Annotated in this window: 56 protein-coding genes, 2 tRNA genes and 1 pseudogene (2 of these 59 only partly in view); 12 read left to right on the forward strand and 47 right to left on the reverse strand. The window is 65.9% G+C overall.

Annotation, left to right across the window (positions count from 1 at the left end; all coding sequences use genetic code 11):
* The 18 genes in view from IB223_RS14750 to IB223_RS14835 are tightly spaced (at most 26 nt apart) and all read right to left on the reverse strand, a layout consistent with a single transcriptional unit that may run on beyond the window.
* A protein-coding gene (locus IB223_RS14750) for a beta-ketoacyl-ACP synthase (RefSeq protein WP_192202536.1) crosses the window boundary here: on the reverse strand, positions 1-984 show its 5' portion. It extends 258 nt beyond the left edge of the window; only the first 984 of its 1,242 coding nucleotides appear in the window; the start codon lies at positions 982-984; its stop codon lies off the left edge, out of view.
* The gene (fabG, locus tag IB223_RS14755; RefSeq protein ID WP_192202784.1) at positions 981-1,715 is read right to left on the reverse strand and encodes a 3-oxoacyl-ACP reductase FabG; all 735 of its coding nucleotides are present in this window, start codon (positions 1,713-1,715) and stop codon (positions 981-983) included. Before fabG ends, IB223_RS14750 begins: the two co-directional genes overlap by 4 nt.
* Positions 1,716-1,741: 26 nt before the next feature.
* Positions 1,742-2,197, reverse strand: coding sequence for a hotdog family protein (locus IB223_RS14760; RefSeq protein WP_192202537.1), 456 nt, complete (start codon positions 2,195-2,197; stop codon positions 1,742-1,744).
* Positions 2,198-3,388 carry a beta-ketoacyl-ACP synthase gene (locus IB223_RS14765; RefSeq protein WP_192202538.1) on the reverse strand — a complete coding sequence of 397 codons (1,191 nt, stop codon included), beginning with the start codon at positions 3,386-3,388 and terminating at the stop codon, positions 2,198-2,200.
* Complete coding sequence (locus tag IB223_RS14770) at positions 3,385-3,912, reverse strand: DUF3261 domain-containing protein (protein ID WP_225591116.1); 528 nt, start codon at positions 3,910-3,912, stop codon at positions 3,385-3,387. Before IB223_RS14770 ends, IB223_RS14765 begins: the two co-directional genes overlap by 4 nt.
* 8 nt (positions 3,913-3,920) lie before the next feature.
* The gene (locus IB223_RS14775; protein ID WP_192202540.1) at positions 3,921-5,153 is read right to left on the reverse strand and encodes an NAD(P)/FAD-dependent oxidoreductase; all 1,233 of its coding nucleotides are present in this window, start codon (positions 5,151-5,153) and stop codon (positions 3,921-3,923) included.
* Complete coding sequence (locus IB223_RS14780; RefSeq protein ID WP_225591117.1) at positions 5,150-7,510, reverse strand: MMPL family transporter; 2,361 nt, start codon at positions 7,508-7,510, stop codon at positions 5,150-5,152. Before IB223_RS14780 ends, IB223_RS14775 begins: the two co-directional genes overlap by 4 nt.
* Positions 7,503-8,135: an outer membrane lipoprotein carrier protein LolA gene (locus IB223_RS14785; RefSeq protein WP_192202541.1), complete on the reverse strand. Its 633-nt coding sequence runs from the start codon at positions 8,133-8,135 to the stop codon at positions 7,503-7,505. Before IB223_RS14785 ends, IB223_RS14780 begins: the two co-directional genes overlap by 8 nt.
* Positions 8,132-8,563: an acyl-CoA thioesterase gene (locus tag IB223_RS14790; protein ID WP_142124719.1), complete on the reverse strand. Its 432-nt coding sequence runs from the start codon at positions 8,561-8,563 to the stop codon at positions 8,132-8,134. Before IB223_RS14790 ends, IB223_RS14785 begins: the two co-directional genes overlap by 4 nt.
* A complete protein-coding gene (locus IB223_RS14795) occupies positions 8,553-10,094 on the reverse strand; it encodes an aromatic amino acid ammonia-lyase (protein ID WP_225591118.1) in 1,542 nt (513 codons plus the stop codon). Before IB223_RS14795 ends, IB223_RS14790 begins: the two co-directional genes overlap by 11 nt.
* A complete protein-coding gene (locus IB223_RS14800) occupies positions 10,087-11,031 on the reverse strand; it encodes an acyltransferase (RefSeq protein WP_192202543.1) in 945 nt (314 codons plus the stop codon). The genes IB223_RS14795 and IB223_RS14800 overlap by 8 nt, the downstream gene beginning before the upstream one ends.
* Positions 11,028-11,807: a glycosyltransferase family 2 protein gene (locus IB223_RS14805; RefSeq protein WP_192202544.1), complete on the reverse strand. Its 780-nt coding sequence runs from the start codon at positions 11,805-11,807 to the stop codon at positions 11,028-11,030. The genes IB223_RS14800 and IB223_RS14805 overlap by 4 nt, the downstream gene beginning before the upstream one ends.
* A complete protein-coding gene (locus tag IB223_RS14810) occupies positions 11,797-13,479 on the reverse strand; it encodes an AMP-binding protein (protein ID WP_192202545.1) in 1,683 nt (560 codons plus the stop codon). Before IB223_RS14810 ends, IB223_RS14805 begins: the two co-directional genes overlap by 11 nt.
* Positions 13,472-14,023 (reverse strand): hypothetical protein, encoded by a 552-nt coding sequence (locus tag IB223_RS14815; protein WP_192202546.1) that lies wholly within the window; start codon positions 14,021-14,023, stop codon positions 13,472-13,474. The genes IB223_RS14810 and IB223_RS14815 overlap by 8 nt, the downstream gene beginning before the upstream one ends.
* Positions 14,024-14,040: 17 nt before the next feature.
* Positions 14,041-14,295: an acyl carrier protein gene (locus IB223_RS14820; RefSeq protein ID WP_142124725.1), complete on the reverse strand. Its 255-nt coding sequence runs from the start codon at positions 14,293-14,295 to the stop codon at positions 14,041-14,043.
* Positions 14,296-14,319: 24 nt separating this feature from the next.
* The gene (locus IB223_RS14825) at positions 14,320-14,580 is read right to left on the reverse strand and encodes a phosphopantetheine-binding protein (protein WP_142124726.1); all 261 of its coding nucleotides are present in this window, start codon (positions 14,578-14,580) and stop codon (positions 14,320-14,322) included.
* Complete coding sequence (locus IB223_RS14830) at positions 14,567-15,364, reverse strand: lysophospholipid acyltransferase family protein (RefSeq protein WP_192202547.1); 798 nt, start codon at positions 15,362-15,364, stop codon at positions 14,567-14,569. The genes IB223_RS14825 and IB223_RS14830 overlap by 14 nt, the downstream gene beginning before the upstream one ends.
* Positions 15,357-16,100, reverse strand: coding sequence for a beta-ketoacyl synthase chain length factor (locus tag IB223_RS14835; RefSeq protein WP_192202548.1), 744 nt, complete (start codon positions 16,098-16,100; stop codon positions 15,357-15,359). The genes IB223_RS14830 and IB223_RS14835 overlap by 8 nt, the downstream gene beginning before the upstream one ends.
* Positions 16,101-16,240: 140 nt before the next feature.
* Here IB223_RS14835 and IB223_RS14840 point away from each other — a divergent pair.
* From IB223_RS14840 to IB223_RS14850, 3 genes are all read left to right on the forward strand, one after another.
* Positions 16,241-16,316: transfer RNA gene (locus IB223_RS14840), tRNA-Ala, on the forward strand.
* Positions 16,317-16,369: 53 nt separating this feature from the next.
* Positions 16,370-16,445 (forward strand) — tRNA-Glu (locus tag IB223_RS14845).
* Positions 16,446-16,656: 211 nt separating this feature from the next.
* Positions 16,657-16,884 (forward strand): hypothetical protein, encoded by a 228-nt coding sequence (locus IB223_RS14850; protein WP_142124729.1) that lies wholly within the window; start codon positions 16,657-16,659, stop codon positions 16,882-16,884.
* Between the two features lie 25 nt (positions 16,885-16,909).
* Here the strand turns inward: IB223_RS14850 and IB223_RS14855 are convergent, their stop codons facing one another.
* Both IB223_RS14855 and IB223_RS14860 read right to left on the reverse strand, forming a co-directional pair.
* Positions 16,910-17,392, reverse strand: coding sequence for a DUF1249 domain-containing protein (locus IB223_RS14855; protein ID WP_192202549.1), 483 nt, complete (start codon positions 17,390-17,392; stop codon positions 16,910-16,912).
* Between the two features lie 113 nt (positions 17,393-17,505).
* Positions 17,506-18,327 carry a pyruvate, water dikinase regulatory protein gene (locus tag IB223_RS14860; RefSeq protein ID WP_192202550.1) on the reverse strand — a complete coding sequence of 274 codons (822 nt, stop codon included), beginning with the start codon at positions 18,325-18,327 and terminating at the stop codon, positions 17,506-17,508.
* A 154-nt stretch (positions 18,328-18,481) separates the two neighbouring features.
* Between IB223_RS14860 and ppsA the strand changes: the two genes are divergently transcribed.
* Positions 18,482-20,872: a phosphoenolpyruvate synthase gene (gene ppsA / locus IB223_RS14865; protein ID WP_192202551.1), complete on the forward strand. Its 2,391-nt coding sequence runs from the start codon at positions 18,482-18,484 to the stop codon at positions 20,870-20,872.
* A gap of 93 nt (positions 20,873-20,965) precedes the next feature.
* A complete protein-coding gene (locus IB223_RS14870) occupies positions 20,966-21,916 on the forward strand; it encodes a mechanosensitive ion channel domain-containing protein (RefSeq protein WP_225591120.1) in 951 nt (316 codons plus the stop codon).
* A 57-nt stretch (positions 21,917-21,973) separates the two neighbouring features.
* Here IB223_RS14870 and orn read toward each other — a convergent pair whose 3' ends face one another.
* Complete coding sequence (orn, locus tag IB223_RS14875; RefSeq protein ID WP_192202553.1) at positions 21,974-22,543, reverse strand: oligoribonuclease; 570 nt, start codon at positions 22,541-22,543, stop codon at positions 21,974-21,976.
* 100 nt (positions 22,544-22,643) lie between these two features.
* On the opposite strand from orn, the gene IB223_RS14880 reads away from it, so the two are divergent.
* The gene (locus IB223_RS14880; RefSeq protein ID WP_192202554.1) at positions 22,644-23,114 is read left to right on the forward strand and encodes a DUF2721 domain-containing protein; all 471 of its coding nucleotides are present in this window, start codon (positions 22,644-22,646) and stop codon (positions 23,112-23,114) included.
* Here the strand turns inward: IB223_RS14880 and tadA are convergent.
* The 5 genes and pseudogenes from tadA to folD form a co-directional block, all read right to left on the reverse strand.
* Complete coding sequence (gene tadA, locus IB223_RS18900) at positions 23,111-23,596, reverse strand: tRNA adenosine(34) deaminase TadA (RefSeq protein ID WP_225591144.1); 486 nt, start codon at positions 23,594-23,596, stop codon at positions 23,111-23,113. The two genes, IB223_RS14880 and tadA, sit on opposite strands and share 4 nt — an antisense overlap.
* 168 nt (positions 23,597-23,764) lie before the next feature.
* A pseudogene (locus tag IB223_RS18905) lies at positions 23,765-23,977 on the reverse strand (GIY-YIG nuclease family protein); the annotation flags it as partial.
* A gap of 265 nt (positions 23,978-24,242) precedes the next feature.
* A complete protein-coding gene (guaA, locus tag IB223_RS14890) occupies positions 24,243-25,808 on the reverse strand; it encodes a glutamine-hydrolyzing GMP synthase (RefSeq protein WP_192202556.1) in 1,566 nt (521 codons plus the stop codon).
* 62 nt (positions 25,809-25,870) lie between these two features.
* Complete coding sequence (gene guaB, locus IB223_RS14895) at positions 25,871-27,328, reverse strand: IMP dehydrogenase (protein WP_192202786.1); 1,458 nt, start codon at positions 27,326-27,328, stop codon at positions 25,871-25,873.
* Positions 27,329-27,517: 189 nt separating this feature from the next.
* Positions 27,518-28,375 carry a bifunctional methylenetetrahydrofolate dehydrogenase/methenyltetrahydrofolate cyclohydrolase FolD gene (gene folD / locus IB223_RS14900; protein ID WP_192202557.1) on the reverse strand — a complete coding sequence of 286 codons (858 nt, stop codon included), beginning with the start codon at positions 28,373-28,375 and terminating at the stop codon, positions 27,518-27,520.
* A 136-nt stretch (positions 28,376-28,511) separates the two neighbouring features.
* On the opposite strand from folD, the gene IB223_RS14905 reads away from it, so the two are divergent.
* Positions 28,512-28,808: a DUF1244 domain-containing protein gene (locus tag IB223_RS14905; RefSeq protein WP_192202558.1), complete on the forward strand. Its 297-nt coding sequence runs from the start codon at positions 28,512-28,514 to the stop codon at positions 28,806-28,808.
* The gene (locus tag IB223_RS14910) at positions 28,801-29,595 is read left to right on the forward strand and encodes an alpha/beta fold hydrolase (protein WP_225591121.1); all 795 of its coding nucleotides are present in this window, start codon (positions 28,801-28,803) and stop codon (positions 29,593-29,595) included. The genes IB223_RS14905 and IB223_RS14910 overlap by 8 nt, the downstream gene beginning before the upstream one ends.
* A gap of 9 nt (positions 29,596-29,604) precedes the next feature.
* On the opposite strand, the gene IB223_RS14915 is transcribed toward IB223_RS14910, so the two are convergent.
* From IB223_RS14915 to IB223_RS14925, 3 genes are all read right to left on the reverse strand, one after another.
* Positions 29,605-31,446: a monovalent cation:proton antiporter-2 (CPA2) family protein gene (locus IB223_RS14915; RefSeq protein WP_192202559.1), complete on the reverse strand. Its 1,842-nt coding sequence runs from the start codon at positions 31,444-31,446 to the stop codon at positions 29,605-29,607.
* A gap of 31 nt (positions 31,447-31,477) precedes the next feature.
* Positions 31,478-31,729 carry a hypothetical protein gene (locus IB223_RS14920; protein WP_192202560.1) on the reverse strand — a complete coding sequence of 84 codons (252 nt, stop codon included), beginning with the start codon at positions 31,727-31,729 and terminating at the stop codon, positions 31,478-31,480.
* A 117-nt stretch (positions 31,730-31,846) separates the two neighbouring features.
* On the reverse strand, positions 31,847-32,620 hold the full coding sequence (locus IB223_RS14925) for an SDR family oxidoreductase (RefSeq protein ID WP_192202561.1): 774 nt from the start codon (positions 32,618-32,620) through the stop codon (positions 31,847-31,849).
* Positions 32,621-32,733: 113 nt separating this feature from the next.
* Between IB223_RS14925 and IB223_RS14930 the strand changes: the two genes are divergently transcribed.
* Positions 32,734-33,684: an AraC family transcriptional regulator gene (locus tag IB223_RS14930; RefSeq protein WP_192202562.1), complete on the forward strand. Its 951-nt coding sequence runs from the start codon at positions 32,734-32,736 to the stop codon at positions 33,682-33,684.
* On the opposite strand, the gene moeB is transcribed toward IB223_RS14930, so the two are convergent.
* The 9 genes from moeB to ndk form a co-directional block, all read right to left on the reverse strand.
* The gene (gene moeB, locus IB223_RS14935) at positions 33,685-34,824 is read right to left on the reverse strand and encodes a molybdopterin-synthase adenylyltransferase MoeB (RefSeq protein ID WP_192202563.1); all 1,140 of its coding nucleotides are present in this window, start codon (positions 34,822-34,824) and stop codon (positions 33,685-33,687) included.
* A 36-nt stretch (positions 34,825-34,860) separates the two neighbouring features.
* A complete protein-coding gene (gene glp / locus IB223_RS14940) occupies positions 34,861-36,078 on the reverse strand; it encodes a gephyrin-like molybdotransferase Glp (protein WP_192202564.1) in 1,218 nt (405 codons plus the stop codon).
* A complete protein-coding gene (der, locus tag IB223_RS14945; RefSeq protein WP_192202565.1) occupies positions 36,075-37,475 on the reverse strand; it encodes a ribosome biogenesis GTPase Der in 1,401 nt (466 codons plus the stop codon). The genes glp and der overlap by 4 nt, the downstream gene beginning before the upstream one ends.
* A gap of 180 nt (positions 37,476-37,655) precedes the next feature.
* Complete coding sequence (gene bamB / locus IB223_RS14950) at positions 37,656-38,843, reverse strand: outer membrane protein assembly factor BamB (protein ID WP_192202566.1); 1,188 nt, start codon at positions 38,841-38,843, stop codon at positions 37,656-37,658.
* Complete coding sequence (locus tag IB223_RS14955) at positions 38,840-39,475, reverse strand: tetratricopeptide repeat protein (protein ID WP_192202567.1); 636 nt, start codon at positions 39,473-39,475, stop codon at positions 38,840-38,842. Before IB223_RS14955 ends, bamB begins: the two co-directional genes overlap by 4 nt.
* Before the next feature lie 61 nt (positions 39,476-39,536).
* Positions 39,537-40,352 carry a RodZ domain-containing protein gene (locus IB223_RS14960; RefSeq protein WP_192202568.1) on the reverse strand — a complete coding sequence of 272 codons (816 nt, stop codon included), beginning with the start codon at positions 40,350-40,352 and terminating at the stop codon, positions 39,537-39,539.
* Positions 40,349-41,080, reverse strand: coding sequence for a type IV pilus biogenesis/stability protein PilW (gene pilW, locus IB223_RS14965; protein WP_343227216.1), 732 nt, complete (start codon positions 41,078-41,080; stop codon positions 40,349-40,351). Before pilW ends, IB223_RS14960 begins: the two co-directional genes overlap by 4 nt.
* A gap of 79 nt (positions 41,081-41,159) precedes the next feature.
* Complete coding sequence (gene rlmN, locus IB223_RS14970) at positions 41,160-42,347, reverse strand: 23S rRNA (adenine(2503)-C(2))-methyltransferase RlmN (RefSeq protein WP_192202788.1); 1,188 nt, start codon at positions 42,345-42,347, stop codon at positions 41,160-41,162.
* Between the two features lie 46 nt (positions 42,348-42,393).
* The gene (ndk, locus tag IB223_RS14975) at positions 42,394-42,819 is read right to left on the reverse strand and encodes a nucleoside-diphosphate kinase (protein ID WP_162337947.1); all 426 of its coding nucleotides are present in this window, start codon (positions 42,817-42,819) and stop codon (positions 42,394-42,396) included.
* Positions 42,820-43,038: 219 nt separating this feature from the next.
* On the opposite strand from ndk, the gene IB223_RS14980 reads away from it, so the two are divergent.
* Genes IB223_RS14980 through IB223_RS14990 form a run of 3 tightly spaced genes read left to right on the forward strand, consistent with a single transcriptional unit; the run spans position 43,039 to position 47,295 of the window.
* Positions 43,039-43,668 (forward strand): TetR family transcriptional regulator, encoded by a 630-nt coding sequence (locus tag IB223_RS14980; protein ID WP_192202570.1) that lies wholly within the window; start codon positions 43,039-43,041, stop codon positions 43,666-43,668.
* Between the two features lie 25 nt (positions 43,669-43,693).
* A complete protein-coding gene (locus IB223_RS14985) occupies positions 43,694-46,066 on the forward strand; it encodes a 3-hydroxyacyl-CoA dehydrogenase/enoyl-CoA hydratase family protein (protein ID WP_192202571.1) in 2,373 nt (790 codons plus the stop codon).
* A 23-nt stretch (positions 46,067-46,089) separates the two neighbouring features.
* Positions 46,090-47,295 (forward strand): acetyl-CoA C-acyltransferase, encoded by a 1,206-nt coding sequence (locus IB223_RS14990; RefSeq protein ID WP_192202572.1) that lies wholly within the window; start codon positions 46,090-46,092, stop codon positions 47,293-47,295.
* A 72-nt stretch (positions 47,296-47,367) separates the two neighbouring features.
* Here IB223_RS14990 and IB223_RS14995 read toward each other — a convergent pair whose 3' ends face one another.
* The 9 genes from IB223_RS14995 to rpsA all read right to left on the reverse strand — a co-directional run.
* Complete coding sequence (locus IB223_RS14995) at positions 47,368-47,712, reverse strand: tRNA-binding protein (RefSeq protein WP_192202573.1); 345 nt, start codon at positions 47,710-47,712, stop codon at positions 47,368-47,370.
* Positions 47,713-47,717: 5 nt separating this feature from the next.
* Positions 47,718-49,016, reverse strand: coding sequence for an FAD-binding oxidoreductase (locus tag IB223_RS15000; RefSeq protein ID WP_192202574.1), 1,299 nt, complete (start codon positions 49,014-49,016; stop codon positions 47,718-47,720).
* A gap of 60 nt (positions 49,017-49,076) precedes the next feature.
* Positions 49,077-49,979, reverse strand: a complete 903-nt coding sequence (galU, locus tag IB223_RS15005; RefSeq protein ID WP_192202575.1) for a UTP--glucose-1-phosphate uridylyltransferase GalU — start codon at positions 49,977-49,979, stop codon at positions 49,077-49,079.
* Complete coding sequence (locus tag IB223_RS15010; RefSeq protein ID WP_192202576.1) at positions 49,976-51,889, reverse strand: nucleoside-diphosphate sugar epimerase/dehydratase; 1,914 nt, start codon at positions 51,887-51,889, stop codon at positions 49,976-49,978. Before IB223_RS15010 ends, galU begins: the two co-directional genes overlap by 4 nt.
* A 21-nt stretch (positions 51,890-51,910) precedes the next feature.
* Positions 51,911-52,882, reverse strand: a complete 972-nt coding sequence (locus IB223_RS15015; protein ID WP_192202577.1) for a lipopolysaccharide biosynthesis protein — start codon at positions 52,880-52,882, stop codon at positions 51,911-51,913.
* A complete protein-coding gene (lapB, locus tag IB223_RS15020) occupies positions 52,882-54,060 on the reverse strand; it encodes a lipopolysaccharide assembly protein LapB (protein ID WP_192202578.1) in 1,179 nt (392 codons plus the stop codon). The genes IB223_RS15015 and lapB overlap by 1 nt, the downstream gene beginning before the upstream one ends.
* Before the next feature lie 4 nt (positions 54,061-54,064).
* Complete coding sequence (locus IB223_RS15025; RefSeq protein ID WP_192202579.1) at positions 54,065-54,352, reverse strand: LapA family protein; 288 nt, start codon at positions 54,350-54,352, stop codon at positions 54,065-54,067.
* Positions 54,353-54,425: 73 nt separating this feature from the next.
* Complete coding sequence (locus IB223_RS15030; RefSeq protein WP_192202580.1) at positions 54,426-54,731, reverse strand: integration host factor subunit beta; 306 nt, start codon at positions 54,729-54,731, stop codon at positions 54,426-54,428.
* A gap of 97 nt (positions 54,732-54,828) precedes the next feature.
* On the reverse strand, positions 54,829-56,254 hold the 3' portion of the coding sequence (gene rpsA / locus IB223_RS15035; protein ID WP_192202581.1) for a 30S ribosomal protein S1. Its footprint extends 266 nt past the window's final position; 1,426 of the gene's 1,692 nt are visible here — the last part of the coding sequence; its start codon lies off the right edge, out of view — the gene reads right to left on this strand; its stop codon occupies positions 54,829-54,831.

The following is a 56,254-nucleotide window of genomic DNA, read 5'->3' on the forward strand; positions in this document are numbered from 1 at the left end:
CATGCGGCTGCCGAACACTGCCGCCGTGGCCGTGGTCTCGGCGATGTCGCCATGGTCGGTGGCCGTACCGTGCGCGTTGACGTAACCGATCGCGTCCGGCTCCAGCCCTGCATCTTCCAGCGCTAGGCGCATGGCCTGCGCCATCGTGTCCGCGCTGGGCTGGGTGACATGCTGGCCGTCGCTGTTGGTGCCATAGCCGACGACTTCGGCCAGGATGGTCGCGCCGCGCGCCTGCGCGTGCTCCAGGTCCTCCAGCACCAGCGTGCAGGCGCCCTCGCCCAGCACCAGGCCATCGCGGTTGGCATCGAACGGACGTGGCGTCCGCTCGGGCTCATGGTTGCGCACGCTGGTGGCGAACAACGTATCGAACACCGCCGCGGCCGTGGCATCCAGCTGCTCCGCGCCACCGCCGATCATCGCGACCTGTTTGCCGCTGCGCACGGCTTCGTATGCACAGCCCACGCCCTGGCTACCGGACGTGCAGGCGCTGGACGTGGTGTAGACGCGGCCGGTCAATCCGAAGAACACCCCGATGTTTACCGGCGCGGTGTGGCTCATCATCTTCAGGTAGGTCGTCGCGTTGATGCCTTCGGTGGTGTACGCATTGAGCATGCGGCCGAAGTCGCCGATGGCTTCGTGGCTTCCCGCGGAGGAGCCGTACGAGACGCCCACCTGCCCGCTTTTCAGGACAGGGTGACCGAGCAGACCCGCCTGCTCCAGCGCCATCTCGGTGGCGCGCACGGCCATCACGGCCACCCGGCCCATGCTGCGCGTGGTCTTGCGGTTGTAGTGCGCCGGCAACTCGAACGGTTCGGCGGGCGCGGCCAGTCGCGTGTTGAGGCCTTCGTACTTGTCCCAGTCCTGCATGTGGCGCACGGCGTTGCGGCATTCGCGCAGGCGCAGGTGCACGCTGGCCCAATCGTGGCCGAGCGGGCTGATCGTGCCCGCGCCGGTGACCACCACGCGTCGATCGCTGCGACTCATCCGACCAGCCCTCCATTGACCGAGATCACCTGCCGGGTGACGTACGACGCCTGAGGCGACATCAGGAACGCCACCACGGCGGCGACTTCCTCCGGCCGCCCGACGCGCTTCATGGGGATCATCTTCAACGCTTCGTCCACCACCTCGCCACTCACCATCTCGGTGTCGATCAGGCCCGGCGCCACGCAGTTGACGGTGATCTCGCGGCTGGCCAGCTCCAGTGCCAGCGCCTTGGTGGCGCCGATGATGCCGGCCTTGGCCGCGCTGTAGTTGACCTGGCCACGATTGCCGACCAGTCCGGACACCGACGACAGCGTCACGATGCGGCCCGGCTTGCGCCGGCGCACCATCGGCATGACCAGCGGGTTGAGCACGTTGTAGAAGCCATCGAGGTTGGTGCGCAACACGGCATCCCAGTCGTCGCCACTCATCGCCGGGAACGCGGTGTCGCGCGCGATGCCGGCGTTGCAGACGACGCCATGGTAGGCGCCGTGCTCTCCGATGTCCGCTTCCAGTGCCTCTGCGGCGGCGCTGCGGTCGGCCACGTCGAACGCCAGCACGCGGGCTCCGCGGCCCAGGTCGCGGATCTGGCCAGCGACAGCCTCGGCTTCTTCCACCCGGCTGCGGCAATGCACGACGATGTCGAAACCATCCTGCGCAAGACGCAACGCGATGGCCCGGCCGATGCCCCGGCTCCCGCCGGTGACCAAAACGGTGCGCTCCCCGGGCATGCTGTCGCCGGTGGTGGTGTCTCCCCTCATTGCTGCGTCGTCTCCAGATAGGCCATCGCGTCCGGCGGTTCGAACACAGACACGTTGGCAGTTGCCAGTTCTTCGCCGTCCCCCAGGATGCGGCAGCTGAACATTCCAAGCCCATTGTCACCCAGCAGCTCGCGCGTTGCCTCTACCCGAAGCAATGCGCCCGTGCGGAACCACGAGACCCGGCTTTCGTAGCGGCGCGTTCCCAGCAGGAAGCCGATCGACGGCTCGCGGCCGGAGGCGCGGGCGTGGCAGCCCGCCCACGCGGCGATGGCCTGCGCCATGTATTCGACCCCCACCCAGGCGGGAACGCCTTCCGCATGGCAGAACGGTCCTTCATCGGGCACGCGCACTTCCACTGCCACGCTGTCTTCGCCCCAGGCAACAAGGCGATCGACCAGCCGCATCGTTCCCCGGTGCGGCACCACACGTTCGATGTCGTACAAATCACCCATTCACTCAGCTCCGAATACCAGCACCGCATTGCTGCCACCGAATGCGAACGACTGGCTCAGCACATGGCGCAGCGGGCCGTTGGCGGTGCTTCCGGGCGACGCAAAGGACAAGCGCGGCAAGGCCGGATCCGGCACGCCATCCCACCAGTGCGGTGGCAACAGGCGCTGTGGGTTGTCGACCATCGCCAGCCAGCACAGGCCGGCTTCGACGGCACCCGCGGCGCCGAGCGTGTGGCCCGTCAGTGGCTTGGTGGAGCTCACCGGCACCTCGGACCCCAGTGCTGACGCCACCGCGCGGCTTTCCATCGCATCGTTCTGCGGCGTGGCCGTGCCGTGCAGGTTCACGTAGTCGATCTGCCCCGGCGACAGCTTGGCCCGCGCGAGCGCCTGGTCAATGGCGTCGATGGCGCCGATGCCCTGCGGCTCGGGCGCGGAGATGTGGTGAGCGTCGGAGGTTTCACCCCACCCCGCCAACCGCACCGGCCCCGGCAAGCGCGTCATCAGGAAAAGTGCGGCGCCCTCGCCGATGTTGATGCCGTGGCGGTGCGCCGAGAACGGATTGCATCGCTCGGGCGACACCGACTCCAGCGCCATGAAGCCGCGCACCGTGAACTGGCACAGTGAATCCGCGCCACCCGTGATGACGGCGTCCACCAGCCCGGTACGCAGCAGCCGTGCCGCGGACGCCATTGCCTTGGCGCTGGACGAACACGCGGTGGAGATCGTCCAGGCAGGTCCGCGCGCACCCGATTCGGCTGCGAGAAAACGCGAAGGCGCACCGATCTCCTGTTGCACGTAGTGGAACCCCTCGGGCCACTGTCGATGACGATGCCAATGCACCATCGCCTGTTCCGCCTCGCCTATGCCCGAGGTGCTGGTGCCGACCACGATGGCCACGCGTGCAGGCCCATGGCGTTCGATCGCCTGCTGCACCTGGTCGTGGATCTGCAGGTAGGCGGCGCGCAGCAGTGCGTTGTTCCGCCCGCGGAGCTGCACCGGATGGTGGCCGAGCGCGGGCAGCGCGGTGGTCACCGTACCCATCGCGAGGCGATGGCCAGGCACCAGGGTGTCGTTCTGTGCCACGCCCGAGGGAGCATCGTCGCGAAACAAGGCATCGCGCACCGACGCCTTGTCTGCGCCGAGTGCGCATACCAGCCCGAGATCGTTCAGGAAGATCGCGTCGCCGCTCACGGGATCGGGGCTCCGCCAGCCATCGATTCAATCGTCAGATGATAGCCGTCCGCCTTGTTATGGACCCGCAACGTGGTCGCATCCACGCGCTCCCGCACCAGCCATGCGTGGCCATCCATGCGCAGTTCGCGTTTGTCGCCGGACTCGACCAGTTCCCAGCCCACGGGCAAGGCGGCGCGCACGGCGTCCGCGGGCCACAGGCTGAACTGCACGTCGTCGAGCACGCGTTCACCCCGCACCGCCGCAGGCAGCCACGCCGCACGTTCTTCGGACAAGGTCGTGCCGTCCCATTGCAGGCGGACGCCGGTACGGCCCATGGCCTGCACGGCCAACCGCACGGCGTCGGCGTCGACTTCCAGCAGCGCGTCGAGCTCCCGCACGTGTTCGCCGAACCGGAACACGAGGCGTTGTTGCAGCGCGACCTGCTGGCCAAGCGCTGCCGGTGCCAGGCGCAGCGAAGGCAGCACGACCGCAGGCGATGCCGGACGCGTGGCGCACGCAGCCAGCAACAGTCCCGTCAGCAAGCAAGCGATCAGCCGGTGCACAGCTGCTCCAGGACATGCAGGCGACGCTGCGTGTCGGCCACATAGGGGTTCTTCCCGTCCCACGCGTAGCCCGCGAGGATCGAACAGATCATCCGGCGGATGTCAGGCTGTGCATCGGGGTGGAAGATGATGCGTTGGAAACCACCGGCGTACCAGGACTCCACGAAACGCCGGAAGGTCTGCACGCCGCCCCGCAGCGGCACGGAAAAATCCGCTTCCCAGTCCACGGTTTCGCCCGCGTAATGGCGGGCCAGGCACTCGCTGGCCAGCTGCGCCGACTTGAACGCGATGGTGACGCCCGACGAGAACACCGGATCGAGGAACTCGCCCGCATTGCCCAACAGCGCATAGCCCGGTCCCCACAGCGACGATACGTTCGCCGAGTAACCGGTGATCTGGCGCACTGGCAGCACCGCCCACTCGGCGTTCTTCAGCAGGCGGGTCAGGTTCGGATCCTCGCCGACGATGGCCTGCAGGCGTTCGAGCTCGGTGCCCTGGTAGCGGTTGAGGAAGTCCATCTCCGCCACCACGCCCAGCGAGCAGCAACCATTGGAGAACGGGATCGTCCAGTACCAGACGTCCACGTGTTCGGGATGCGTGGTGATCAGGATCTTGTTGCGGTCGAACCCGGCGTCATGCGCGATGTGGTCGCGCACATGGGTGAAGATCGCCCCGCGCACCGGGAAGTTGGAAGGCGACTCCAGCTTCAGCAGGCGCGGCAACAGGCGCCCGAAGCCACTGGCATCCAGCATGAAGTCGGCTTCGATGACGTACTCCTCGCCCTCAGGCGAACGCACGGTCACGCGCGGCGTCCGGCCGGGTTCGGCGGACAGCACTTCATGCCGGTAACGCACTTCCGCCCCCATGCGCTCGGCGCCCTTGGCCAGCACGTGATCGAAATCGGCGCGTTGCACCTGGTAGGTGGTGCCCCATCCCGGCGAGAACTTGTCGCGGAAATCGAACTCCGTGGTGCGCTCGCCACGCACAAACGCCGCACCATTCTTGTACTGGAAGCCGGCTTCCACCACGTCCTGCAGCAGACCGGCCGCCTCGATGTACTCCATGCTCTGCGGCAGCAGGCTTTCGCCGATGGAGAAGCGCGGGAACTGCTCGCGCTCGACGATCAGCACCTTGCGTCCCTGCTGGCGCAGCATCGCCGCGGCGACCGAGCCCGCGGGGCCTGCGCCGATGATGAGGATTTCCGTGCGTTCCGTCTTCATGCAGAGGTGTTTCCGTTCGAGGGGAGAGATTCCGGCGGGGGCCGGAACAGGGGCGACAGCAGCCATACCAGGCCGATGCCGAACAACAGCGTGAGACCGAACGCGCGCAGCGCAGGGGTTGCCGACAGACCCAGCAGGCCGAACGAGAGCCACGTACTGGCCGCGCCCACGCAGACCGCAAGCCATGCACTCGCGTCGCCGCGGTGCTCGACCAGGAAGATGCCGTAGTCGATCCCCATGCCCAGCAGCAACATCAGCGCCAGCACGTTGAACAGTTGCAGCGGCTGGCCCAGCCAGCCCAGCAACGCGACCGTCAGCAGGCCGGCGAGCAATGTCGGCGTGATCACGCGCCACGCCTGCCCGCGGTAGCGGATCGCCAGCACGGCGAACACCACGCCCACGCCCGCCAGCAGCAGGCCGGTCATCATCCGCCGGTAGTGCGCGAGCAGGCGCGAGATGTCGGCGGTGCGATTGACCCAACGTACGCCGTCCAGCCCCGCCACCTGCGCGGCAAAGGTGTCCAGCGCGTCCGGGCGGGACAGGTCGTTCACCATCACCACCGACGCAACGCCCTGCCCCACCTGTCCGAGCCACAGATGCCGCACCGGCAGGGAAGCGGGCGACGCGAGGAAAGCGTCCATGTCGATGGAGGCGGCAGCGAACTCCCCACGCGCCACGGTCTCGCCGGTCACGTCCGACAGCCGCGCCAGCACGTCGCGCTCCACGCGTGCCGTCAACGCGGCATCCTCGTCCTGCCGACGCTGCGACGGCAGCCAATCGCTCAATGCACGGTGGCCACCGACCAGGCCTTGCTGCTCCACCTGGCGCAGCCGGGCGGTGAGGTGTTCTTCGCGCTGCAGCACCTGCTCGGCATCGCGCCCCTGGACCAGGAAGAACTGCGCCGGACTGGGCATTCCCAGCAATCGCCCCACTTCGCGCTGCTGCGCGATCAGTGCCGGCGGCGATGACTGCAGGCCGCGCAGGTCATCGTTGGCTTGCAGCTTGATCAGCCCCGGTACCGCGACCAGCAGCACTGCAGCCGCCAGCACGCCAAAGGCACGACGGCTGGCCAGTCGAGGCCATCGCGCGAGCGTGCCGCCCAGCCAGCGCGAGAACGCGGTGGTGCCCATGCGCCCCCCATCCAGCCAGGGAAACCCGAGGATCACCGTCAGGAATGCGGCCGTCAGCCCGACCACCGAGAACAGCGCCATCTGCCGCAGCCCGGGGAACGGCGCGAGCCCCAGCGCCAGATAGGCCATGGCACTGGTCAGCAAGGCCAGCCACAGGCCCGGCAGCAGGTGCCGCAGCAATGACCAGCGACGCTCGGCGGCCACACCCTGGCGCGAGGCGAACCAGTGGATGCCGTAGTCCTCCGCGACGCCCACCAGACTGGCGCCGAAGATCAACGTCAGCAGATGGATCTTCCCGAACACCAGTACGGTGACGGTCAGCGCCACCGCGCAACCGACCAGCAACGACAGCGCCACCAGCAGCAGCGGGCGCAGCGAACGGAACGCCAGCCAGACCAGCAGCAATACCGCCGCCAGTGACCCCCAGCCGATGGTGTTGACCTCGCGGCTGGCCTGCACGGCCGCGGATTCCGCGTGCAGTGGCACGCCCGCCTTCAGCACCTGTATCCCGGGCGCGGCGGTGGTCGCCGCGGACGCCGCGCCATCCAGCAGATCCTGCAACCGGCGTTCACCGTCGAGCTTGAACGCGGATTCTCGCAGGGTGAACTGCAGCACGGCCCAGTGACGTCCTTCCGCCCGCAGCAGGCCATCGCCATCCAGTGCCAGGCCCGTGGAAACGGCCTGCGCCTGCCACCACTGCGGCCACAAGCCCAGTGGATCACTGCGCCACTCGGTCAGGCGGGGCGCCCCCATCGGCCCGTACAGGGCGGCGAGCGCGGACTCGGCCAGGGCATCGGCGGGTGTCTGCGCGAGCGCCTGCCGTTGCGCCGGTGTCAGCAGACGGTCGCGATGCGGCGCGAAGAAAGTCCGCGCCTGCCCGAACCAGTCTTCCGGCGAGGCGTCCTTGACCAGTAACCCAGATGCCGTTGTGCCGGGAGACGACTGCACGGATGCACGGAAAGCTGCGCGCGCCCTCAGCGTCGCCTCCGGCGTATCCGCACCCAGCATCACCACCACGTCGCGCGAACTGTTCCCGGCGATGCGCCGCGTGGCATCGGCGATCGCCGGGTCTCCGGCGTCCTGGGGCAACAACGCCAGCACGTCGCTGTCGATCGCCGGTGCCTGCCAGAACCGCCACTGGTGCCAGGCCACGGCCGCCAGCACCAGCAACCATGCAAGCGCCAGCCAACGCCAGCCCCGCAGCGGATGAAGGGACGGCTCACTCAAACCGGGCCGCCTCGTCGCGCGACAGGGTCGCTGGTGTTTCGCTCATCGCGCTGAAGCGCAGGTGGGTGACGTCGCCATTGGCTTCACGCAATTCGACCTCGCGCACGTAACGGTCGCCGGACAGGCGCACGGACGTGAACGCCTGCGCCAGCTGCCGTGAACGCGGCGCCAGCGTCATCCGCCACCCCTTGCCGGCTGCAGGCTCGGCTTTCACGTCGAAGGTCGACGTCAATGCCTTCATGTCGCCACTCATCAGTGCGAACATCATCGCATTGACGCTGCGAAGCCCCGGCTGCTGGCGTGCGTCCACTTCCACCCGCCGGCCGCCGTCGCGCTGCCGGCTGAGGATGCGGTCCTGCGTGATCACGATTTCGGAGGGAAACGGCGCGACCGTGGTCCAGACCACACCCTTGCCACGCGCAAGCAGGAAGCGACCGCTGGAACGCAACGGATTCCTGAAGCCAGCGACCTGCTTCTCCTGCGTGAACTCGCCGCGCAGCAGCGGCGCCTGCGCGACCTGCCCTTGCACCTGCGCCAGCGGATCGGCCGCTGCCGCCGGCAGGATGCTCCCACCCGCCGCGACGGCCAGCAGGAACGCGGACAGGAATCCGCGGATCGTCTTCATGGCGCCTCCACTCCCAACCGCTGCCACAGGACAGGCGGGCACAGATACAGCATCTCGCCTGAAGCCGCGTCGACCGCGACCTGGATGGTGTGCGCGCGCGTCATCACCTCGCCGCTGGCGGCATCGCGGATCTCGTAGTCCAGCTTCAACCGGTTCTCCCACTCGCTGATGCGCGCGGCCACCACCAGCGGCTGCGCGTACCGCAGTGGCCGGATGTACTTCACGCGCGTGTCGACGATGGGCCAGAGATAGCCCGACACCTGCATCTGCGGGTAGTCGTAGTCCAGGCGCTGCAGCAACGCGCACCGGGCGATCTCCAGATACTTGAAGTAGTGTCCGTGCCAGACCACCTGCATGGCATCGCAGTCATGGAAGGCCGGGCTCAGCGCGACTTCGATGGCCAGATGATCGCGCTGCTCAACCGGCATAGACGTTCCACCGCTCTTCGCGGATGTCGGCCAGCAACTGGCGAAGCTCGCCATCCAGTGCCCGGTCCTCTTCCACCAGCGGAATGCGCGCGCGCAGGTCGGCGTACATCGCGGCAGGACCATCGCGCAGCGTCGACTGCAGGCCCACGCGTTCGCGCAGTTCGAGCGCCTGGCGTGCCGACACCAGCATCCCCGCCATCACCTGCTCGGTCAGCTCGATCACGCGCAGGCAGTCCCGCGCGGCGATCGTTCCCATGCTGACCTTGTCCTGGTTGTGGCATTCGGTCGAGCGCGAGAAGACCGAGGCCGGCATGGTCAGCTTCAGCGCTTCGGCCGTCCACGCCGAAACGCTGATCTGCAACGCCTTCAGGCCATGATTGATGGCAGCGCGCGGCCCCGTCGCACCGGACAGATTGGCGGGCAGCCCATGGTTGTAGCGGGCGTCGACGATCAGGGCCAGTTGGCGATCCAGCAGGTCGGCCACGTTGGCCACGGTGTTCTTCAACGAATCCATCGCGAAGGCGATGTGGCCGCCATAGAAGTGGCCGCCGTGCAGGATCTGCTCGCGGTCCGGATCGATCAGCGGATTGTCGTTCGCACTGTTGAGTTCGGTCTCGATCAGCTGGCGGAAGAACGGGAGCGCGTCCTCCAGCACGCCGATCACGTGCGGCGCGCAGCGCAGCGAATACCGGTCCTGCAGCCGCTGTTCGTTGCGCGGAGGACGGTCGCTGTGCAGGTCCTCGCGCAGGCGCTGGGCCACCCGCGACTGGCCCGGGTGCGGCTTGGCGGCGAACAGCACCGCATCGAAATGGTGCGCGTTGCCGTTGCTTGCCAGCACGTTGAACGCAGTCAGCCGGGTGGCGAGCCGCGACAGGTACTCGGCGCGATGGAACGCAAGACATGCCAGCGCCGTCATCACCGCGGTGCCGTTCATGATCGCCAGGCCCTCCTTCGGGCGCAGCGTGAGCGGCCTGAGGCCGATCTCGGCCAATACCTCGGCGGCCGGCCTGCGCCGGCCGGCATGCATCACCTCGCGCTCGCCGCAAAGCACCGCCGCCACGTACGACAGGGGCGTCAGGTCTCCACTCGCGCCCACCGATCCTTCAGCGGGAATCAGCGGCAGTACGTCGTGGCGCAACAACGCTTCCAGACCTTGCAGCAACGGCAGGCTGACCCCGGACATCCCGCGCACCAGCGATGCCAGGCGCGCCGCGAGTACTGCGCGCGTTTCGGTTTCGTCGAGGAAACGGCCCAGACCGCACCCGTGGTAGGTGTACAGATGGTGCGGCAGTTCCGCGACCAGCGCCGGCGGAATGTTCACCGTGCAGGAATCGCCATACCCGGTGGTGACGCCGTAGATGACGCCGTCCTCGTCCAGCAGTCGATCCAGGAAATCCGCGCCGCGCGTGATCCGCGCGCGGAATTCCGCGTCGTCCGACAGCACGGCCGGTACCTGCCGCCGTGCGAGCGCCACGACATCCTCGATGCGTAGAAGGGCATCGCCGAAGACCGGGGGCACGGATTCATTCATTGCGGGCGTCATGCGTTACCTGATCCCAGAAGGGGTAGAAGTTGAACCAGTCATAGGGAGAAAGGCGGACCTGCCGTTCCATCCACGCCGCGAACTGCGCAGCGTAGCCGGCCAGGGCGGCATCGCGCGAGCCACGGGGCAGTTCGATGCGTTCAGCAAAGGCTTCCAGACGCACGCGGTAGCCATCGCCATCATGCGTGCAGGCCATCGTGAACACGGGACACTTCAGCGCAGCGCCCAGCACATAGGCCCCGATGGGAAACGGTGCTGCGTGCCCCAGGAACGGCGCCGTCACGCTGCGGCCACCGCGCAGCGGCACCCGGTCGCCCGCGATGGCAACGAACTCGCCGCGCGCCACGCGCTCGGCCAGCTTCACCGCATCGGCTGGTCCCAGGTCGGTGACCTGCAGCAGTTCGACCCGACTGCCGGCATCCAGGCGACGGATCAGCCGGTTGAAGCGCTCGGCATGCGCGGTGTGCACCAGCGCGGTCAGGCGGAACCCGGGCACCTGGTCGGCCATGATCTGGCACAGCTCCAGGCAGCCCAGATGCGCGGTGACGATCAAGCCGCCCTCGCCCGCCTTCACGCGGGCCAGCACATCCTTCCGCTCCATCCGCACCCGGTCCACCGGGTAGCGCTGGCCCAGCGCCAGGATCTTGTCGAGCAGGGTCTCGGCGAACATCGCGAAGTGATGCAGGCTCTGCCACATGCCCGGCCGCCGAGGCGGCATGGCCTGGTACGCATGCGCCCGCTGCAGGTATTGCAGCGACGCGCGGCGCGCCGTGCTGTTGGCGAGCCAGTGGACGAACACCACCGGATACACGCAGAGACGGAACGGCCAGCGCCCCAGCCAGCGGTGTACCGCACACAGCAACAGGATGCCGCGCACGGAAGTGGATTCGCCGATCTCGGCCCAGTGCTGACCGCGCTCGCTCATGCGGCCCTGTCCACGGCGCGGCGCGCCAGAAGGCGCGGCAGGCGGCGCACCATGCCGAAGAACAGCCGTGCATGCATGCGGCTGATGCGCACGTTGTCGCGCCACACATCGAAATGGGACACGCCATCGAGCGGATACGTCACCCGGGTGGGCAGGTTGCACACCGCGACGCGACGCCAGAACAACCGGACCAGCACTTCCACATCGAAGTCCATGCGACGCCCGATGGTTTCCTCATCGATCAGCTGCAGCACCGGCGGCAGCGGATACACGCGGAACCCGCACATCGAGTCGCGGATGGCAAAGGACAGCGTGTTTATCCAGACCCATACATGGGTGAGGTAGCGGCCATACAGCCGCCCCTTGGGTACGCTGTCGTCGTACAGCGGCACGCCACAGACCACATAGTCTGGATGCGCCTGAGACATCGCCAGGAAGGCGGGGATATCGGCGGGATCGTGCTGGCCGTCCGCGTCGATCTGCAGGACGTGGGTGTAGGCATGGGCGCCGGCCCAGCGGAAACCGGCCAACACCGCGCCGCCCTTGCCCTGGTTCTCGGACAACCGCAGCAGGCGAACGCGCGGCGCATGCAATGCCGACAGGCGATCCAGTTCGGCTGCGCAGGCCACGCTGGAGCCGTCGTCCACCAGGAGGCACGACACATCTGATGCCAGCACGCCCTCCACCATCGTCGCGATGGCGTGCTCGTGATCGAACACCGGGATCACCACCAGGGGACGGAAGGTGGACGACATGGGCACGGGATCACTCGGCATCGGCGAACACCACGCGACCGCTCGCATGCGGCCCATGCACCGAGGTGTAGCGGAACACCAGCGCGCCGCGCTCCGGGTGCCATTCGAGGTCAAGCCGGACCACATCCCCTGGCCGAGCGACACGCTGGAATTTCAGCGCCTCCATGCGCAGGAAATGTCGTGGCACCGCGAACACCTCGCGCGCCAGCTGCACGGCCCAGTCCAGTTGTGCGACGCCCGGCAGGATGGCGGCCTGCGGAAAATGTCCGTCGAACACCGCAAGTGAGGCATCCAGCGGCAACTCGACCTTCGCATGCGTGGCTTCCCGCAGGATCCAGTGCGCTGCCGGCCGCTCGGGACGGAACAGCGCCGTCAATCCTGCTTCGGTCACCTTGCCTTGTGCATTCACCGGCAGCGCTGCAACGAAGCGCCAGCGGCGCGGTCGCGTCACGGCGTCCTGATGGCCGGCAAGGTGACGCGACAGGGTCTGCGAAAGCGCGCGCCGCATGGATGCATCGTCCGGCACCTGCGCGTCGTCGTTCATCACCACGACCGCCGCCAGCGTGCTGCGTGCGCCTCCCAGCAACAGCACGCGAGCGTCCTTCACCGCAGGATGCGACAGGATCTGCCGCTCCAGCGCGTCCAGCGACACCCGCCGCTCTTCCACCTTGACGATGCGGTCAGCGCGACCCAGCAAGCGGAAGCCGCCGGCGCCATCCGGCTCTGCGCGATCCTGGCTGTGCCACCAGGCGTCTTCATTCAGGTGCGGCGAACGCACCTCCAGCGCGCCGTCCCGTATCCGCCAATCGACCCCGGGGAGCGGCTGCCACGCCGGCTGTTCTTCCCGCCACTGGCGCCACGCGATGCCACCGGTCTCGCTGCTGCCGAGGATTTCCGTGGGCGCCACCCCCAGCAATTGAGCGGCAGCGTGCGCGGCTTCGGCAGGCAGCGCGCCGCCCGAGGAGAACACCGCACGCAGCCGTCCATGCAGCGACGACCACGACAGCTGGGCCGGCAGGCGCTTCAGGTGTGCCGGACTGGCGACCAGCACGGCGTCGTGGTCTTCCATCGCCGCCAGCAGGTCCTCCGGGAAAAACGCGCGCGGCACGATGGCGCGACCGGCGGCCAGCGGCCACAGCACGCGGAACAGCAACCCGTAGATGTGCTGGTGCGACACGGTGCCATGCACCGCCACACCCTCCAGGCCCGTGCCCAGCGCGGTTTCAAGCGCCTCGACTTCCGCACAGAACTGGGCAAGGCACTTCTCGATCGCAACGGGTTCGCCGGTGCTGCCCGAGGTGTATACGGTCAGGCGCGTGGTCCTGGCGTCCAGGGGAGAAAGCAGGGTCTCGCCCTCATCATCATCGGCGCATGCCAGGGATGCATCCGGCCAGTCGCCTGCGAACCCGTCCACGCGGCTACGCAATCGTGCCTGCGTGCCGGCCAGGGCATCGCCCGGCAGCACGACCGTCTTGCCGGCGTGCCATGCACCGTACAAGGCGGCGGCGAAGCGTGCGGCATCGTCGAAATGAAGCGCCCATGTCGTGCCGGCCCGGGCCTGAAAGCTCGCATGCCAGCGCAGCACGTCGCAATGGAAATGTGCGTGATCACGGGCCTCCCGGCCTGCGACCATGAAGGCACGGGCAGGCAACGGCTGCACGGCGACGTCCGTCAGGCTGCGCCACTCAGCCATGCCGATGGTTCGCCTTCACGCGCTGGCGCACCAGCCACTCGCCTCCGAACAACAGCCCGATCAGACCGTAGGCGATGAGTCCGTTGTACAGCGCCCATGTGCGATCTGACATCCACAACGCGGTGACCAGCGCAGCCGTGCCGTTGAACACGAAGAAGCCGCACCATATCTGCGTCACCCGGCGCGTGTACGCCACCCCTGCAGGCGGCAGGTCCGGCTCCGTCAGCCGGGCGATGCGCTCCACCGCCGATGGCGGGAATACGAGGCTGGCACCGAACACGAGCAGCATCACCGCATTGATCAGCGCCGGATAGAGTTTCAACGGCAGCGCCTGGTTGAAGACCGTGGCCAGCCCCGCGAGGATCGCAGCCCCTACCGCAGCGGCGAGCCACACTGCCTGACGGGTGGCGGCTGCGCGAAGCAAGGCCAGCACCAGCAGCAGGACGGCCAGCCATCGTGGCTCGAAGCGGCCCATGGCCCAGTACACCACCAGCGGGTACGCCACGGACAACGCCACGAAGATGATCGCGCCGATGCGGGACACGCGGAGGCGGCCTGCGCTCAGGCGGCTTGGTCGCGGATCAGGCCGTACAGCACGTCCACGATGTCCTGCACCGTGCGTACCGACTTGAAGGCATCCGGCTGCAGGCTGCGCCCCAGCAGCGGCTTGAGCTGCACGATCAGGTCCACCGCATCGATGCTGTCGATGTCGAGGTCGTCGTAGAGACGGGCCTCGGGCGTGATGCGCGCGGGCTCGATCTCGAAGCTGTCATGCAGGATCGTGACGATCCGGTCGAAAAGTTCGTTCTTGGTCATGTTGCCAGTCCTACCCGTCCCTGCTCAGGCCTTGCCTTGCGAGGCGACGAAATCGGCCAGTGCGCGCACGCTGGCGAAATGCCGACGGGTTTCCTGCGAGTCGGCCGAGAGCGCCACGCCATACCGCTTCTGCAGCGCCAGGCCCAGTTCGAGCGCGTCGATCGAATCCAGGCCAAGGCCTTCCACGAACAGCGGCGCGCTGGTGTCGATGTCGTCCGGGGAGATGTCCTCCAGCGACAACGAAGAAATGATCAATTCCTTGATCTCGTGCTCAAGTGCCTGCACGCGATGGATCTCCCGCAAAGTAGATGGCCAGATATTCCGTGAGTCGCCGGGCTGCCAGCGCCTCTCCCCCCGCCGATGGGTCCGCCCCCTCCGTTCCATTCAGGAACGGGGCGATCGGCAGGTCTTCCTGAACATCGATCACCATATGGAACCGCATCGGCGGCACACGATACCACTTATCCCCTTTCCCCAACGTCGGTGGCGAGCACGTGATGCGTACCGGGGTGATGTCCAGTCTGCCGCGCACCGCGATGTTGGCGGCACCCCGCTGCAGCTTCAACGGCTGTCCCGGCGTGGTCCGCGTGCCCTCGGGGAAAACGACCAGCGTGCCGCCCGCCCGCACTGCGGCGATGCAGTCCTCGACCAATCCCGCACCGTCGTCGTTGGATACGTAACCTGCGGCCCGTACCGGCCCGCGCATGAACGGGTTGCGCGCGACTGCGGACTTCACCACGCAGTCGGCGTTCGGCAACAGCGACACCAGCAGGACCACGTCGATCAAAGAGGGATGGTTGGCCAGCACGAGCAGACTGTCGCGCGCCAGGCGCTCGCGCCCTCGGATCTCGTAGGTCATCACGCCCAACCGCCGCATCAGTTCGACATGCGCGGCAAAGCTGCGCTGGACGAGGCGGCGGGACCAGCGGCGGCGGCGCTCCGGGTCGCGCACCAGCCACAGGAGGGGCGGCAGGACGCAGGCGCCCAGCAACAGTCCGCCGACTCCAAACGCCAGGAAGCTCAGCCCGGTCCCGACGACACGCCACGCATGACCCAGCCGGTCACGCATCTCGCCGCCACTGCCACGCCATCCCGTCGCTGATCCAGCGCAGGGAGGGGTCGCCGGACAGCAGGAAACGCAGGACATCCAGGCCATGCGGCAAGTGGCTGGCTTCTGCATCCGTCTCGCCGGCAACGCCTTCGCTTCCCCACCCGAGTCGCAATGTGGGCGCAGCGCCATCGGCATGCGCCAGTCGCCAGCACCAGGCAAAGCCGGCATCCGGTTCATCCGGGAACCCCGCATAGATCGCCGGCAACGGAGCGTCGTAGACGACCAGCATCACTTCCGGCGCGCCGTCTGCGAGCAACGCGGCGGCCTCCACGCATGCGGCTTCGACGGTCGCCATGCCGCCCGCCAGCGCAATGTAATTGCCGCGCTCGCGCCGGAGGATGGAATACAGGGCGGCGATCGCGTTGTGGACCGACAGGCCGAACGTCGTCGGCGATGGCGGCTGCTCAGCCGCGAGTGCTTCGAGCAGTTCCATCGAGCGCGCCACGTCGCCATGCCGGGACGCGAACACCATCGGCACGCCATGTTCTTCCGCGCGCTGGCACCAGCATGCCGTCTGGATCGCCATCCGGCCGAGTCGCTCGATGCGACGGCGCTGCATGGCCGGAACCTCGGTGAGCGCAGGCGTGTCGTCCCCCATCGGCAGCCAAGGCGCCCTGGCCCACGCGCGCCATGCGTCGTGGTCCACCAGTCCCGGTGCCCATGCGCTCCATTCCTTCACTGAGAAACCGATCATCCGCCGCGCAAAGCCCCGCCGATTCCGAATCGCCCTATTTCACCCGCATGCCCGGAGATTCGCCAGTTGTGAATTTTTTCGTAAGGGATGCTTGCGCATCGCAAAGAGGCTGGCTATCATTTCGCTCCTGCCAGCACGTTGGGGCCATAGCTCAGCTGGGAGAGCGCCTGCATGGCATGCAGGAGGTCGGCGGTTCGATCCCGCCTGGCTCCACCAACATCCGGACAATAGGCCGTCCGGAATGAAAAACCTGGCAACATTTTACGTGTGTCCCCATCGTCTAGAGGCCTAGGACATTACCCTTTCACGGTAGCGACCGGGGTTCGAATCCCCGTGGGGACGCCAACTATCTTGCAGGCCCGGGAAACCGGGCCTCTTTTTTTTGCATTTCTCCCGGTTGAAGGATCGTAACGGGGCTTTCGCAGGCATTTACAAGAAACTCACCGCAGACGGCGTAGAAGCGACTCCACGCTTCCTTCCCTCGCAATGGATCGGCAGGCGCGCGTACCCAGTAGGTGCAGTCAAAGCTGGTGCCCCTTTGCCGGAGCCTGCCGCCATGACACACGATTCCCTTGCCGACGAACTGGTCGCCCAGCTCCCGATCAACCGCGATACGCGGTGGACCGCGGGTTCGCTGGGCCTGGATGAAGCCGCCTTCGACGCCGTCGCCCAGCGCCTGCTCGAACTCGAAACACTGGGCGCCGTCGACGTGATGAACTTGTCGCGTGACGCGAACAATGGACTGCGCCGCCTCAATGCCATCCGCTTCATGCGGGTGGCCTGACGCTGCTGTGGTCGGGGTTGCGGCGTCAGGCGACGTCGCGCGTGACGGTGGCCGGGCGCAGGGTCGCCACCCCGTGACCCTGTTCCGCCAGGTACTCAAGCCATTTGCCCAGGAACGTATTCATGCGCATCCGATGACTGATCACCTCCGCAGGCGGGGGATACAGGCCGATGACATCCTGCCAGCGCCTGCCAACATAACAGTGCGTGGCCTCCGCTTGGTGCGCGTCGCGGTACAGGCGCACGAAGGCGGAAGGATCGGGTTCGCCCGTGAGCGGATCGCAGAGGTCATAGGTCAGTCGCAGTTCCACCGTGTAGCGATGCGTCTCGATGACCTCCAGGCGCACGTCCAGCCCGTCGCCGATGCTGGACAGGTACGTTCCCGGCTGCAGGTGCTCCGGCGCGAACAGCCGCGTGAGCCGCGCATGGTTCTCCGCGTAGAGCGCCATCAGCCAGCCGAAGCGGCTCAGCCGGGGGATGCGTGCGGTGCGTGCGAGGGCCTGGGACATGGGTCGATCCTACACGCCGAACCGCACGCGCGGCAGCATTGACGACCCGTGGCGTGCGGCCTAAGTTAAGGGTTCCCCGGCGTTGCTTTCCGGGCCTACGCAAGCGCCCTCCCTCAGTACATGTCGCGCTGCAGGCCCAGCGTGGACAGGACCTTGCTCGAGATCTCCTCGATCGACTTGTTGGTCGTGCTCAGCGTGGGCAGGCGCTCGACCTGGAACATCGCCTCGGCGGCGGCCACTTCGCGCTTGCAGGTTTCCATCTTCGCGTAGCCCGAATTCGGCCGGCGTTCCTGGCGGATCTGGTGCAGGCGGTCGGGGTCGATGGTCAGCGCGAACAGTTTCCGGCGATAGGGTCGCAGGCGCGCAGGCAGGCGATCGGTCTCAAGGTCGCCATCGGTCAGCGGGTAGTTGGCCGCGCGGATGCCGTAATGCAGCGCCAGGTACACGCAGGTCGGCGTCTTGCCGGCGCGTGATACCGCCACCAGGATCACGTCGGCCTCGTCGTAGTTCACCGCCATGCCATCGTCGTGGGTCAGCGCGAAGTTCATGGCGTTGATGCGGCGGTGGTAGGTCTCGAAGTCCACCAGGCCGTGCGCCTGACCCACCCGTGATTGGCGTTGCTGGCCGAGTTCGCGCTCCAGCGGCTCGATGAAGGGGGCGAACACGTCCAGCATCAGCGCCCCGCTCTCCGCGATGCATGCACTCAGCGCCGGATCCACGCAGGAGTTGATGACGATGGGACGGCTGCCCAGCTTTTCGCCCGTGCGCCGGATGCGGTCGGCGGCATCCCGCGCTTTCTCTTCGTCATCGACGAAGGACAGGCGATCCGTCTGGAAGCGCATGCCCGCGAATTGCGTCAGCAGGCTGTGGCCGATGGTCTCGGCGGTGATACCGGTGCCATCCGAGACGTAGAACACCGCACGCAGCTCAGACATGGCCACCCGTCCCCTGCTTCACCATGGAAATCCCCTTCAGATCAAGCTTGTCTGCAATTGGTATGCACTGCATCATATCGCTTCTTTCCCCATGGACACGGCACCCCACGCCGATGGTCATCGGCATGGCGCGGCCTGCTTCGGAGCATTGCGCTTGAACGAGAACATCCTGTGGTTGCACGAGCTGCGCCTGGCCGACCTGGCCCGCGTGGGTGGCAAGAATTCGTCCCTGGGCGAAATGATCGGCCACCTGGCCAACCTGGGCGTGTCGGTCCCGGGCGGCTATGCGACCACGGCCGAGGCCTTCAAGGCCTTTATTGCCCACAACGATCTGTCCAAGCGCATCTTCGACAAGCTGGCCACGCTGGATGTCGAGGACGTGGCGGCGCTGACGGCCGCCGGCAAGGAGATCCGCGGCTGGGTGATCGATGCCCCGTTGCAACCGGACCTGGATGCCGATATCCGCGCGGCCTACGCGAAGCTCTCCGCAGAGAATGGTGGCGGCGATATCGCGGTGGCGGTGCGCTCGTCGGCCACCGCCGAAGACCTTCCCGACGCTTCGTTCGCCGGCCAGCAGGAAACCTTCCTCAACGTCACCGGCGCCGACGATGTCGTGCACAAGGTGAAGGAAGTCTTCGCCAGCCTCTACAACGACCGCGCCATCGCCTACCGCGTGCACCACGGGTTCAAGCACGAAGACGTGTTCCTGTCTGCCGGCGTGCAGCTGATGGTGCGCTCGGGCGTGGGCGCCTCCGGCGTGCTGTTCACGCTGGACACCGAATCCGGTTTCCGCGACGTTGTCTTCGTCACCTCCAGCTTCGGCCTGGGCGAGATGGTCGTGCAGGGCGCGGTGAATCCCGACGAGTTCTACGTCTACAAGCCCACGCTCAGGCAGGGCAAGCCGGCCATCCTGCGTCGCTCGCTGGGCGGCAAGGCGCTGCGCATGGTGTATTCGGACGTGCCGGGCGAGCGCGTCAGGACCGAAGACACGCCGGAGGAGCTCCGCAACACCTTCTCCATCAGTGACGCCGACGTGCAGGAGCTGTCGAAGCAAGCGCTGGTAATCGAAGAGCACTACGGCCGCCCGATGGACATCGAATGGGCGAAGGACGGCGTGACCGGCAAGCTGTTCATCGTGCAGGCACGTCCTGAAACGGTGAAATCGCGCGCCAAGGCCACGCAGATCGAACGCTACGCGCTGCAGCAACGCGGTGACGTGATCGCGGAAGGTCGCGCCATCGGCCAGAAGATCGGCAGCGGCGTGGCCCGCGTGGTCCGTTCGCTGGACGACATGGCCCGCGTGCAGCCCGGCGACGTGCTGGTGGCCGACATGACCGATCCCGACTGGGAGCCGGTGATGAAGCGCGCCAGCGCCATCGTCACCAATCGCGGCGGCCGTACCTGCCATGCCGCGATCATCGCGCGCGAGCTCGGCGTGCCGGCCGTCGTCGGCACCGGCAACGCGCTGGACCGGATCGAGGACGGCGTCGAGGTCACCGTCAGCTGCGCCGAGGGCGATACCGGTTTCATCTATGCCGGCAGCCTGCCGTTCGAACGCACGACGACCGACCTCGCGGCGATGCCCGAAGCACCGCTCAAGATCATGATGAACGTCGCCAACCCGGAACGCGCGTTCGATTTCGGCCAGCTACCCAACGCCGGTATCGGCCTGGCGCGCCTGGAGATGATCATCGCCAGCCACATCGGCGTGCACCCGCTGGCGCTGCTGGAATACGACCGCCAGGACCTGGATGTCCGCAGGAAGATCGATGCCAAGACCGCGGGCTATGCCGACCCGGTCAGCTTCTATGTCGACCGGCTGGCCGAGGGCATCGCCACCATCACCGCCTCGGTCGCGCCGCACCCCGTGATCGTGCGCCTGTCCGACTTCAAGTCGAACGAGTACGCCAACCTGATCGGCGGCATGCGCTACGAACCGCATGAAGAGAATCCGATGATCGGCTTCCGCGGCGCCAGCCGCTACGTCGATCCGTCGTTCGAGCCGGCGTTCGCGCTCGAATGCCAGGCCGTGCGCCGCGTGCGCGACGAGATGGGCCTGGACAACCTGTGGGTGATGATCCCGTTCGTGCGCACGCTGGAAGAAGGTCGAAAGGTCATCGAGGTGCTCGCCAAGCACGGCCTGCGCCAGGGCGATGGCGCTGCCGATGGAAAGCCGGGGTTGAAGATCATCATGATGTGCGAAGTGCCGTCGAACGCGCTGCTGGCCGACGAGTTCCTGGATATCTTCGACGGCTTCTCGATCGGCTCCAACGACCTCACCCAGCTGACGCTGGGCCTGGACCGCGATTCCAGCATCGTCGCCAACCTGTTCGACGAACGGAATCCCGCCGTCAAGAAGCTCCTTTCGATGGCGATCAAGGCCGCGCGTACCAAGGGCAAGTATGTCGGCATCTGTGGCCAGGGCCCCAGCGATCACCCCGACCTGGCCGAATGGCTGATGGCCGAGGGCATCGAATCGGTGTCGCTGAACCCGGATACCGTGGTCGATACCTGGTTGCGGCTGGCGAAGACGAAGGCGGGCTGATCCGCTGCGATCATCTTCACGCAAACGCGGTTACCATCCTCCTGTAAACCCGGCACGCCCCTGATGGGGCGTGCTGCATTTCAGGAGTCCTGCATGTCCGCGTCCCCCACCACGCCCCCTGCCCTCCCCGACATCCCCACCGAACCGACGCTACTGCTCAACGAACTGCGCGGCATCGACTGGCTTCAACTGCTGGAAACCTGGGGCCTCAAGCTGCTCGCTGCGGCCGTCATCTTCCTGGTGGGGATGTGGCTGGCCAAGCGGCTGAGCGCGGGGCTGGAACGCGTCCTCGGCCGCACGCACGCGGACGCCACGCTGGGCGGGTTCCTGCGCCGCGCGAGCTACGCCGCCATGATGGTGCTGGTCATCATCACTGCGCTCACCTCGCTGGGGGTGAATCCCACATCCATGCTCGCCGTACTGGGTGCCGCCGGTCTCGCCGTCGGCCTGGCGCTGAAGGACTCGCTGTCCAACATCGCGTCCGGCGTCATGCTGATCGTGCTGCGTCCGTTCCGCGATGGCGACTTCGTGCAGGCCGGCGGGCTGGAAGGGATCGTCGAGGAAGTCCGCATCTTCCAGACCCGGATGCGTACGCTCGACAATCGCCTGATCGTGCTTCCGAACAGCCTCATCACCACGGCGCCGATCATCAATTTCACCGCCAAGCCGCACCGGCGCATCGACATCCCGGTTGGCGTCGGCTACGACGACGACCTCAAGCAGGCGAAGCAGATCCTGCTGAAGATCGCGCAGGATCATCCTCTCGTGCTGCAGGACCCGGCACCGAGCGTCATCGTGTCCAAACTGAGCGAAAGCAGCGTCGACCTGATCCTGCTGGCGTGGGCGAAGACCAAGGATTTCGGCGAGACGAAAAGCGACCTGACCGAAGCCGTGCGTACCGAGATCATCGGCAACGGGCTCAACATCCCGTACCCGCAGCGCGACCTGCATGTGTACCACCACAACAGCGACGGCACGCCCCTGACCGACATCATCACCAAGGGTGTTGCCGACGATGGAGACGTGGCCAAGCCTGCCGTGTAAGACGGGCTTCAGCCCCGACCACGGCCCGAGGAAGAAGCATCGGGGCTGAAGCCCCTCCTACAGGGCCTCGCCGGCGAGCGCGGCCATGTGTCTGCGGTAGTGGCGCAACTCCTCGATGGAGTCGCGCACGTCACTCAGTGCTGTGTGGCTGGACTGCTTGCGCACCCCTTCCAGCACCTGCGGCGCCCAGCGGCGCGCAAGTTCCTTGAGCGTGCTGACATCCAGGTTGCGATAGTGGAAGTACTTCTCCAGCCGCGGCATCAGGCGATGCAGGAAGCGACGGTCCTGGCAGATCGAGTTGCCGCACATAGGGGAGGCGCCAGCGGGCACCCACGCGTTGAGGAACGCAACGGTCTGCGCTTCGGCCTGGCCCAGGGTCACCTGGCTCTCCACCACCCGCTTCCACAAGCCCGATTTGCCATGCTGGTTGCGGTTCCAGTCGTCCATCGCCTCCAGCACCGCGACCGGGTGCGCGATCGCGAACTCCGGACCTTCCGCGAGCACATTGAGGCGGGAATCGGTGACTACCGTGGCGATCTCCAGGATCGAATCGCGGTCGGTGTCCAGGCCGGTCATCTCCAGGTCGATCCAGATCAGGCGGTCGTTGTGCGTGTTTTGCGATGCCATGCAGCAGTCCGTGACGGAAAGAAGGCCCGGGTATCCACACCGGGGATGCGGGCGTGCCGCATCATGTCATCATAACGCAGACCATTCCCGCGACCGGCCCATGAATCCGACCACCGACCACGCCGTGCTCACCGCGATGCTGGCGCCGGCGTTCTTCCTGACCGCGACCGCATCGTTGTTGCTGTCGGCCAACAACCGTCTTGCGCGCATCATCGACCGGGCACGCACGCTACTGCGCGAGCTGGCCGACATCGAAGATGACGCGGAGCGCGCCCTGCTTGAAAAGCGCATCGCGCTGCAGCGCCAGCGCAGCCTGATCATCCTGCGCGCTGGCCAGCTGCTCTACGGTGCCATCAGTTGCTTCGTCGGCACCAGCCTGGCGGTGGCGGTGGATACGTTCACCGGACACAGGCTGGGTTCGCTGCCCACCTGGCTTGCGGCCCTGGGGGTTGTAGCCATGCTCGCGGCCAGCCTGCTGCTTGCCCGGGAATCGACACTGGCTGTCACGGCGATCAATGAAGAGATGGACCACCGCAAGGTGAAGCGCAAGGCGCCCCCATCCACCGGCTAGACCAGGGGACGGCCGCGCTTGGCGCGGAAGTAGTTGGTCAACCGGCGCCCCGCTTCGTCACCCAGTACCCCACCCAGCACCTCCACGCGATGGTTGTGGCGTGGGTCTGCGATCACGTCGAACACGCTGCCGCAGGCACCCGTCTTGGGATCGCCGGCACCGTAGACCAGCCGCGCCACGCGTGCATGCACCAGCGCCATCGCGCACATGGCGCACGGCTCCAGCGTGACATACAGCGTGGTTCCGACCAGGCGGTGATTGCCCGATACCCTGCCCGCCTCGCGCATCGCCACTATCTCGGCATGTGCACTGGGGTCATGGTCGAGGATGTTGCGGTTCCAGCCTTCGCCAAGCACCTGGCCGTCGGCATCGACCAGCACGGCACCCACCGGGATCTCGTCGAATTCGCGTTCGGCGCGTTCCGCCAGCGCGAAGGCGTGACGCATCCATTCCAAGTCCTTGTCCTTGACTGAATCGTGCATCCGCATACCTCCGACATCCGTTCGTGGTGAGCCTGTCGAACCACGCTCTTCGCAGGGTGACCCGGCTCCAGCGGTTTCGGCTAAGGACTTTTGAGCCTGCGCCCGTCCCTTGGCCAGTTCACTCAGCCGGGGCCAGTCGTTGGCAATCAGGGCAAGCTTCTTCGCCCTGCTCCAACCCTTGATCTGCCTTTCCGAGGTGAGGGCTTCCATACGGCTCGGAAATTCCTGCGACCAGACCAAGGTCAATGGCCGGCGGTTGAAGGTATAGCATCCAGGCACGTCACCCGCATGATGTTGGGCAATGCGCCTCTCGAGAGAATCGGTATGGCCCACGTAGTAGGAGCCGTCCGCGCATTCGAGCATGTAAACCCAAAATTGCATCTCTGTGCTCCGTGGGTCAGCACCAAGAGCGTGGTTCGACAAGCTCACCACGAACGGGAAAGAGATTCATCACGAGCGCGGACGACGATTCCAACGAGCAGGAGCCAGACTTACCACACCTCAAACCAGCCACGCCATCGATGCGAACAGGACTCCGCATGAGAAGAGCGAGCTCACCGCAGTGTGGCTTCGGGGCAACACCGCAAACGCCTCCATGGCCTAAACGTGTCCGCCAAGTCGCCCACAAGCGATAGGCGCCGACCACTCACTCCCACTCGATCGTCGCCGGCGGCTTGCCCGAGATGTCGTAGACCACGCGCGAGACGCCACGCAGTTCGTTGATGATGCGATTGGAGACCGTGCCCAGGAAGTCGTACGGCAGGTGCGCCCAGTGCGCGGTCATGAAGTCGATGGTTTCGACTGCGCGCAGCGCGATGACCCACTCGTAGGCACGGGCGTCGCCCACCACACCCACCGACTTGACCGGGAGGAACACAGCGAACGCCTGCGAGGTCTTGTCGTACAGGTCGGCCTTGCGCAGTTCATCGATGAAGATCGCATCCGCCTTGGCCAGCAGTTCGGCGTACTCCGGCTTCACCTCGCCCAGGATGCGTACACCCAGGCCGGGGCCGGGGAACGGATGGCGGTAGACCATCGTGCGCGGCAGGCCGAGTTCGACGCCAAGGCGGCGCACTTCGTCCTTGAACAGCTCGCGCAGCGGCTCCACCAGGCCCAGCTTCATGTGCTCGGGCAGACCACCGACGTTGTGGTGGCTCTTGATGACGTGCGCCTTGCCGGTCTTGCTGCCGGCCGACTCGATGACGTCGGGATAGATCGTGCCCTGCGCCAGCCACTTGGCGTTCTTCAGCTTGTTCGACTCTTCCTCGAAGATCTCGACGAACAGGTTGCCGATGATCTTGCGCTTGGCTTCCGGGTCGGCAACGCCTTCCAGCGCCTTGAAGTAACGGTCGGCCGCATTGACGCGCACCACCTTGACGCCCATGTGCTCGGCGAACATCGCCATCACCTGGTCGCCTTCCTGCCAGCGCAGCATGCCGGTGTCGACGAACACACAGGTCAGCTGGTCGCCGATGGCCTTGTGCAGCAGCGCGGCAACGACCGACGAATCCACGCCGCCCGACAGGCCCAGGATCACTTCATCGGAACCGACCTGCTCGCGCACGCGGGCGATCTGGTCGTCGATGATGTTGGCGGCCGTCCACAACGTCTTGCAGCCGCAGATCTCCGCGACGAACCGGCGCAGCAGCGTCTGGCCCTGCTTGGTGTGCGTCACTTCCGGATGGAACTGCACGCCGTACCAGTGCTTCTCCTCCAGCGCCATCGCCGCGACCGGGATGCGGTCGGTGGTGGCGGTGATCGTCCAGCCCGGCGGCGCCTTCGCGACGTGGTCGCCGTGGCTCATCCAGACATCGATGCGCGGCTCGCCTTGGTGATCACTCAGGCCGCCGAGCAGTGCATCGTGCGCGACCAGCTGCACTTCAGCATGGCCGAACTCGCGCGCGTCCGCAGCTTCTGTCGCACCACCCAGCTGCGCGGCCAAGGTCTGCATGCCGTAGCAGATGCCCAGGATCGGCAGCCCGCTGTCGAATACCTGCTGCGGTGCGGCGGGCGCGCCGTGCTGCGTGGTCGATTCCGGGCCACCGGACAGGATGATGCCCTTGGCGCCGAACTTCGCGATCTCGTCCGGATCGTGATCCCATGCCCAGATCTCGCAGTAGACGCCGATCTCGCGGATACGGCGGGCGATCAGCTGCGTGTACTGCGCGCCGAAGTCGAGGATGAGGATCTTGTCGGTATGGATATTCGTCATGGTGTCCTGCAGCTACAAAAACGAAGAAGGGAAACGCTGGCGTCTCCCTTCTCCGGCAACGATCAGCCCATCCGGTAGTTCGGTGGCTCTTTGGTGATCTGCACGTCATGCACGTGGCTCTCGCGCTGGCCGGCGCCGGTGATGACCACGAACTTCGGCTTGCTGCGCATCTCCTCGATGGTCGCGCAGCCCACGTAGCCCATCGTGGCACGGAGGCCGCCGACCAGCTGATGGATGATGCCGCCGACCGAACCACGATAGGGCACGCGTCCTTCGATGCCTTCCGGCACCAGTTTGTCGGCGTCGCTGGCGTCCTGGAAATAGCGGTCCTTGGACCCCTTTTCCATCGCACCCAGGCTGCCCATGCCGCGGTAGCTCTTGTAGCTGCGGCCCTGGAACAGCTCGACTTCGCCCGGCGCTTCCTCGGTGCCGGCGAACAGGCCGCCGATCATCACCGTGGATGCGCCCGCGGCGATCGCCTTGCCGATATCGCCCGAGTAGCGGATGCCGCCGTCGGCGATCAGCGGGATGCGGTCCTGCAGGGCTTCGGCCACCATGTCGATGGCGGTGATCTGCGGCACGCCCACACCGGCCACCATGCGGGTGGTGCAGATGGAGCCCGGGCCCACGCCGACTTTCACTGCGTCGGCACCGGCATCCATCAACGCCAGCGCGGCATCACCGGTAACGATGTTGCCGCCGATGACCTGCAGCGACGGGAAGCGCTTCTTGACCCAGCTCACGCGGTCCAGGACGCCCTGTGAATGGCCGTGCGCGGTATCCACGATGATCACGTCCACGCCCGCAGCCACCAGCGCTTCGACGCGCTGGTCGGTGTCGCCGCCCACGCCGACGGCAGCACCCACCATCAGGCGGCTGGAACTGTCCTTGGCGGCATTGGGGTTGTCGGTCTTCTTCTGGATGTCCTTGACGGTGATCAGGCCGCGCAGGTCGAAGGCATCATTGACCACCAGGACCTTCTCGATGCGGTGCTTGTGCAGCAGTTGCAGCACTTCGCCATCGCTTGCGCCTTCCTTCACCGTGATGAGGCGATCCTTCTTGGTCATGATGTGGCGGACCGGATCGTCCAGCTTCGTTTCGAAGCGCATGTCGCGGCTGGTGACGATGCCGACCAGCTGGCCGCCATCGACTACCGGCACGCCGGAGATGTTGCGCGCGCGGGTGAGCTTGAGCACCTCGGCGATCGTGGTTTCGGGCCCGACGGTGAAAGGCTCCTTGATCACGCCGGCTTCGAACTTCTTGACCTTGGCCACTTCGGCGGCCTGCTGTTCGACGGTCAGGTTCTTGTGCAGTATGCCGATGCCGCCCAGCTGGGCCATGGCGATGGCCAACCGCGCCTCGGTGACGGTATCCATTGCCGCCGAGACGATCGGCAGCTTCAACCGCAGGTCGCGCGTCAGCCGCGTTTCCAGGTTGACGTCCTTGGGCAGGACGGTGGAATGGGCGGGGACGAGGGAGACGTCGTCGTACGTCAGTGCTTCAGCCTGGATGCGCAGCATCGGCGGGCCCGGATAGTTGGGGAAGCGCGGCATTATACCCTGATCGAAGGGGCTTCCGCCTGCTGCCGCAACTGGAACGATGCTTTCCCGGTGCCGCCCCGTGTCTGTGGGAGCGACGTAAGTCGCGATGAGGGAATCCGATGGTTTCATCGCGACTTACGTCGCTCCCACACCCAGACAGAACGCCGCTCAGGGGCCCGCTTCGGCGGCTTCCAGCGTGTTCTGCATCAGCGTGGCGACGGTCATCGGCCCCACGCCGCCCGGGACGGGGGTGATCCAACTGGCCCGCTCCGCGGCCGCGTCGAAGCCCACGTCGCCCACCAGCCGGCCATCCTCGAGCCGGTTGATGCCCACATCGATCACCACGGCGCCCGGCTTGACCCATTCGCCAGGGACCAGGCCGGGCTTGCCCGCCGCCACCACGAGGATGTCGGCGTCGCCGACGCGGGCCTGCAGCACGTCGCGCGGGGTGAACTTGTGGCAGCTGGTGACGGTGCAGCCGGCGATCAGCAATTCCAGCGCCATCGGCCGGCCGACGTGGTTGCTGACGCCGACGATCGTGGCGTTCTGGCCTCTTACCGGGCGGTCCGTGTACGCGAGCAGCGTGGTGATGCCGCGCGGCGTGCAGGGACGCAGGCCGAACTGCCGCAGCGCCAGATGGCCGACGTTGGCGGGATGGAACCCGTCCACGTCCTTGCGCGGATCGATGCGCTCGATCAGGCGGGTCGCATCCGGAATGCCGGGCAGCGGCAGCTGGACGAGGATGCCGTGGATCTTCGGATCGGCATTCAGCTGATCGATCAGGTCCAGCAGTTGTGCCTCGGTGGTGCCTTCCGGCATGTCGTAATCGTAGGCGGCGATGCCCACCTTTTCGGCCGCACGCCGCTTGTTGCGAACATAGACCGTGGAAGCCGGGTCACCGCCGACCAGCACCACCGCCAGGCCCGGCCGCGCCCGGCCCGCAGCCACCCGCGCGTCCACCCGGACCTTCAGTTGGTCCAGCAGGTTTTCGGCAATGCGGCGGCCGTCCAGGATTCGGGCAGTCATGGGAGCGTGGGGTGTAGAGTCGATGCATATTGTCCCCGATTCCTTCCCCATGTTGTAGGAGCGCCGCGTGGGCGCGATGCTGTTCCCCTTCGTCTCAAGGCATCGTGCCCATGGGACGCTCCCACGGATCAAGACCATGACCGATACCACAGCCCTCGAGGCGGCCGCGTTCCGCCGCCTGCTCAAGCACCTCAATACCGACCGCACCGACGTGCAGAACATCGACCTGATGATCCTGGCCGGCTTCTGCCGCAACTGCCTGGCCGACTGGTACCGCGAGGCCGCCGTGGAGGCGGGCATCGCGATGGACAAGGAGCAGGCGCGCGGCATGATCTACGGCATGCCGTTCGCCGAATGGAAGGCGCAGCACCAACGCGACGCCACGCCCGAACAGCTGGCCGCCTTCAAGGTGGCGCAGGAGCGGCATGGGTAAGCGCGGCCGTCGCATGCTGCTCTGGTCGACGGCGATCGCCGCAGCCTGCTATCTCGCCGCCTGCGCGTTGCTCTATTCGCAGCAACGCCGGTTGATCTACTACCCGCAGCTCACCCGGGTGGAACCCGCGCAAACCGATATCGCCCTCCCCCGCCCCGGCGCCACGCTGCGTGGCTGGGTGGTCAATCCGGGGCGTCGGGATGCCGTCCTGTACTTCGGAGGAAACGCCGAATCCGTGCAGGCCAGCCGGGACGACCTTGCCCGCTGGCTTCCCGGCCATACGGCGTATCTTTTCGCGTACCGCGGCTACGGCGCCAGTGACGGCGTGCCCAGCGAGGCGGCATTGCTGGCGGACGCGCTCGCGCAATTCGACGATGTGGCTCGACGGCACCCGGATGGGCAGGTCTCCGTGGTCGGGCGCAGCCTCGGCAGCGGGGTCGCCACGCATGTCGCTGCGGAACGGACGGTGCCACGGCTGGTGCTGGTCACCCCCTTCGACAGCCTGGCCGCCGTTGCGCAATCGCACTATCCCGTCTTTCCGGCACGATGGCTGCTGCACGACCACTACGACTCGTCGCAACGCCTGCCGCGGCATCGGGGTGAGCTGCTGGTGCTGCGGGCGGGACGGGATGTGGTGGTGCCGCCCGCAAACACCGACCGGCTGCTCAAAGCCTTCAAGGGACGTGCGCTGATCGTGGACTTCCCGCACGCGGGCCATGACGACCTGTCGCTGGATCCCCACTACTGGCGCACCTTCAGCGACTTCCTCGAAACCGGCGCGGACTGAGCGCGCCGGCTACTCCTCTTCTTCCTCGCCGATGATCTCGGCGGCTTCCTCGTTGAGCGCCCTCGCCTCGCGCTTGGGCTTGGTGAAGGGCGTCGGCGTGGGCTTGGCGGGCCTGGCGTTGCCGTAGAGCGCCGGGATGCCCGACCTGAGGTCGCCGCCCGCGATCTCGAGTTCGAGGCGCTCGGCGTCCCGCCGACGGATTTCCAGTGCGATCGTTTCGGCATCTTCGCGCGACATGCCCACGCTCATCAACGCGGCCTGACCGAACTCCACCGCGGACTCGAACGTCTCCCGGATCTGGAAATCCACGCCTGCGGCGATCAGCGCCAGCGAGTGCTCGCGGTCGAACGAGCGCACCAGCACCTGCGCCTGCGGGAACTCGTGCTTGACCAGCTCCACGATGCGGCTCGCCGCGTCCTTGTCGTCGATGCAGATCGCGATGGACTGCGCCGTCTGTGCGCCGCACGCGCGCAGCACATCCAGCCGCGTGCCGTCGCCGTAGTAGATCTTGAAGCCGAATTCCTCCGCGCTACGGATCATCTCGATGTCGGTATCGATGATGGTGACGTCCACGTCGCGTGCCAGCAGCGACTGGCTCATCACCTGGCCGAAGCGGCCGAAGCCGATGATCAACACGCTGCCACTGAGGCCTTTCGCCTCCTCGATGCCTTCCATCGAGGGCTGCTCCGGATGGGTGAACCGGCGCAGCAGCAGCACGAACAGCGGCGTCAGCGCCATCGACAGCACCACGATGGCGGTGAGGTTGGCATTGACGGTTGCGTCGATGATGCCGGCCGCGGCGGCGGCGGCGAACAGCACGAAGGCGAATTCGCCGCCCTGCGCCATCAGCACCGCGCGGTCGAGCGCTTCGGCATGCGAACTGCGGGTGACGCGCGCGACCATGTAGATGCAGGCGGCCTTGACGGCCATCATCGCAAGCACCGCGCTGACGATGAGCGGCCAGTTGGCCGCCACCACGCCCAGGTCCAGCGCCATGCCCACGCCAAGGAAGAACAGGCCCAGCAGGATGCCGCGGAAGGGTTCGATGTCGGCTTCGATCTGGTGACGGAAGGTCGATTCGGACAACAGCACGCCGGCCAGGAAAGCGCCCATCGCCATCGACAGGCCACCCAACTGCATCAGCAACGCGGCACCCAGCACCACCAGCAACGCGGCGGCGGTCATCACTTCGCGCGCCTTGGCCGCAGCGAGGATGCGGAAGAAAGGGTTCAACAGCCAGATACCGGCGGCGATCAGCCCGGCCAGCGACGCGACACCGATGCCGATCGCGATCCAGCGCGAGCCCTCCTGCGGCTCCACCACCTGGGGCGACATGAAGGCGACCAGCACCAGCAACGGTACGATCAGCAAGTCTTCGAACAGCAGGATCGATACCACCTTCTGGCCATGCGGCAACGCGACGTCGCCCCGCTCCGCCAGCAGCTGCATGACCACCGCCGTGGACGTCAGCACGAAGCCCATGCCGCCGATGAACGACACCGCCAGCGGGTAGCCGAACACCAGGCCCACGCCGGTCAGCAATACCGTACAGACCACGATCTGCAGCGTTCCCAGCCCGAAGATCTGCTTGCGCAGGCTCCACAGGTGGCTGGGCCGCATTTCCAGACCGATCACGAACAGGAACATCACCACGCCGAGTTCGGCAACGTGCAGGATGGACTGCGGATCGGAGAACCACTTCAGACCGAACGGACCTATCACAAGGCCGGCGGCGAGATATCCCAGCACCGATCCCAGGCCCAGGCGCCGGAAGATCGGCACGGTCACGACGGCGGCACCCAGCAGGGCGACGACACTTACCAGTTGGCTGGCACCGGATTCTGCACTCATGCTGGCAGTCTACCGGATGGATGCGCCCGCTCTACCGGCCCGGCGCCTTCATGGCCAGCCATGCGGCCGCTGCCACCGGTACCGCGAAGATCAGCAACTGGATGGGCAACTCTTCCTGCAGCGAGTAACCGTGCGACATGCCCGTACACAGGTTCCAGAGCACGGCGAGCAACCAGCCCAGGCTGAAAAATACCGCTACAGCACGACGTCTGGCTGGCTTGGCCAGCCACATCGCAAAGCCCACGACCAGCAGGCCGACAACGATGAAGATCAAGGTCCGCACGGTGTGGTCCTCCCCGGGAATTGGCTCGCGCGGGGCAGCCCGCGCGCCCACATTACCGCACTCCAGTACCACGCTTCCCGTCCGGGAACGGGCCACGCAACCCGGTCCAAGACACGCTCACTTGGTGGTGTAGCCGCCGTTGATGAGGATGGTCTGCCCGGTGATCCACCAGCCGTCGCTCACCAGGTGGCGGATGAAGGGCACCACGTCTTCGATGTCCGTCAGCCCGGTCTTGCTGCTGGGCGAAAGCGCCGCCGCGCTCTTGTGGTACGCGACGGCATCGGCACCTTCGGCCGGATAGAAGAACGGGGTATCCATGGGGCCGGGGCCGACGGCGGTCACCGAGATGCCACGTGCGCCGAATTCCTTGGCCGCAGCACGGGTGAAGTGTTCCACCGGCGCCTTGGTGCCTGCGTACGCCGCATAGAACGGGGTGAACGCGCCAAGAAGCGATGTAACCAGGGTGCATACCTTGCCGTTGTCATTGAGGTGCCTGCCGGCCTCCTTCAGGAAGAAGAACGCGGTCTTGGCATTGACCGCCGCCATGTCGTCGTACTCGGCCTCGGAAATGTCGGCCATCGGTTTCTTCAGCACCTTGCCGATCGTGTTGATGGCGATGTCGGGGCGGCCGACTGCCGCGACCGCATCGGTGAACAACCGCTCCATGGCTCCGGCGGTGGTCAGATCACCCTGCAGCGCGACGGCCTTTGCGCCAGTCCGCTCGATGGCAGCGACAGTGGCCTCTGCCTGGGCCGTGCTGGCGGCGCTGTTGTAGTGAATGGCAATGGCACTGGCACCCTGCGCGGCGAGGTCGCGGGCGATCAGGCCGCCCAGATTCTTGGCGCCGCCGGCGATCAGGACGACTTTGCCGCGGATGGAATGGTCGGTCATGGGAATTTCCTTCAGGGGGCGATAGGGGCGGTCGACTGCAGGGAGAGCCAGCGGTAGGCAGTCCCGCTCGACGCCACTAAGATGCGTGCGAAGCGGCTCGCCTGGCTTTCACGATGTCCCGTCCACTGTCAAATTCTCCGGTGCCCGATGGCCCGCAAGATGGCTGGCAATCGTCGTATGACGCGGCCAACCACGCGTCTGAAGGGACGCCGCAATACCGGGTGCTCGCGCAGGCGCGTTGGCCCGGCGTGGAACTGCTGGTCTGCCGCGAGGACATCCGCCAGCGCACGCTGTGGGCGATCGACCAACCGCGCCACACGGTCATCGTCCACCTGGGCGGCACCATGCGCGAGCTGGATACCGAGATCGATGGCGCCGGCGCCACCCATGCGCCTCCGTCGCCGGGCGACATCTGGCTGATCCCCGCGAAAAGACGCTATGCCAGTCAGGCGAAGGGACAGGTCATCACCTACGCCGAGTTGCGGCTGTCCCCGCTCGCCGAGGTGGACGTGGGCAACGGACAGCGCGCCCTCATTGAAGACCTGATGCCGCGCCTGGGCCACCGCGATGAATTTCTCCACTACAGCGTGGCCCGACTCGGGCGCCTGAGCCAGCAGGACGACGACCTGTCGGTGATGATGGCCGAACGCCTGCAACTGGTCCTGCGGCAACACCTGTACGACGGCTACCGCTTGCCCGTGATGCGCGCGCCCGCATCGGCCCGGCTCGCGCCGCGCGCGGCGCGTCAGCTGTGCGACCACATCGAGGCCTGTCTGGACCAGCGCATCACGCTGGCCGAACTGGCGATGCTGGTCGACATGAGCGTGCACCAGTTGCTGATCGCATTCCGGCGCGACTTCGGCACCACGCCCGCGCAGTACATCTTGGCTCAGCGTCTTCGCCGGGCCCGTTGGCATCTGCTCAACAGCAACGCCGACATCGCGAACATCGCCGTCGACTGCGGTTTCGCCAGCCACAGCCACCTCAGCGCAGCATTCAAGCGCGATACGGGCATCACCCCGCGTCAGTTCCGCGACGGGCTGCGCATGCGCGCGATGGAGTGATCAGGCCGGCGCGCGGCAGAACGCGGGGTAGTCGATGTAGCCGGGGAACGGCAGATCGAGCGCGCACACCGCGCAGTCCGGGTCGTGCCGCAACCGGGTTTCGCGGAAGCGCATGGACAGCGCTTCGAAGTGAAGCAACCGGCCCGTCAGCGGGTCGCCGATGCCCAGCAGCAACTTGAGGACTTCGGTGGCCTGCAGCAGCCCGATCACCCCCGGCAGCACGCCCAGCACGCCGGCTTCGGCGCAGTTGGGGGCGAACTCCGGCGGCGGCGGTTCCGGGAACAGGCAGCGGTAACAGGGCGCATGGCCACGATGGCGACCGGCATCGAACACGCTCACTTGCCCCTCGAAGCGTTGCACCGCGCCATACACCAACGGCTTGCCCAGCTTCACGCAGGCATCGTTGAGCAGGTAGCGTACCGGGAAGTTGTCGGCCCCATCCAGCACCACGTCCACGCCCTCCAGCAGGTGTTCGACATTGCCCACCGTGACGCGCTCGGCCACGGCTTCGATACGGATACGCGGATTGAGTGCGGCAAGCGCTGCCTGCGCGGAGGCGACCTTGGCCTGGCCCACCCGCGCTTCGGTATGCAGGATCTGGCGCTGCAGGTTGCTGCGGTCGACCACGTCATCGTCCGCGATGCGCAGCTGCCCTACCCCGGCGGCGGCAAGATAGAACGCCGCAGGAGATCCCAGGCCGCCCGCCCCGATCATCAGCACGCGCGACTGCTGCAGGCGCAGCTGGCCCGCCGCGCCCACTTCGGGCAACAGCAGGTGGCGGGAATAGCGCTCGTTGAAGTCGCGGGCGTCATCGGACAGGACGGGCATGACGACCGGGCGCCCTTCTTCGATCCAGCGCGACGTTCCACCCGCGACGGAGAACACTGCTGTATAGCCTGCGGCTTCCAGCACGCGGGCGGCCTCCATCGATCGCCCGCCCTTCTGGCAGACCAGCACGATGCTGGCGTCTCGATCCGGCAGGTGGGCGGCAGGATCGGCTTCCAGCTGCGCCTTGGGAATGCCTCGCGCACCCTCGGCCTGGCCGCTGGCACGCTCGTGGTCTTCGCGTACATCGATGAAGACACTGCCTTGCGCAAGCAGCGGGGCGACGTGTTCGGGGAGGATTTCGCGGATGGCCATGGCGTGATTATCGCGCAACTCGCCACGCGGGCCGCTTCAGCAACCGATCACGTCCACGACGTCGCCCGCCGAATAGTCGCGCGCACCTTCGGGCAGGATGATCAGTGCATTGCTGTCGGCGACCGCACGCAACTGGTGGGAAGCATCCGCAGCGTTGGGCGTGACCTGCAATCGTCCATCGTCCCCGCTTTCCATCCATCCTCGTAGGAATTCCAGGCGCTCGTGCGTCTTGCGCCAGGGCGCCCGCAACACCGCCTTCCATTGCGGACGAGGCTCACGACGACGCTGCAGGCCATCCAGCAGGGCCCGCCCGAGCGTCAGAAAGGTGGCCAGCGAGGACACCGGATTGCCCGGCAGGCAAAGGAACAGGGCCCGGTCCATCTCGCCGAACAGCACCGGCATCCCGGGCTTCATGCGTACCCTCCAGAAATGGATGCGACCCCGCGCTGCCAGCAGTGCGGGCAGATGATCTTTCTCGCCGGCGGACACGCCACCGCAGGTGATGACGACATCGAACGCGGCAGCGGCGTCGGCCAGCGCGGTACTCATGCGCTCCGGATCGTCAGGAAGCGTCGGCCAGGCGGTCGGCTCCAGACCTTCCGCGCGCAGCAGCCCCATCAGCAGTTCGCGATTGCTGTTGTAGATCTGGCCGGGCGCCAACGGCAACCCGGGTTCCACCAGTTCGTCGCCGGTCGTGAACACGGCCACGGTCGGGCGTTGTGCGACTGCCAGCGAGGCTATCCCCAGCCCGGCTGCCAACGACACCCGGGCCGGCGTCAGTACCTGACCATCGGCGAGCACGCTTGCGCCCGCCTGCACGTCTTCGCCCGCGCGCCGCACATCCGCGCCGGGGCGCAGGCCGGCCGGCACACGCACCATGCCGTCATGCAGGGTGCAGTCTTCCTTGATGGCGACGGTGTCCGTACCCGCAGGCAGCGGCGCGCCCGTGGTGATGCGGACGCATTCCCCGGCGCCGACCTGCATGACCTGCAGTCGGCCGGCGAACTGTTCACCGGTCAATCGCAGCAGGGTGTCTTCCCCCGGCAGCAGGCTGGCGTGGGCGAAGGCGAAGCCATCCATGCGGCTGTTGTCGAACGGCGGCAACGGGCGGAGGGCGGTGATGTCCTCGACCAGCACCCGGCCGCTGGCGCGGGTGACGGCGATGCGCTCCGGACCCAGCATCCGGTTGCCGGCGACCTGCCGGATGATCTGTCCGGCTTCGGCGAAGCCGATGCGAGACGGGTATCCGGTCACTTGCCGCGCTTGACGTGCCGGATCAGGCGACGCTTCTTCGCGATCTGTTTTTCGGTCAGCACGTTCTTCTTGCCTTCGTAGGGGTTGGCGCCCTCGCGGAAGATGAAGCGCACCGGCGTACCGGCCAGCTTGAAGCGCTTGCGGAAGAAGTTCTCCAGGTACCGCTTGTACGACTCCGGCAACACCTTCAGGCGAGTGCCATGGACGATGAAGGTCGGCGGATTGGCGCCGCCCGGATGCACGTAGCGCAGCTTGGAAACGTGGCCACGGATGCTCGGCGGCGGGTTGGTCTCGTACGCGACTTCCAGCGCCTTGTTGACTTCGCTGGTGCCGAACTCCTTGGTCGCCGACGCATGTGCGCGGTGGATGGCCTTGAACAGTTCACGCAGGCCGGAGCCATGCAGCGCGGAAATGCGGACCACTTCGGCCCACTCGACGAACCCCAGCTTGCGTGCCAACAGCGCTTCTGCCTGTTCGCGCTGGTAGGTCGTCAGCCCGTCCCATTTGTTGATCCCCACGACCAGCGCGCGGCCCGCATCGAGCACGGCGCCCAGCACGCTGGCATCCTGGTCGGTGACACCTTCGGTCGCATCCAGCAGCAGCACGGCCACCTGGCACTGCTCGATGGCCTGCAGCGTCTTGACCACGCTGAACTTCTCGACGGCCTCCTCCACCTTGCCCTTGCGGCGCAGGCCGGCAGTGTCGATCAGGCGGTACTGGCGACCGTCGCGCTCCATGTCCACGGCAATCGAGTCGCGTGTGGTGCCCGGCACCTCGGAGGCGATCATGCGTTCTTCGCCCAGCAGGCGATTCACCAGCGTGGACTTGCCCACGTTGGGGCGGCCCACGAAGGCGACCCGCATGCGGTCGGGATCGTCGTCCAGCCCGGCAGTGGCACCTTCATCGGGCAACCGCTGGTGGACTTCCTCCAGCAGGTCGTCGATGCCCTGCCGGTGCGAAGCCGAGATCGTGATGACGTCGGAGAAACCGTAGCGGGCGAAATCCGCCAGCGCGGTGGTCTCGTTGATGCCATCGATCTTGTTGATGACCAGCAGCGTGGGGCGCGCGGCCTTGCGCAGCCAGGCCAGGATCTCGTCGTCGAGCGCGGATGCACCTTCACGGCCATCGACGATGAACAACACCAGGTCGGCCTCTTCGGCCGCCGCACGTGCCTGGCGTGCCGTGGCACCGGCCAGGCCCTCTTCCTCACCGGCGATGCCGCCGGTATCGACGACCAGGAAAGGGTCGTCTTCGTCGAGGCGGCAGACGCCGTAGTTGCGATCGCGCGTCACGCCGGGCTGGTCATGCACCAGGGCGTCACGACTGCGGGTCAGCGCGTTGAACAGGGTGGATTTGCCGACGTTGGGACGACCCACCAGGGCGACGAGGGGCAACATGCAGAGGCAACCGGAAAGGAAATTGTTGCCGGAGGCGTGTCGCCGCGCGCAGGGCACGGCCGCTCCGGTCTGGCAACGGGCCGCCATGGTATCGGAATACGTCCCCTTCCGCGAAAAAGGGCCGCAATGCGGCCCTTTCCGGCAAGACAGGAGTGGGCCGGCCCACTCCTTCGGACGGGGTTACTTGAACCCGAAGGCGGTCAGGCCACCCTCCACATCCTGTACCAGCAGGATGCCGTCGGCGACGACAGGCTTGCCACGCAGGGCCTTGCCCCCCACGCGGGCGCGCGCTGCGACCTCGCCATTGTCTGTGTTCAGCCAATGCAGATAGCCGTCGTAGTCACCGACCACGGCGTAGTCGCCATGGATGGTGGGTGCCGTCAGCGAGCGCCGCGCGAGGGTGGTGTTGGACCACAAGGCGCTGCCACTGTACTTGTCCAGCGCCCAGACGGTACCCGCCGGATCGGCCACCATGACCGCGCTGCTGGTGACCGCCAGGCCACCCGCGCCACCATTGTCGCGCGTCCACAAGGGGCGGCCCGAAGGGCCTTCCAGCGCAACGGTCTCCATCTTGTAGCTGGTGGCATACAAGGTGGTGCCTTCCAGCACCGGGGCGCCATCCACATCGGCCATGCGCTCGAGTTCACTGCGGCCTTCCGGCGTACCTACCGCCTGCGTCCACATGGGACGACCATCGCCCGCCGACAGTGCGGTGACCGTGCCGTCGTCGCTGCCTGCGAACACGACGCCCGGACCAACCACGACCGGCGCGTTGCCGCGAACGGTCAAACTGGGAAGTTCGTTGGTCCAGAACCAGCGGCGCTCGCCGTTTGCTGCATTCAATGCCGTGACGCGGCCATCATTGCTGCGCACGTAAACCAGATCCGTCCCGATCGCCGGCGCCGCAATGACTTCGTTCGGCACCTTCACCTGCCATTTCTCGGCACCAGTAGCAGCATCCAGAGCGATGACCTGGCCGTCCAGTGTTCCCACGACTACCAGGCCCTGGCCGGCACCCGGACCACCCGACAGTCGCAAGTCGGATTTGTACTGCCATACCTGCTTGCCCGTCTGGAGATCGAAGGCACGCACGCCGCCTTCGACCGCAGCGGCATACACCCGGCCACCTTCCACCACAGGCGCCTGCTGGATGCCCAGCCGATCCTCGCCTTTGCCGGCATTCGCGCTCCAGAGCTTGGACACCGACACCGACTGCGTGATGTCGACCAGTTCCGCCGGATCGGTCGGCTTCTCGTCTGGCTTGTCGTCACCGTCGAACCAGCCCTTTACCGTACTGCAGCCCCCCAGGGCGCCGATCAGGAGTGCTGCCGTCAGGAGACGGACGGGAAAACCATGGGTGAGCTTCATGCGGCGTCTCCGCTCTTGGGCGGTGTGCCGCCGGCGTGGATGAGTTTCAGCTCCACGAGCCGACGCTGGGGGGATACCACATCGAGCGTCGTCAGCGCGCGCGTGTAGGCATCCTGCGCTTCCTTCAACTTGCCTGCAGCCAGCAATGCATCGCCACGGACTTCCAGGCTCGATGCATCATCGGCCTTGTCCAGCAGCTTCAATGCATCGTCGTGCTTGCCGGTATCGATCAGCAGGCGCGCCAGGCGCAGGTTCACAAGCGGCCGCAGCGAATCGACCGGCGTCAGGCCGCGCAACGTGGCGATGGCGGCACCACGCTCGCCCGCCTGGATCTGTGCCTTGGCCAGCTGGAGACCCGCCACATCGGCGTACAGCTCGTCTTCCTTCATGAGCGAATCGACGGCGCCCTTGGCCTGCTTCAGGTCGCCCTTCGACAGATCCTCGACAGCCGCCTGGTATGCCTGGTAGGCCTGTTCCTTCTTGCCCGCCTGGCTCTTCTGCCACCACTGCCAGCCGAAGATGACACCCAACCCCAGGATCACGCCCCCCAGCAGGCCGGCACCATTGTTACGGAGCCAGCTACGGACGCGTTCGCTTTGTTCGTGCTCGTCGAGCAGATCATCAATCGCCATGCGCTCTCTTGCCCCGTCGAGGCGGGGTCTTGGTCTTTAGTTGGACAAACCCGCGCGCGGGTCAGTCACCGACCGGCGCTAGGGAACCCTCAGAGGATACCGTAAAGCGCGCAACATTCGCTCGCTGGTACGGTGCCAGATTCACCGTACTACCGACATGCTGAACCTCGACCGCCGTGGCATCGCCCAACTTGATGCGGCCGACTTCACCCCTCGCGTACGTGCGTTCTTCGCCCGCCCGGATCAGCGCATGCTCGACCTTGCGGCCAGCGGGATCATTGACTTCGACCCAGCTGTCACCCTTGAACGTCAGCGTCAGCCACGAGGCCGCCGCGCGCGGCAGTGGCGCCAGTGACGCCACATATGGCGTGGCCTGAGGCCTGGCGACCGGGGTGTTCCCTTCCGCCACACCTGGCGAACCTGATGCGCTCGGCACGACGTCCAGCGACGCGGTCGCCGCATCCGGTGCCGGTCCGGAGCTCGGACGCAAGGCCATCCACACCGGCGTTGCGATCACGAGCGTCAACACGACGTACACCGCACGCCGCTTGAAGCTTTCGAAGAAATACTGGAAGTGCGGCGTATGGCTGTGGCTGACCAGTTCGACCGGCTTCGATACCACCGCTTCCGCCTGCTGCAGGAAGGGTTCGACATCCACCTTGAGGAGGCGACCGTAACTGCGCAGCTGCCCGCGCACGAACACCGCCCCGCCTGACTGGTCCCACTGCCCGCCTTCGAGGGCGTGCAGCACCTTCAATGGCATCTTCAGGCGCTGGCTGACCTCCTGCAACGACAGGCCGGCCTGCTCACGCGCCAATCTCAGCGCCTCACCGCACCCCTGCGGCGGCGCCACTCCCCCACCTACCGTGTCCATCATGGCCCTGCATTTCCCCCAGAGTTGACGTCCTGCGCGTCGGGGAACTCCGCCCGAATCCGCTGAACATATCGACTGGCAGCGGCCTTGTCGCCGAGTCTATCCTCGATTTGTGATGCGAGTTTCAACACCGCGGCAGTCGCTGGCCCCGAAGCCAGCCTGCGCTCGATGAAGGCACGTGCCGGCAGATAGTGCTGCCGATCGAATTCCAGCTCCGCCATCGCGCCAAGGGCGGTCGTGTTGGACGGGTCGCGCGACAGGGCCAGACGCAGGTCGCGCTCGGCCCTTTCCGTCTGTCCGCTGGTCAGGGCGCAGCTGCCGGCATTCGCCATGGCCAGCACGGGCGTCGCATAGCCAGGCGCCTGGACCGCGCGGTCGAACCAGACCAACGACTCGGCCGCCGCACCATTGGCGCACAACCAGGCCCCGTAGTTGTTCTGGGCCGCGCCCTGCCCGGGCGCCAGCTCCGCCGCACGGCGGTACAGCTGGCCCGCCTCCTGCGCCCTGCCGCGCCGGTCTTCGATCACCGCCAGAAGAGTGGTGGCATCCGCCGAGCCGGGATCCAGCTTGAGTGCGGAGCGCACATCCTTCTCCGCAGGATCGAGTTCACCGGCATGCAGGCGCTGGGTGGCGCGCGCGAGCATCGTCTGCACCGACTGGCGGCGCTTGACCTCCGGACTGTCCTTGACCGAGTACTCGGGCGCGACCTGCTGCCCGGAGAGGGACTCCATCTTGCCCTTGGGGCGAACGAAGGTGAGGCGACTGCAGGCGGTGGCCAGCAGGAGGGGGATCAGCAGCAGGCAGATCGCCTTATGCCGCATCGTCGATGCCCTGTTCCTGCAATTGCCGGCGGAACTCGGCCTGGCGGCGCGTGCGGTCCATCACCTGGCCCTTCAACTGGCCGCAGGCGGCATCGATGTCGTCGCCGCGCGTGCGGCGGACCATCGTCAGCACCTGCGCGTCAAGCAGCAGTTTCTGGAACGCGCGGATTTCATCTTCCGGAGAGCGCTCGTAGCGCGTGCCCGGGAACGGATTGAACGGAATCAGGTTGACCTTGCCGGCATCCTTCAACTGCGCGGCATTGCTGAACTTGCGCATCAGCTGGGCCAGCTGGCGCGCGTGTTCGGGCTGGTCGTTGACGCCCTTCATCAAGGTGTACTCGAACGTCACCGAATCGCGCTTCTTGTTCGCGCGCAGGTAGCGCACGCATGACGCCATCAGTTCGGCGATCGGATACTTCTTGTTGAGCGGCACGAGCTGCTCGCGCAGGGCATCGTTGGGCGCGTGCAGCGAGACCGCCAGCGACACGTCGGTCTCGGTGGACAGCCGGTCGATCATCGGCACAAGGCCGGAGGTCGACAGCGTGACGCGCTTGCTGGCCAAGCCGTAGCCCAGGTCGTCGCGCATGATGTTCATCGCGCGCACGACATTGTCGAAATTGAGCAGCGGCTCGCCCATGCCCATCATCACCACGTTGGTGAGGCGACGGTTCTGCGCAGGCACGTTGCCCAGGTGACGCGCCGTCACCCACACCTGGCCGATGATCTCGGCGGTGGTCAGGTTGCGATTGAAGCCTTGGGTAGCCGTGGAGCAGAACGTGCAATTCAGCCCGCAGCCCACCTGCGACGACACGCACAGCGTGCCGCGGCTCTTGTCAGGTATGTACACAGTTTCGACGGCATTCTTGCCATCAACCCCCATGCCGAGCAGCCACTTGTGGGTGCCGTCGGTGGAGGGCTTGTCGAACACCACCTGCGGCACGACAACCTCGGCATGCTCCTGCAGCTTGGCGCGCAGGTTCTTGCCCAGGTCCGTCATCTGGTCGAAGTCGGTGACGTAGCGATGGTGGATCCACTTCATCACCTGGTGAGCGCGGAACTTCTGCTCACCGAGCTTTCCGATGAAGAACTGCTCAAGGCCCTCGCGATCCAGGTCCAGCAGGTTCTGTTTCGCAGGCACGGACGCACCGATGGCCACGGACGGTGCGTCCGTGGCCATTTTCAGTTCGATCGGTGGCAGTTCGTGGCTGCTCATCACTCTTCGCTCAGCGCGAGAACACTTCGGTGGCGGCGAAGAAGTACGCGATCTCGATGTTCGCGTTCTCGACCGAATCCGAGCCGTGTGCGGCGTTGGCATCGATGGAATCGGCGAAGTCGGCGCGGATCGTGCCCGGCGCGGCGTCCTTCGGATTGGTAGCACCGAGGATGTCGCGATGCTTCAGCACGGCGTTCTCGCCTTCCAGCACCTGGATGGCGACCGGACCGGAGATCATGAACTCGACCAGTGCATTGAAGAACGGACGTTCGCGATGCACGGCGTAGAAACCTTCGGCCTCACGGCGCGACAGGTGCTTCATCTTCGAGGCGACGATCTTCAGGCCGTTCTTTTCGAAACGGGCATAGATTTCGCCGATGACGTTCTTGGCGACGGCATCGGGCTTGACGATCGACAGGGTGCGCTCCAGCGCCATGGGGATTTTCTCCGTTGGGCGGGCCACTGAAGGCCCAAGGTTAACATGAAAAACCCGCGTCGAAACGCGGGCTTAGACCAGAAAGCGTAGCGAGATTCTAACGTATCCCAGCGCAGGATGCAGCCTGCGTCACAGGCCGATTGCTGCCTTGCAACATGACACGGCCCCACGGTCAGCGGAGAATCAATCAAACAAGCGTTTGATTAAGTCGGAGGCCCCATGGGCAACACCACACACTTCTCCACCAAGGAACGGATCCTGGGGGCCGCGGAAGAACTCTTCGCCCAGTACGGCTTTGCAGGCACCTCCCTGCGGCAGGTGACGAGTCGCGCAGACGTCAACATCGCGGCGGTCAACTACCACTTCGGCAGCAAGGAGAACCTGGTCAACGAGGTGTTCCGTCGCCGCATGGACGACATGACCGCCGCCCGCCTCACCCTGCTTGAAAAGGCACTGGCCGGGCGCCCGGGCGAGCTGGAACCCATCCTCGCCGCCTTCGTCGAGCCGGCGCTGGCGCTGGCCCAGGATCGCCACGGGGGCGGCGCCTTTGTCCGGGTCATCGCCCGCGCCTACGCCGAAAAGAACGATGGCCTGCGCAAGTTCCTCTCCGACCACTACGGCCATGTGCTGCGCGAGTTCGGCAAGGCGATCGCCGCCTGCGTGCCGGGCCTCAGCAAGGAAGAGCTCTACTGGCGGCTGGATTTCTTCTCCGGCGCCCTGACCTACGCCATGGCCGACTTCGGCCTGATCAAGCGCCCCACGGGCGTCACGGAAGCGGCGCACCGTGAGCGCGCCGCCCGCGAACTCATCCGCTTCGCCGAGGCCGGCCTGCGCGCCGACCATGTCTGAAACCCCTGCAATCCAAGGAAATTCCATGTCCAATCCATTGCTTGTACGCAAGGCGGCCGTTCTGGGCGCTGGTGTCATGGGCGCGCAGATCGCCGCGCACCTGACCAATGCCGGCGTAGACACCGTGCTGTTCGACCTGCCTGCCAAGGAGGGCCATCCCGACGGCATCGTGCAGAAGGCCATCGCCAACCTGGCCAAGTTGAGCCCTGCCCCTCTTGCCAGCAAGTCGCTTGCCGAAGCCATCACGCCCGCCAACTACGAGACAGGACTCGAGCACCTGAAGGGCTGCGACCTGATCATCGAGGCCATCGCCGAGCGGATGGACTGGAAGCAGGACCTCTACAAGAAGATCGCCCCGTTCGTGGCCGATCATGCGGTACTGGCAAGCAATACATCAGGCTTGGGAATCAACAAGTTGGCGGAAGTTCTTCCAGAACAACTTCGCCATCGCTTCTGTGGCGTGCACTTCTTCAACCCACCACGCTACATGCATCTGGCCGAACTGATTCCGGCCAAATCCACCGATGCCACCGTCCTCGAAGGTCTGGAGACCTTCCTGACCACTACCCTGGGCAAGGGCGTGGTCTATGCGAAGGACACCCCCAACTTCATCGGCAACAGGATCGGCGTGTTCTCGATCCTGGCCACCGCCCACCACACCGGCGAATTCAAGCTGGGGTTCGACGAAGTGGACGCCGTCACTGGCCCGCTGATCGGCCGCCCGAAGTCGGCGACCTACCGCACCTCGGACGTGGTCGGCCTGGACACCATGGCCCATGTCATCAAGACCATGGCCGACACCCTGCCGGACGACCCGTGGCACGCCTACTTCAAGTCGCCGAAGTGGCTGGACGCGCTGATCGCCAAGGGCGCGCTTGGCCAGAAGACCGGTGCCGGCATCTTCCGCAAGGTCGGCAAGGACATCGTGGTCCTGGACCTGGAGAAGCAGGATTACCGAGCCGCCGATCGCACGGCCGCGCCCGAGGTGGTCGAGATCCTGAAGATCAGGAATCCCGCGGAGAAGTTCGCCAAGCTGCGCGAGAGCCAGCACCCGCAGGCGCAGTTCCTGTGGGCCGTGTTCCGCGATCTATTCCATTACAGCGCCTATCATCTGGCCGACATCGCCGAAACCGCGCGCGATGTCGACCTGGCCATCCGCTGGGGTTACGGCTGGTCGCTGGGTCCGTTCGAGACCTGGCAAGCCGCCGGCTGGAAGCAGGTGGCGCAATGGATCGCCGATGACATCGTGGCCGGCAAGGCCATGAGCAGCGCGCCGCTGCCGAACTGGGTGTTCGACGGCCGCGAGGGCGTGCATGGTGCCGAAGGCAGCTACAGCCCGGGCCGCAACGCCAAGCTGCCTCGCTCGGCCCTGCCGGTCTACCAGCGCCAGCGCTTCCCGGATCCTCTGCTGGGCGAAGCCTTTGCCCAGGGCGAGACCGTCTACGAAAACGACGGCGTGCGCCTGTGGACCGACGGCGACGGTATCGGCGTGGTCAGCTTCAAGACCAAGATGCACACCGTCTCCGACGCCGTGCTGGACGGCCTGCAGGAAGCCATCACCATCGCCGAGCAGAAGTTCAAGGGCTTGGTGATCTGGCAGCCGAAGGAACCCTTCTCGGCTGGTGCCGACCTCGCAGGCGCCCTCGGTGCGCTGCAGGCGGGCAAGATCGCCGAGTTCGAAGCGATGGTCGCCAACTTCCAGGCCACCAGCCAGCGGATCAAGTACTCGCTGGTACCCGTGATTGCGGCCGTGCGCGGCCTCGCGCTGGGCGGTGGCTGCGAGTTCCAGATGCACAGCGCACGCACGGTTGCGCACCTTGAAAGCTACATCGGTCTGGTGGAAGCGGGCGTCGGCCTGCTGCCGGCCGGCGGCGGCCTGAAGGAACTCGCCGTGCGCGCCTCGCAAGCCGCAGGTCCGGGCGGAGACGTGTTCGCCGAGCTGAAGAAGACCTTCGAGACGATCGCGATGGCCAAGGTCTCCGCCTCCGCCGTCGAAGCCAAGGAACTCGGTCTGATGCGCACGGGCGACAAGGTCGCCTTCAACGCCTACGAGCTGCTCCATATCGCCAAGCAGGAAGCGCTGGCGCTGGCCGAGACCGGCTACCGCCCGCCCCTGCCCGCCCGCCGCATCCAGGTCGCCGGCGACGTCGGCATCGCCACCTTCAAGATGATGCTGGTGAACATGCTGGAGGGGCGTTTCATCAGCCCGTACGACTACGAGATTGCCGTGCGCATCGCCACCGTGCTGTGCGGCGGCGAAGTCGACCGCGGCGCACTGGTGGACGAAGAGTGGCTGTTGAAGCTGGAGCGCAAGCACTTCGTTGAACTGGCGCAGCAGGAAAAGACCCAGGCGCGCATCGGCCACATGCTGAAGACCGGCAAGCCCCTGCGTAACTAAGCGACGGACAAGGACACATCGAAATGAGCAAGCAGATCCAAGAAGCCTATATCGTCGCCGCTACCCGCACGCCGGTCGGCAAGGCACCGAAGGGCGTATTCCGCAACACCCGCCCGGACGACATGCTGGCGCACGTGCTGAAGTCGGTCGTGGCGCAAGCGCCGGGCATCGACCTCAGCCGCATCGACGACGCCATCATCGGCTGCGCGATGCCCGAGGGCGAGCAAGGCATGAACGTGGCACGCATCGGCCTGCTGTTGGCTGGCCTGCCGAACACCATCGCCGCGCAGACCATCAATCGCTTCTGTTCGTCCGGCCTGCAAGCCGTGGCGATGGCCGCGGACCAGATCCGGCTCGGCAATGCGGACCTGATGCTGGCCGGCGGCACCGAGAGCATGAGCATGGTGCCGATGATGGGCAACAAGATCGCCATGGCACCCAGCGTGTTCGACAACGACCACGTCGCCATCGCTTACGGCATGGGCGTCACCGCCGAGAAGGTGGCCGAGGAATGGAAGATCTCGCGCGAGGACCAGGATGCGTTCGCCGTTGCTTCGCACCAGAAGGCCCTCGCCGCGCAGGCGGCGGGCGAGTTCAAGGATGAGATCAGTCCCTACGAAGTGATCTCGCGCCAGCCCGACCTGGCCGGCAACACGGTGCGGCTGAAGAAGCTGCTGGTCGAACAGGATGAAGGCCCGCGTGCGGACACGTCGCTGGAAGGTCTGGCCAAGCTGCGGACCGTGTTCCGCAATCCGCAGTTCGGCGGCACTGTCACCGCAGGCACCTCGTCGCAGATGAGCGACGGCGCCGCCGGCGTGCTGCTGGCCTCGGAGCAGGCGATCAAGGATTACGGCCTGACCCCGCTGGCCCGTTTCGTCAGTTTCTCGGTCGCCGGCGTGCGTCCCGAAGTGATGGGCATCGGCCCGATCGCCGCGATTCCGAAGGCGCTGAAACAGGCCGGCCTGACCAAGGACCAGCTGGACTGGATCGAGCTCAACGAAGCCTTCGCCGCGCAGGCCCTGGCGGTGATCCGCGACAGCGGACTGGACCCTTCGAAAATCAACCCGCTGGGCGGCGCGATTGCGCTGGGCCATCCACTGGGTGCCACCGGTGCGATCCGCACTGCCACGATCGTCCATGGCATGCGTCGTCGCCAGCAGAAATACGGCATGGTCACCATGTGCATCGGTACCGGCATGGGCGCAGCAGGCATCTTCGAATCGCTCTGACGTTACCCGCACTTCTGTGTCGAATGAAAAAGGCGCCGAAAGGCGCCTTTTTCCCGGGTGTGGTGCCTTCGCTCACGCCATCCGCGCACCGTTCGGCACCGGCCGCTCCACCGTGGTGATCACCACGCCGTCATCGGTGTGAAAGCCGGTCAGCAGGAACTCCGACAGAAAGCCCCCGATCTGCTTCGGAGGGAAATTGATGACGCCGACGATCTGCCGCCCGACCAGGTCCTCTGCGGCATAGAGCGCGACGATCTGCGCGCTGGTCTTCCTGACCCCATGTGGCCCGAAGTCCACCCAGAGCTTCCACGCCGGTTTGCGCGCCTGCGGGAATGCCTCGACTTTCAGCACGGTACCCACGCACAACGCGACACGTTCGAAATCGGTCCATTCGATGGGGTCGTTCGTTTCCGTCATGTCGGTCACCTTTGCTCCATCCTGTCTTTCCACGCATCCTTGAATTCCGCCCACCAGTAGCCGAGCTGCGCGCCCATGAAACCGGCAGGTTTCAATGCGGATACCAGCCCATAGTCCGAAAACTCACGCCAGCGCGGATCTTCCTGGGCGATGGCGCTGGCGATGATCTCCCCGGCGAACGTGGTGGGTGCCACGCCATGCCCGCCGAACGCCTGCGCAACCCACAAGCCGTCCTCCACGCGCCCCACCTGAGGCATCTGGTGGCGGGCATAGCTCATCAGGCCCGACCACGCGTAGTCGATGCGGACGCCTTCAAGCTGGGGGAACACCTTCAGCATGTCGCGATACAGCAATCTCCGTACCTCCGCAGCCGACCGGTCCAGCACGGAGATGCGCCCTCCCCACAACAGCCGCGTGTCCGGTAGCGGTCGGTAGTAGTCGAATGCGAACCGGGTGTCGTAGACCGCGGCCTGCGTCGTGAGTGCGTCCTGCATCCGCGCATGCAGCGGCTCTGTCACCATCACATAGGTGGCAATGGGCAATACGCCCGCATCCACGCGACGATGCAGGCCTGCAAGATAGCCCCCACAGGCCAGCACCACATGACGCGCCCTGACCTGCCCCTGCGGCGTGGCCACTCGCCATCCCATGCCATCCCGCACCAGCGCGCTCGCGGGCGAGCGCGCGAACAGAGAAACCCCTTGTTCCTCTGCCACGCGTGCAATGCCGCGCGCGTACTTCAGCGGATGAAAATGGAAGGCATCCGGCTCGAACAGGCCGTCATGGTAACGGTGCGTCCGGATGTGGCTTCGCAGCGTTTCCTGCGGCATCCATCGCCAGTCCTGACCATACTGATCAGCCAGCAGGCGCTGCCGGCTCCGCAACACCTCCGGATCCTTGAACCAGTTGGCCCAGATGATCCCGGCGTGCGTGTCGTCGCAGGCGATGGCATGGCGTGTGATGCGTTGCCGGATCAGTTCGACCGCATCCGTTGTGCCGTCATAAAGAGCCTTGGCGCGCTGGGCACCCAGTTCGTGTAGGAGCGCGTCCTCACCCCTCGAGAATCCGCCGAACACGAAGCCACCGTTGCGGCCCGAGGCACCGTAGCCGGCCGCTTCGGCCTCGAGCAGCACGACATCACGGACGCCCCTCTCCGACAGACCCAGCGCGGTATTGAGCCCGGCGAACCCGCCACCGATGATGCAGACCGATGCTTCTACGCTCCCCTGCAGCACAGGCGATGGCGGGGCCGCGCCGGCGGTATCGAGATAGTAGCCAGCTCCGGAGGTGTCGGCTGCAGACATGGCATCCATCGAGTGGCGCGGGGTGAACGGGTCGAATCAGGCCTTCGGTGATGCGGAAACCTATTCGAGTTCCCGCACGCCCAGTTCGGCCAGGGCATCCTGCATCATGACGCGTGCCGCATCACTGAGTTTCTCGTGGTCGAGTGCGTAGCGGATGGTCGCTTCGATGAGGCCGATATGCGTACCGCAATCGAAGCGGGTGCCCTTGAAGCGATAGGCATGTACCGGTTTTTCCAGCAACAGCGCCGCGATGGCATCCGTCAGCTGGATCTCGCCACCGGCGCCCGGCGCCGTTCCCTCCAGCAGGGCGAAGATGCGCGAATCGAGCACATAGCGGCCGACGACCGCCAGATTGCTGGGCGCGACCTCCGGCTTCGGCTTCTCCACGATGCCACGGATGCGCCCCTCCCTTCCGGTGAAGGCGTCGGTGGCCACGATGCCGTAACTACCTGTCTGGTCATGCGGCACATCCTGCACCGCGATGATGCTGGCGCCCGTCGTTTCGGCGGCGTCGGCCATCTGCTTCAGCGCACCGGGCCCACGGTTCCATATCAAATCGTCGGGCAGCAGGACCGCGAAGGGTTCGTCGCCCACGATCGGCTTGGCGCACAGCACGGCATGCCCCAGACCCAGCGCCTCGGCCTGCGTCACGAAAACAGCGCGTACGTGGCTGGGCAGCACATTCCGCACCAGTTCGAGCTGCTCCTGTTTTCCAGCCCGCTCCAGCTTCTGCTCGAGCTCATAGGCCTTGTCGAAGTAGTCGGCAACCGCATGCTTGTAGCGGTTGGTGACGAAGATCAAGGTGTCGCACCCTGCCTCGACCGCCTCATCCACGGCGTACTGGATCAACGGCCGATCGATGATCGGCAGCATCTCCTTCGGCACGGTCTTGGTCGCGGGCAGAAAGCGGGTGCCGAGACCGGCGACGGGAAAAACGGCCTTGCGGATTCTGGCAGTGGTCATCGGGTCCTGCGGGCATCGCGACCTGGGAATACCACGATGTTAGCCGAAGAATCATCCTGGTCGTTTGACAACGGGGCGAACTCGGGAACCGCGATCCGCAATACCTCTCCCAACTCGTTCGTATCGTACCGGGCATGCGCCGCCCGCATGCGCTGCAGAGCCAGTTCGATGAACTCGGGCGCCACTTCGCGCGCAAGCGCCTTCATGATCTTCGAGTGAGAGGTGGGCTGGTAGCGCTCATCTGCGTGGAAAAGCGTTTCGTGCAACTTCTCCCCGGGGCGAAGACCGGTGTAGACGATGGCGATATCGCGCCCGGGTTGCCTGCCTGCCAATCGGATCATCTGCTCCGCCAGCAGGCGGATCGGCACTGGATCGCCCATGTCCAACGTATAGATGGATGCATGCGCTGCGCCTGAAGCCGCCTGCAGAATGAGCTGGCACGCCTCGGGAATGGTCATGAAATAGCGCGTCACGTCCGGATCGGTGACGGTCACCGGCCCGCCCTTGCGGATCTGTTCCCGGAACAAGGGAACTACGCTACCTGCGGAATCCAGGACGTTGCCGAAACGCACCGTGACGTATCGCGTTCCCGAGCGCGCATCGTCGAGCGCCTGGCATGCCATCTCCGCAAGGCGTTTGGTCGCACCAAGCACGTTCACGGGATCCACTGCCTTGTCCGTGGAAATCAGCACGAAGGTCGCGACACCCGCTTCACGACACGCACGTGCCACCGTTTCGGTTGCCAGAACATTGTTGCCAACCGCTTCCCGCAGATGCCCCTCAAGTAACGGCACCTGTTTGTAAGCTGCGGCATGGAATACGGCATCAGGCTCTGCAATCTTCAATGCGTGCTCAATGACGGCCGCATCTCCGCAGTTGCCCAGTATCGGAAGAACCTCAAGATCCGGAAAAGCTCGACGAAGATCGCCCTGGATCGTGATGAGCGCCAGTTCGTCGATTTCAACCAGTGCGATCCGCTGGGCACCGTGGCGAGCACATTGCCGGCAGAGCTCCGAACCGATGGACCCGCCCGCACCCGTCACCATCACGGTCCGCCCGCCCAGCCAGCCCCGGATGAGCTTCCAGTCGGGCGTGACCGACTTTCGGCCAAGCAAGTCCTCGATCGCGACCTCCTTGAGGTCGCCCGGCATGGACTGTCCTTCCAACACGTTGACCAGTCGAGGCACCATGCGGAAAGGCAGCCCGGTGCTTTCGCAGATCGCCACTACGCGTTGCATCGCCGGCGCATCGAGGGACGGCATGGCGATGACCAGCATGCGGGCAGCGGTTTCGCGCGCAACCGCCGCCGCGTTCTCCAACCCTCCCAGCACGGGAATGCCCTGCAGTTTTGATCCGTGCAGCCGTGACGCGTCATCCAGGAAGGCGACCGGTTGATAGATTCCCGTGCGCCGGAGCTCGCGTACAAGAGCCTCACCTGCCCGGCCGGCGCCGAGAATCAGCACTCGGGACGCACTTTCGTTGCTGCGGTTGACCTGACTGTCCTTCCATGCGCGGTAAGCGAGCCTGGGCAGGCCAAGGAAGCCCACCAGGGCAAACGGGTAGAAGCCCAGCACTGCACGCGGCGTGGAACCGAACCGGTTGTAGAAGAACAGCCCAAGGACAACGCCCAGGAAACCCAGCGCACACGCCTTCACGATATTCCAGAGGTCTGGAAGACTGGCAAAGCGCCAGAGACCGCGATACAGCCCCATCCACCAGAACACGGCGCCCTGCGCCAGCAGAACGATGGCAATCTCGTTCGACCAAAGAGGGAACGCTGGTGCTTGGGCGAGCATTGCGTACCGAAGACGATGCAATACCTGCCAGCACAGCCACACCATCGTCAGATCATGGGCCGCCACCAGAAGGCGCGGCATGAAGCCACTCAATCGATCCCGCCAGGACTCCATCAGCTCCGTCTCCGTGTGCTATCAGCTACGCCATCCTCGGCGCAATAAAACCCACAGCGCCCCACCGAACCCGTAGACGGCGATCACCGCGCCCAGGGTAGCTACCACCGTTGTCCGGGGCATGCCATAGATTAACAATAAGGTAACGCCGCCGAACACCATGTAAATCACGGTTACCGCAGCGTGCCCGAATCGACGCGCGCCGATCTGGTAGAGATGGCCCACATGCGGTGTCCACCATTGTTCGCCCCGGAGCATGCGCCCCAGTAACGTGAAGCCTGCGTCGACGAGAAAAGCACACAGGGGCAGCAGCAGCAGGGGGGTGCTGGCCGGTGGCAGCGCAAGGAACGCGGCGGTGGCAAGCCCGGCCAACGCATAACCCAGTGCACCACTGCCCACGTCCCCCAGGAAGATCCACGCCCTGGGGAAGTTGAAGGGCAGGAAGCCGACGCACGCCGCGAGCAGCGCCAAGGCAAGCCAGTGCCACCCCCCCACCAGCAAGCCGGCATAGGCCAGTGCCGCCAATGCAGCCTGGCTGGCTGCCAGGCCATTGATGCCGTCCATGAAGTTCCAGACGTTGACCAGCACCATGGTCATGCCAAAAGCCGCCACAGCCGGCAGCCACTGGCCGCTTTGCCATCCCGCTGCCGCTGCCAGGCTCAGCGCCGCCACCGCTTGTACCGCCAGTCGCAGCCAAGGCGACAAGGGCCGATGGTCGTCCCACCACCCTATTCCGGCGACAATCAACAGGCCGGGCGCGAAGCCCAGCCACAGCACATCCATTGCCTCTGGAATCAGCGCAAGGTACAGGCCGGCAGCCACGAGTACGGCCACGATCGCGATGCCGCCGCCACGGGGCGTTGCGACGCTGTGACTCCTGCGCTCACCCGGCTGGTCCATGAGGTTGCCGCGCAGGGCGTATCGGCGCGCCAGCCAGGTTCCCAGGGCGGCAGCTGCCGCCAGCAGCAGAAGCCAGACGGGCACGCTCGGCATCAGACGACCGCGTAGTTCAACAGTGGCTTGATCGTGCCCCACTCCTTGCAACTCGGGCATTGCCAATGATGCGTCCTGGCGCCGAAGCCGCACTGGGTGCACCGGTAGCTCGGATTCCGCACCAGCAGTTGATCGGTGATGTGCTTGAGATCATGCAGCGTGGCCGACGCGTCCGCACCTTCCGCCAGCGTGAGGTCGATCAGTGCCGCTTCGCCGCGTACCGACGGCCGGTCCTTGAGCTGACGTGCAAGGTAGGCCCTTGCGGCGGCAACGCCATCCTGCCGTTCGACCAGGCGCGTCAACGCCAGCACCGGGGCGATTCCCCGGTAGTGCTCGCACATCTCCGACAGGAATGCCCGCGCTCCGGACAGATCACCCACTTGCTCGTAGCCTGCCAGCAGGCTCGGCAACACCTCGGGAAGGTAGTCCGGGTCATGTCGCGCAGCGCGTTCGAACGCGCGAATCGCCGCTTCCGAATTGCCCGCATCGGTTTCAATGCGACCTTCAAGGATGCCGGCACGTACGCTGCCCGCATCGGCCTGGTAGGCGCGTGCCACCGCTGCCCGGGCGGCTTCGACGCTGTTCGCCGTCCGTTGCCGCTCGGCCAGTTCGCATTCGAACTGGGCGATCAGCTTGCCCATCGGTTCGGTCGTGACCTCTTCATAACGTCGCGCGTTGTCGATCGCCTTCTCCCAGTCGCGCTCAGCCTGGTAGATGCCGATGAGGTGCTTGAGCGCCTGCGGAGCACGCTGGTCGATGCGCGCCAGATCGGTGAACACGGTTTCCGCGCGATCCAGAAGGCCGGAACGCATGTAGTCCTCGCCCAGTGCCAGCAAGGCTTGCACGCGCTGCGCATCGCTCAGGTCGGCCCGTTGCACGAGGCCCTGGTGCAGGCGAATGGCGCGATCCACTTCGCCACGACGACGGAACAGGTGGCCCAGGGCAACCTGCGTCTCGAAGGTTTCCTTGTCCAGCTCCGCGATATGCAGGAACAGCTCGATGGCCTTGTCCGGCTGCTCATTGAGCAGATAGTTCAGGCCCCGGAAATAGGTGCTCGACAGTCTGCTGACCTGCGTGTCGCCGTGACGTTGTCCGCCGCGACGGCCGATGATCCACCCGCTGAGCGCAGCAAGCGGAAGGAACAGGAAGAACCAGAACCATTCGGTCAGGAAAGCCATGGGTTCAGGCACCGCCATCGATGGCCGATGACGTCCCCGCCCCGTTGGCCGCGGGCTGGGCGGCGCGGGTCGCCTTCCTGAGCTTGGCGTACAAAGGCCAGACCAGGGTGGCCAGCACGATCAGGCCGCCGATCACCACTCCCAGCAGCAGGGACAGCATGATGCCGACGCCGGAAGACGTCTGGAATTCGGTGAAAAGGAGTTTCAGCGTGATCGGCTGCGTGTTGAGCACGCCGATGATGAGTCCGTAGGCCAGGAACAACAGTGCGACGACCAGGCGGAACATGTTCATCAGGCGACTCCTTGCGGGATGCGCCTAGCTTAACGGAGTAGACGCGGAACGACACACACGCGTCGACGGCGGGTTATTCCCCGCTTTCCTCGATGGGGGTGACGTCACTGACACGCTCGCGCAGTTCCTTGCCCGGCTTGAAATGAGGGACATGCTTGGCCGGCAACGCGACCGACTCGCCGGTCTTCGGATTGCGTCCCATCCTGGGCGGACGGTAATGCAGCGAGAAACTGCCGAATCCGCGGATCTCGATACGGTCGCCCTGGGCGAGGGCCCCGCCCATCATCTCCAGCAAAGCCTTGACGGCCAGGTCCACGTCCTCGGCCTTGAGGTGCGGCTGGCGGCGGCTGAGGATCTCGATGAGTTCGGATTTGGTCATCGCATGCGGAATTCGGACGGATGAACCCGCGCCGGCCCGGGTACTCCGGGCCGGCGGGGAACGGTACTGCTAGTGGTACTGCAACGGCGCGAGCCGCTTACTCGGACTTGCCACCATCCAGCTGTGCACGCAGCAGCGCGCCCAGGCTGGTGGTACCGGTGGAAGCTTCGGCAGCGGACTTGTTGTACTCGGCCAGTGCCTCGGCGGTTTCGGCTTCGTCCTTGGCCTTGATCGACAGCTGCAGCGTGCGGCCCTTGCGGTCCATGCCGATGAACTTGGCTTCGACCTTGTCGCCAAGCTTCAGGTGCTGGCTGGCGTCGTCCACGCGGTCGTAGCTGATGTCCCGCGCCATCACGTAGCCTTCGATGCCATCGGCCAGTTCGATCGTGGCGCCCTTGGCGTCCACTTCCTTCACCGTACCTTCGACCTTCGAGCCCTTCGGATGGGTCGCCATGTACTGGCCGAACGGATCCTGTTCCAGCTGCTTCACGCCCAGACTGATGCGCTCGCGCTCCGGATCGACCGCCAGCACCACGGCTTCCAGCGTGTCGCCCTTCTTGAAGTTGCGCACAATGTCTTCGCCGGTGGTGTTCCAGCTGATGTCGGACAGGTGGATCAGGCCGTCGATGCCGCCGTCCAGGCCGATGAAGATGCCGAAGTCGGTGATCGACTTGATCTGGCCGGACACCTTGTCGTTCTTCTTGTGGGTGGCCGCGAAGGTTTCCCACGGATTGGCGGCAACCTGCTTCATGCCCAGCGAGATGCGGCGACGCTCTTCATCCACGTCCAGCACCATCACTTCGACTTCGTCACCGACCTGCACGACCTTGGACGGATTGACGTTCTTGTTGGTCCAGTCCATCTCGGAGACGTGCACCAGGCCTTCGACGCCCGGCTCGATCTCGACGAACGCGCCGTAATCGGTGACGTTGGAGACCTTGCCGAACACGCGGCTGTTGGCCGGGTAACGGCGGGCGATGTTGTCCCACGGATCCTCGCCCAGCTGCTTCAGGCCCAGCGAGACGCGGTTGCGCTCACGGTCGTACTTCAGCACGCGGACATCCAGCTCCTGGCCGACTTCCACGACTTCGGACGGATGGCGCACGCGCTTCCAGGCCATGTCGGTGATGTGCAGCAGGCCGTCGATGCCACCCAGGTCGACGAACGCGCCGTAGTCAGTGAGGTTCTTGACCACACCCTTCAGCACCACGCCTTCCTGCAGCTTGTCCATCAGCTGCTCGCGCTCTTCCGAATGCTCGCTCTCGACCACCGCGCGGCGGGAGACGACGACATTGTTGCGCTTGCGGTCCAGCTTGATGAGCTTGAACTCCAGCTCCTTGCCTTCCAGGTAGCCGGGATCGCGCACGGGGCGCACATCGACCAGCGAACCCGGCAGGAATGCGCGGACGTCCTTGATGTCGACGGTGAAACCACCCTTGACCTTGCCGCTGATGCGACCGGTGATGGTTTCGTTCTTCTCCAGGGCTTCTTCCAGCTCGTCCCACACCATGGCGCGCTTGGCT

The organism is Pseudoxanthomonas sp. PXM03, assembly GCF_014852005.1.
Lineage (GTDB): Bacteria > Pseudomonadota > Gammaproteobacteria > Xanthomonadales > Xanthomonadaceae > Pseudoxanthomonas_A.

Excerpts from the sequence above, each read along its gene's own strand:
- IB223_RS14805 (WP_192202544.1), bottom strand. The coding sequence starts at position 11,807 with ATGCCGAGTGATCCCGTGCCCATGTCGTCCACCTTCCGTCCCCTGGTG.
- guaA (WP_192202556.1), bottom strand. The coding sequence starts at position 25,808 with ATGACGAATATCCATACCGACAAGATCCTCATCCTCGACTTCGGCGCG.
- IB223_RS14830 (WP_192202547.1), bottom strand. The coding sequence starts at position 15,364 with ATGCGTGACCGGCTGGGTCATGCGTGGCGTGTCGTCGGGACCGGGCTG.
- IB223_RS14760 (WP_192202537.1), bottom strand. The coding sequence starts at position 2,197 with ATGGGTGATTTGTACGACATCGAACGTGTGGTGCCGCACCGGGGAACG.
- IB223_RS14855 (WP_192202549.1), bottom strand. The coding sequence starts at position 17,392 with ATGTCCCAGGCCCTCGCACGCACCGCACGCATCCCCCGGCTGAGCCGC.
- IB223_RS14870 (WP_225591120.1), top strand. The coding sequence starts at position 20,966 with ATGTCCGCGTCCCCCACCACGCCCCCTGCCCTCCCCGACATCCCCACC.
- ndk (WP_162337947.1), bottom strand. The coding sequence starts at position 42,819 with ATGGCGCTGGAGCGCACCCTGTCGATCGTCAAGCCCGATGCCGTCGCC.
- IB223_RS14990 (WP_192202572.1), top strand. The coding sequence starts at position 46,090 with ATGAGCAAGCAGATCCAAGAAGCCTATATCGTCGCCGCTACCCGCACG.
- IB223_RS14880 (WP_192202554.1), top strand. The coding sequence starts at position 22,644 with ATGAATCCGACCACCGACCACGCCGTGCTCACCGCGATGCTGGCGCCG.
- rlmN (WP_192202788.1), bottom strand. The coding sequence starts at position 42,347 with ATGGCCACGGACGCACCGTCCGTGGCCATCGGTGCGTCCGTGCCTGCG.
- IB223_RS14930 (WP_192202562.1), top strand. The coding sequence starts at position 32,734 with ATGTCCCGTCCACTGTCAAATTCTCCGGTGCCCGATGGCCCGCAAGAT.
- IB223_RS14910 (WP_225591121.1), top strand. The coding sequence starts at position 28,801 with ATGGGTAAGCGCGGCCGTCGCATGCTGCTCTGGTCGACGGCGATCGCC.
- IB223_RS14925 (WP_192202561.1), bottom strand. The coding sequence starts at position 32,620 with ATGACCGACCATTCCATCCGCGGCAAAGTCGTCCTGATCGCCGGCGGC.
- IB223_RS14800 (WP_192202543.1), bottom strand. The coding sequence starts at position 11,031 with ATGAGCGAGCGCGGTCAGCACTGGGCCGAGATCGGCGAATCCACTTCC.
- IB223_RS14835 (WP_192202548.1), bottom strand. The coding sequence starts at position 16,100 with ATGATCGGTTTCTCAGTGAAGGAATGGAGCGCATGGGCACCGGGACTG.
- IB223_RS15000 (WP_192202574.1), bottom strand. The coding sequence starts at position 49,016 with ATGTCTGCAGCCGACACCTCCGGAGCTGGCTACTATCTCGATACCGCC.
- IB223_RS14790 (WP_142124719.1), bottom strand. The coding sequence starts at position 8,563 with ATGCCGGTTGAGCAGCGCGATCATCTGGCCATCGAAGTCGCGCTGAGC.
- tadA (WP_225591144.1), bottom strand. The coding sequence starts at position 23,596 with ATGCACGATTCAGTCAAGGACAAGGACTTGGAATGGATGCGTCACGCC.
- folD (WP_192202557.1), bottom strand. The coding sequence starts at position 28,375 with ATGACTGCCCGAATCCTGGACGGCCGCCGCATTGCCGAAAACCTGCTG.
- IB223_RS14795 (WP_225591118.1), bottom strand. The coding sequence starts at position 10,094 with ATGAATGAATCCGTGCCCCCGGTCTTCGGCGATGCCCTTCTACGCATC.
- IB223_RS14850 (WP_142124729.1), top strand. The coding sequence starts at position 16,657 with ATGACACACGATTCCCTTGCCGACGAACTGGTCGCCCAGCTCCCGATC.
- IB223_RS14960 (WP_192202568.1), bottom strand. The coding sequence starts at position 40,352 with ATGATGGACACGGTAGGTGGGGGAGTGGCGCCGCCGCAGGGGTGCGGT.
- lapB (WP_192202578.1), bottom strand. The coding sequence starts at position 54,060 with ATGGCTTTCCTGACCGAATGGTTCTGGTTCTTCCTGTTCCTTCCGCTT.
- IB223_RS15030 (WP_192202580.1), bottom strand. The coding sequence starts at position 54,731 with ATGACCAAATCCGAACTCATCGAGATCCTCAGCCGCCGCCAGCCGCAC.
- IB223_RS14955 (WP_192202567.1), bottom strand. The coding sequence starts at position 39,475 with ATGGCGATTGATGATCTGCTCGACGAGCACGAACAAAGCGAACGCGTC.
- IB223_RS15015 (WP_192202577.1), bottom strand. The coding sequence starts at position 52,882 with ATGCCGAGCGTGCCCGTCTGGCTTCTGCTGCTGGCGGCAGCTGCCGCC.
- IB223_RS14860 (WP_192202550.1), bottom strand. The coding sequence starts at position 18,327 with ATGTCTGAGCTGCGTGCGGTGTTCTACGTCTCGGATGGCACCGGTATC.
- moeB (WP_192202563.1), bottom strand. The coding sequence starts at position 34,824 with ATGGCCATCCGCGAAATCCTCCCCGAACACGTCGCCCCGCTGCTTGCG.
- IB223_RS14775 (WP_192202540.1), bottom strand. The coding sequence starts at position 5,153 with ATGAAGACGGAACGCACGGAAATCCTCATCATCGGCGCAGGCCCCGCG.
- bamB (WP_192202566.1), bottom strand. The coding sequence starts at position 38,843 with ATGAAGCTCACCCATGGTTTTCCCGTCCGTCTCCTGACGGCAGCACTC.
- IB223_RS14985 (WP_192202571.1), top strand. The coding sequence starts at position 43,694 with ATGTCCAATCCATTGCTTGTACGCAAGGCGGCCGTTCTGGGCGCTGGT.
- IB223_RS14915 (WP_192202559.1), bottom strand. The coding sequence starts at position 31,446 with ATGAGTGCAGAATCCGGTGCCAGCCAACTGGTAAGTGTCGTCGCCCTG.
- pilW (WP_343227216.1), bottom strand. The coding sequence starts at position 41,080 with ATGGAGTCCCTCTCCGGGCAGCAGGTCGCGCCCGAGTACTCGGTCAAG.
- fabG (WP_192202784.1), bottom strand. The coding sequence starts at position 1,715 with ATGCCCGGGGAGCGCACCGTTTTGGTCACCGGCGGGAGCCGGGGCATC.
- IB223_RS14995 (WP_192202573.1), bottom strand. The coding sequence starts at position 47,712 with ATGACGGAAACGAACGACCCCATCGAATGGACCGATTTCGAACGTGTC.
- der (WP_192202565.1), bottom strand. The coding sequence starts at position 37,475 with ATGTTGCCCCTCGTCGCCCTGGTGGGTCGTCCCAACGTCGGCAAATCC.
- IB223_RS15025 (WP_192202579.1), bottom strand. The coding sequence starts at position 54,352 with ATGAACATGTTCCGCCTGGTCGTCGCACTGTTGTTCCTGGCCTACGGA.
- guaB (WP_192202786.1), bottom strand. The coding sequence starts at position 27,328 with ATGCTGCGCATCCAGGCTGAAGCACTGACGTACGACGACGTCTCCCTC.
- galU (WP_192202575.1), bottom strand. The coding sequence starts at position 49,979 with ATGACCACTGCCAGAATCCGCAAGGCCGTTTTTCCCGTCGCCGGTCTC.
- IB223_RS14905 (WP_192202558.1), top strand. The coding sequence starts at position 28,512 with ATGACCGATACCACAGCCCTCGAGGCGGCCGCGTTCCGCCGCCTGCTC.
- IB223_RS14980 (WP_192202570.1), top strand. The coding sequence starts at position 43,039 with ATGGGCAACACCACACACTTCTCCACCAAGGAACGGATCCTGGGGGCC.
- orn (WP_192202553.1), bottom strand. The coding sequence starts at position 22,543 with ATGGCATCGCAAAACACGCACAACGACCGCCTGATCTGGATCGACCTG.
- IB223_RS14820 (WP_142124725.1), bottom strand. The coding sequence starts at position 14,295 with ATGACCAAGAACGAACTTTTCGACCGGATCGTCACGATCCTGCATGAC.
- IB223_RS14785 (WP_192202541.1), bottom strand. The coding sequence starts at position 8,135 with ATGAAGACGATCCGCGGATTCCTGTCCGCGTTCCTGCTGGCCGTCGCG.
- IB223_RS14810 (WP_192202545.1), bottom strand. The coding sequence starts at position 13,479 with ATGGCTGAGTGGCGCAGCCTGACGGACGTCGCCGTGCAGCCGTTGCCT.
- IB223_RS15010 (WP_192202576.1), bottom strand. The coding sequence starts at position 51,889 with ATGGAGTCCTGGCGGGATCGATTGAGTGGCTTCATGCCGCGCCTTCTG.